Below are 56,988 nucleotides of genomic sequence, written 5' to 3'. Positions count from 1 at the left end.
GCTTGTCCGACAAGGAAGAGCAGCCCCTTCCTCTGGAAATGCTCGGGGCATCTTGGGTGCGGGGCGTCGCGGGTGTAGGACGGGGCCTCCCATCGCCCGATCGCCCGTTCGAGGACCGGTTCCCATGCAGAAGTTCGATCACCTGACCGGCGTCGCCGCGCCGCTGCCCACGATGAATGTCGACACCGACATGATCATCCCGAAGGACTACCTGAAGACGATCAAGCGCACAGGCCTCGGCGTCGGCCTCTTCGCGAACCTGCGCTACCGCGAGGACGGGTCGGAGAACGAGAGCTTCGTGCTCAACCGCTCGGCCTACCGCAAGGCGGAAATCCTCGTCGTCGGCGACAATTTCGGCTGCGGCTCCTCGCGCGAGCATGCGCCCTGGGCGCTTCTCGACTTCGGCATCCGCTGCGTGATCTCGACCTCGTTCGCCGACATCTTCTACAACAACTGCTTCAAGAACGGTATCCTGCCGATCCGCGTGACCCAAGCCGAACTCGACGCCCTGATGGGCGATGCCGAGAAGGGCGCGAACGCGACGCTCTCGGTGGATCTCGCCGCGCAGGAAATCCGCCGCCCCGATGGCGGCACGATCGCCTTCGAGATGGACCCGTTCCGCAAGCATTGCCTCCTCAATGGGCTCGACGATATCGGCCTGACGCTGGAGCGCGAGGGCGACATCACGACCTTCGAGCAGAAGCTCGCCGTTGAGCGTCCCTGGGCCTAACCGGATGACGGCCGGGACGGAGGACCCGCAGGCCTGCGCGGGACGCCGGCTCGTCTCCACCGGTTCGCCCTTCGAGCGGCAGGCGGGCTATTCGCGCGCCGTCGCCGACGGCCCCTGGTGCTTCGTCTCGGGCACCACGGGCTACGACTACGCGGCGATGACCATGCCGGACGATGTCGGCGAGCAGGCCGAGAGCGCGCTTCGAACGATCGAGGCGGCGCTGCGCGAGGCCGGTTTCGCGATGAGCGACGTGGTGCGCGTTCGGTACATCATCACGGACGCCGCGTTCCAGGACGCCGTGTTCGCGGTGACCGGGCGCTGGTTCGGCGAAATCCGCCCGGCCGCCACCATGATCGTCGCCGGTCTGATCCGGCCGGAGATGAAGGTCGAGATCGAGGCGACGGCCTTTCGCCGGTGACCCCCGACAAGGCGAGGCCCGGATGCTCCCCGCATCCGGGCCTCGCCTTGTCGTCTTCGGATCGGGTGCCGGGATCAGGCGCTCATGCGCTCGAAGCCACCTTCGTTGCCACCGAGATCGAAGTCGAACCCGTCATCCGCAGGCGCCTTCGAGGCCTTCGCCTTGGAAGCCGGGCGCGAGGCCGCGAAGGTCGCGGCGTTCGCCTGAAGGCGATGGACGGGCAGTTCGCTCGCCGGTGCATGCGCCTCGCCGACGGCCGCAGTCGGCACCGAGGCCGTCTCGCTCTCGTTCAGCTTGAAGAACGCAGCGCGCTCGTTCAGGCGTCCCGCTTCCGCCGAGAGCTGCTCAGAGGTCGCCGACATTTCGTTGGCGGCACCGGCATTGGCCTGCGTCACCTGATCCAGCTGCTGGATCGCCTGGTTGATCTGCTCCACGCCGATCGTCTGCTCGCGGCAGGCGGCCGAGATCTCGGTGATCAGTTCGGCCGTGCGCTGGATATCCGGCACGAGATTGCCGAGCATGCGGCCTGCCTCTTCCGACGCCGTCAGCGTCTGCGACGACAGCGTGCCGATCTCGGCCGCGGCCTGCTGCGAGCGCTCGGCAAGCTTGCGCACCTCGGAGGCCACCACCGCGAAGCCCTTGCCGTGGCTCCCGGCGCGCGCCGCCTCGATCGCCGCGTTCAGCGCCAGAAGGTCGGTCTGGCGGGCGATCTCCTGCACGACCTGAATCTTCTGCGCGATGATGCGCATCGCCTCGACGGAGTGGGCCACGGCCACGCCGGTCTTCTCGGCGCTGATGCTGGCCTGCGCGGCGATCTTTTCGGTGGTCGATGCGTTGTCGGCGTTCTGGCGGATGTTGGCGGTCATCTCCTCCATCGCGGCGGACGCCTGCTCGGACGCCGCGGCCTGCTCGGTCGAGCCGGACGAGAGCTGATCGGCGGTCGTGGCGGACTGGGCCGAGCCGGAGGCCACTTGCCCTGCCGAACCGCGCACGTCCGAGACGATCGAGGCCAGATGCTCGCGCATCGCGTTCATCGAGCGCAGGAGATCGCCGATCTCGTCCTTGGCCCTAGCATCGACGGAGGCGGTCAGGTCGCCACTTCCGATGGCGTCGGCAAGGTTGAGCGAGCGCTTCAGACCGCGCGAGATCGAGACGGCCATGAAGGTCGCGGCCAGCGCGCCGAGAAGAGCGGCGGCCGCGACGAGCGCGGTCAGCATCAGCCGGGTCGACGCGTAGGACTGCGTCGTGTCGGCGACGAAGTCGGCGGCGACGCCGCGCTCGGCGTCGAGCTGTTCGCGCAGACGGCTTTCGAAGCGCTCGGCGACCGGCAGGACCGTCCCGCTGTTGAGTTCGGAAGCGCGCGTGTTGTCGTTGGAGAGACCGCCGGCCACCCACTCGTCCATGGCGGTGCGGAAGGCCGCCCAGTTCTTGTCCACCTTGTCGACGCGCGGCAGGAGGTTGGTGCCGACGGCGCCGCGAACCTGCTTGAGAAGCGAGTCCATCTGGGTCGCGCCGGCCTTCACGTTCTTGGCGATGGCGGCGAGCTTGGCGTCGTCGCTTTCGAGCAGCGCCTGCGCCGAGATCATCTTCAGCTCGGGAAAGCGGACGCGGATGTCGGCGATGACCTGCTGCGCGATGACGCTGAGCGGCGTCTGCGTGGCGTTCTTGATGGCGCTCTGGAGTTGCAGGAGATCACCGGAAATTCCGCGCGAAAGCGGCTCGGCCTTCGCCATCGCCTCGATCGCGTCGGAGCGCCGCGTCGTCATCGCCAGCGGCAGGGCCTGGCCGAACCCGGCCTTCAACTCGGCCAGCGTGCCTTCGAGATCGGTGGCCTGCGCCCGGCGCTCGGCCGGCAGCGCGGCGAGATAGGCCGTCAGCGTCGTCGCGAGCGCCGCGTTCGAGGCCTCGAACTCGGTCACCAGTTCGTTGGTTCCGGCCTCGTCCTCGCTGAGCACGATCTCCGCCAGCGCGCGCCGCGAGGCGTTCTGCATCGTCAGGAGATCCGACAGGCGCTGGACCTGTGCGAACGGCCCGTTCGCGAACGCGTCGGCTCGCTCGTTGGCTGCCCCCAGACTCTGGATGCCCGCCCAGCCCGCAACGGCCGACAGAACCACGACGGATGCGAAGGAGGCGGCGAGTTTGGTCTTGATCGACAGTCTCATGGGGGCCTTCGACGTTGGGATCCGGAAGGGATCGCGATGACATCAACGTGAGCCCACGACCTGAAGGGCTGGTGAATCCGCGGGCATGCCGGAGCCGGTATTCCCGTCGATGGTTAAGGCACCCTGTGCGTTCGTCTGCGGCGCGGCGTCCCCGTTTCCTCGTTGCGCGACGACCGCCCGCGACCCGGCGCACCGGCCGGAGGCTCGGCATGATCGGGCAAAAAGCCTTTGGCCCGCGGGGCGGCGTCGTTGTAGGAGGCAGGCGACGACGACCCGGACGCCCCATCCCCCCAAGGCCCCTGCGAAGGACGAGACCCCATGACGACGCGCAAACTCCTGCTCCTGCCCGGCGACGGAATCGGCCCCGAGGCGATGGCCGAGGTCGAGGCGATCGTGGCGATCCTCAACGCCGAGACCGGCGCGGGCTTCGAGACGGAGCGCGCGCTCGTCGGCGGCGCGGCCTTCGACGCACACGGGGCCCCCATCTCGGATGCCGACATGGCGCTGGCGATGGCCGCCGACGCCGTGCTCTTCGGCGCGGTGGGCGGGCCGAAATGGGACACTGTCCCCTACGAGAAGCGCCCGGAGGCGGGCCTGCTGCGCCTGCGCAAGGACATGGCGCTGTTTGCGAACCTGCGCCCGGCCATCTGCTACCCGGCGCTCGCCGAGGCTTCCTCGCTGAAGCGCAAGCTCGTCGATGGGCTCGACATCCTCATCCTGCGCGAGCTCACGGGCGGCGTCTATTTCGGCGAGCCGAAGGAGATCGTCGACCTCGGCAACGGCCAGAAGCGCGGCGTCGACACGCAGGTCTACGAGACCTACGAGATCGAGCGCATCGCACGGGCCGCCTTCGAGGCCGCCCGCACCCGGCGCGGCAAGGTTACCTCGATGGAGAAGCGCAACGTCATGAAGACGGGCGTCCTCTGGAACGAGGTCGTCACCCGTGTCGGCCGCGAGGAGTATCCGGACGTGACGCTCGAGCACATGCTGGCGGACGCCGGCGGCATGCAGCTGGTGCGCGCGCCCAAGCAGTTCGACGTCATCGTCACCGACAATCTCTTCGGCGACATGCTCTCCGACATCGCGGCGATGCTGACGGGCTCGCTCGGCATGCTGCCGTCGGCCTCGCTCGGCGCGGTGGACGCCGCCACCGGTCGCCGCAAAGCGCTCTACGAACCCGTCCACGGCTCGGCGCCCGACATCGCCGGTCAGGGCATCGCCAACCCGATCGCGATGATCGCCTCCTTCGCGATGATGCTGCGCTACTCCTTCGCGATGCAGCGCGAGGCCGACGCGCTCGAGGCCGCGATCGCCTCGGTGCTGGAGAACGGCATCCGCACCGGCGACATCATGGCGCCGGGCGCCCGGCAGGTCGGCACGCGCGAGATGGGCGCGGCGGTGGCCGCGGCCTTCCGCGAACGGCTCGCCGCCTGACGCGTTCGGACCCCGCACGAAAAAGGCCCCGGCAGCGATGCCGGGGCCTTTTTCATGGCGTCAGTTGCGTTCCGTCAGTCGACGAGACTGGCGTTGCGCTTCTCCCGCACGAAGATCGCGCCGATCACCACCGTCAGCAGGGCGAAGCCCACCGGGTACCAGAGGCCGGCGAAGATATCGCCGGTCGAGGCGACGATCGCGAAGGACGTCGCCGGCAGGAGCCCGCCGAACCAGCCGTTGCCGATATGGTAGGGCAGCGACATGGCGGTGTAGCGGATGCGCGTCGGGAAGAACTCCACGAGCGCGGCGGCGATCGGGCCGTAGACGATCGTGACGTAGATCACCATCACGGCCAGAACCGCGATGACCTTGATCGCCTGCCAGTTGCCGAGCGCGGCGAAGAACCCGTCGACCTTCACCTTGGCCGCGTCGTCGGCGGCCGGATAGCCCGCCGCGATCATCGCGGGGGTCAGCGCCGCCGCGAAGGTCTTGGCGTCGGTGAAGGGGATCGTCGTCGCCCCGTTGATCACCAGTTGCGTCGGGCTGCCCGCCGCGCCCGGGGCCTGCGTGTAGCGATAGGCCTGCTGCGACAGGGTTCGCCGCATGATGTCGCAGGGCTGCGTGAAGGTGCGGATGCCCACGGGATCGAAGAGCGAGCCGCAGGTGGCGGGATCGGCCACGACCTGAACCTGCACGTTGTCGATCGCCGACGCGTAGGTCGGGTTGGCGAACGAGGTCAGCGCATGGAACAGCGGGAAGTAGGTGAGCGCGGCGAGGAGGCACCCCGCCAGGATCACCGGCTTTCGCCCGATCCGGTCGGACAGCGATCCGAAGATCAGGAAGCCCGGCGTGCCGATGATCAAGGACCAGGCGATCAGCACGTTGGCCGTCAGCAGATCGACCTTCAGGATGCTCTGGAGGAAGAAGAGCGCGTAGAACTGGCCGGTGTACCAGACGACGGCCTGGCCGATGACGAGGCCGAACAGCGCGATCAGCACGATCTTGCCGTTCTTCCAGGTGCCGAAGGCCTCCTTCAGCGGCGCCTTGGACTGCGTCCCCTCTTCCTTCATCTTCTGGAAGACGGGCGACTCGTGCATCTGCATCCGGATGTAGACGGAGATGGCGAGGAGCACGGCCGACAGCAGGAACGGCACGCGCCAGCCACCCTCGAGGCCGAAGAACAGCGGCAGCGAGGTCTGGAAGGCGTCTTCGCCCATGTTGATGCGCAGCGTCACGATCACGGCGAGCGAGAGCAGCAGCCCGAGCGTCGCGGTGGTCTGGATCCAGGCCGTGTAGAACCCGCGTCGGTTGCGCGGTGCGTGCTCGGCGACATAGACGACGGCGCCGCCATATTCGCCGCCCAGCGCCAGGCCCTGCGCCATGCGCAGAACCACGAGGAGGATCGGCGCGGCGACGCCGATCTGGTCGTAGCTCGGCAGAAGGCCGACCGCGAAGGTCGACACGCCCATGATGAGGATGGTGAGGAGGAACGTGTACTTGCGGCCGACGAGATCGCCGAGCCGGCCGAAGACGAGGGCGCCGAACGGACGCACGAGGAAGCCGGCGGCGAAGGTCAGGAGCGCGAAGATCGCCTGCGTCGACGGCTCGAACTGCGAGAAGAACTGCCGCCCGATGATCGCGGCGAGCGTTCCGTAGAGATAGAAGTCGTACCACTCGAAGACGGTGCCGAGCGAAGAGGCGACGATCACCTTCCGCTCCGCTTTCGTCATCGGCGTGCGCGCCGGAGCGCCGGCGGCGCTCGGTTGATAACTCGTCACGTGCATTTCCTCCCGAACTGCCATGCGGTGGACAGTGTCGCGCCTCCCCCGGCGCAACCTGGACGCTAACGACTTTTTAGGAAATGGAAAGCGCGCCGACGCGATTTCGCCACAATCCGGCAAGGCTCTCGCAATTGCGTGATCGCGGACGCTCTTCGTCCTCTTCGTGGAACTCCTGGCGTAGCTGCGACTTATCAGAGCAACACAGCTCAACGGAGAGAGATCATGATCCGCGGTATCATCAAGACCCTGCTCGTCGGTTGGGTGACCAAGAAGTTCGCCCAGCGCAGCGCACGCCGCAACGGCACGGTGGCAGGCAATTCGTATCCGGATCGCCGCGTCTGATCGCTCGACGGCAACAGACAGATCGACGAGGGCCGATCGTTCCGAAAGGAACGATCGGCTTTTTGCTGTCCGGTGGTCGAACACCCGATGGCAACCGGGTTGCAGCGGATTGACTTCGCTCGAACCGCGGCGCATATCGCCACACCATGTTCACGCGCTTCACCACCAAAACCGCGATTATCTGAATCCTCGTCCCGCGCTCCCCCGGGACGGGGTTCCGAGCGCATGACGACGGTCGCGGGGGGCGAAGGACAGGGTCACACCATGGGTTACAAGGTTGCGATCGTCGGCGCGACGGGCAATGTCGGCCGCGAAATGCTCAACATCCTCGAAGAGCGCGGCTTCCCCGCCGACGAGGTCGTGGCGCTCGCCTCGCGCCGCTCGCAGGGCACCGAGGTCTCGTTCGGCGACAAGACGCTGAAGGTGAAGTCGCTCGACACCTACGACTTCGCCGGCACCGATATCTGCCTGATGTCGGCGGGCGGCGCGGTGGCGAAGGAATGGGCGCCGAAGATCGCGGCCAAGGGCTGCGTCGTCATCGATAACTCCTCGGCCTTCCGCTACGATCAGGACGTTCCGCTGATCGTGCCGGAGGTGAACGCCGACGCCATCACCGGCTTCACCAAGCGCAACATCATCGCCAATCCAAACTGCTCGACCGCGCAGCTCGTGGTGGCGCTGAAGCCGCTGCACGACCACGCCAAGATCCTGCGCGTCGTCGTCTCGACCTACCAGTCGGTGTCGGGCGCCGGCAAGGACGGCATGGACGAGCTGTTCCAGCAGTCGCGCGCGGTCTTCGTCGCCGACCCGACGGTGAACAAGAAGTTCACCAAGCGCATCGCCTTCAACGTCATTCCCCATATCGACGTCTTCATGGAAGACGGCTCGACGAAGGAAGAGTGGAAGGTCATGGCCGAGACGAAGAAGATGCTCGACCCGAAGATCAAGGTGACCTGCACCGCGGTGCGCGTACCCGTCTTCATCGGCCATTCCGAGGCCGTCAACATCGAGTTCGAACGCCCGATCTCCGCCGAGGAGGCCAAGGCGATCCTGCGCGAGGCGCCGGGCTGCCTCGTCATCGACAAGCACGAGGACGGCGGCTACATCACCCCGATCGAGACCGCCGGCGAGGACGCAACCTATATCAGCCGCATCCGCGAGGACCAGACGCTCGAAAACGGCCTGAACATCTGGGTCGTCGCCGACAACCTGCGCAAGGGCGCCGCGCTCAACGCGATCCAGATCGCCGAGCTTCTCGTCAACCGCAAGCTGATCGGCGCCAAGAAGGCCGCCTGAGGCATCATCGGCTCATCGACGTGACACGAGGGTCGCCGGTTCGGCGGCCCTTTTTTCTGGGCGATGCTAACATCACAGCGCAGCTTCGCGGCCACAGTCCCTCCCCCGTCGCCACGAATCCGCGAGCCCCGCCCCGATGGCGCCACGGATCGGGACTAGCGCGGGGGCGAGAAGCCGGCGCCGCAAGGCGCTGGCGGGGGAGCCGTTAAGGTTTCGTCAACCATCCGCGGCGAGACTGCGCCGCGCATCCGAGAGGGAAAGCCCGCGTCCATGAAGAAACTCGTCCTGGCCACCGTCGCCGCCACAACGCTGCTGGCGGGCTGCACCACCGATCCCTACACGGGCGAGCAGAAGCTCTCGAACACGGCCGGGGGGCTCGGCATCGGCGCGGGCGCCGGCGCGCTCGGCGGCTATCTCGTCGGCCGCGCGACGGGCACCGATCCCGGCCGCGCCGCGCTGATCGGCGCCGGCATCGGCGCGATCGGCGGCGGCGGCATCGGCGCCTACATGGACCGGCAGGAGGCCGACCTTCGCGCCCAGTTGCAGGGCACCGGCGTTTCCGTGACCCGCCAGGGCGACCGCATCATCCTCAACATGCCCTCGAACATCACGTTCGACACGAACGAGGATCAGGTCCGCTCGGAATTCTACCCGACGCTGCAGTCGGTCGCGATCGTCCTCAACAAGTACGACCAGTCGATCGTCGACGTCGCCGGCAACACCGACAATGTCGGCGGCGAGGGCTACAATTTCGCGCTGTCGCAGCGTCGCGCCTCGTCGGTCTCTCAGTTCCTCGCGAGCCAGGGCGTCAACCCGCGCCGCCTCAACAACCAGGGCTACGGCATGTCGCGCCCGATCGCATCCAACTCGACGGAAGCCGGCCGCGCGCAGAACCGCCGCGTCGAGATCTCGATCTCCCCGCTCCAGGCCGGCTGATCACGCTCGAACCTCGGCTCGATACGAAAAGGCCGGTCCGCTTGCGCGGACCGGCCTTTTTCTTGACCTATGAGGACCAGATTTGCCGCGTCAGTGACCGGCGGGCAGGCCGTGAACCACCGCGGCCGGCTCGCCCGAGGCCTTCTCCATCCGCCAGCTGACGATCGCCACCACCATTGCCGCGGCCGCGATCGCCGCGGAGCCGAGCGGCAGGGTGTCGTAGGAGATGCCGGCATTGATCATCATCGCGCCGACCCAGGCGCCGCCGGCATTGCCAAGATTGAAGGCGCTCTGATTGATCGTAGAGGCGAGGTTGCGGGCGCCCTTGGCCTGGCTGACGATCCGCATCTGGATGGGCGAGACCAGCCCGAAGACGAGCGCGCCCCAGACGAAGAGCAGCGCGATCATCACCGCCGGGCTGGACGCCGCGAAATGCACGCCGAGAAGAACGGCGATCATCAGGGCGAAGAGGCCGATGATCGAGGGCATCAGCTTCCAGTCGGCCAGCCGCGCGCCCGCGAGATTGCCGATCGTCATGCCGACGCCGAAGACGAGAAGCACGTAGGGCACGCTGGAGCTCGCGACGCCCGTCACCTCTTCGAGGATCGGCGCGATGTAGGTGTAGAGCGAGAAGAGCGCCGAGGAGGCGAGCACGCTGATCGACATGGCGAGCATCACCTGCGGGCGCGTCAGGGCGCGCAACTCGTCCTTGAAGCGGATGTCGGCGCGCGGCCGGTTCACCGGCACGAAGGCGGCGATGGCGATCGTCAGCAGCACCGCAAGCCCGGTGACCGCCCAAAAGGCGGCGCGCCAGCCGAAGGTCTGGCCGATCAGCGTCCCGGCGGGCACGCCGAGGACGTTGGCGAGCGTCATGCCGACGAACATCAGCGAGATCGCCTGCGCCTCCTTGCCGGGCCGCGCGATCTCGGCCGCCAGCACGGCGCCGATGCCGAAGAACGTGCCGTGCGCCAGCGCGGTGAAGACGCGGGCGGCGAGCAGCAGCCCGTAGGTCGGCGACAGGGCGCAGGCGAGATTGCCGATCACGAAGATCGCCGCGAGGATGATGAGCGCCCGCCGGCGCTCCATGCGCGAGGTGAGGACGGCCAGCACCGGCGCGCCGAACACGACGCCGAGCGCATAGCCGGTGACGAGCAGGCCCGCCTGCGGGATGGAGACGCCGAGATCGCCGGCGAGATTGGGCAGGAGGCCCATGATGCCGAACTCGCCCGAGCCGATCACGAAGGAGCCGAGCGAGAGCGCCGCCAGCGCCAGGCCCACGTGGACCTTGCGCGCCGGGACATCCGGCGCGTCGCCGGCCGAACGGGAATCAACGGCCACGGATACGGTCATCGGGCAACGGTCCTGAAGTTCAGTCGGAGGTGCGATCGAGACCACGTCCCGGCGGTGTCCACCAATGTTGTCTGCGCAGGCCACCCATGCAGGCCGGGAATACCGTCGATACCGGTCGGACCCATCATCAGGGAGCCATACCATCAATTCGACATGAAGCAACGGCGATCCAACGGGACGGGGACGACCGGTCGAAGACCGACCGATCGCCCGCCTCCTCGCACGGGACGATGACGCCGAGCATGCTGACGAGACGACATTTCACCACCCTGGCGGCGACGCTTGTCGCAGGCACCCTCCCCCGCGCGGCGGCCGCGCAGGCGGACGAGCCCGAAGCCTTCTCGCACCTCACCGAAAGGATCGAGACGAGGCTTGGCGCCCGCCTCGGCGTCTTCGCCCTCGACACGGGATCGGGTCGGCGCTGGGAGCACCGGGCGAACGAGCGTTTCCCGATGTGCAGCACGTTCAAGGTCGTCGCCTGCGGCGCGGTTCTGGCGCGGGTCGATGCGGGAGCAGAGAACCTCGACCGGCGAATCCGCTTCGAGACGAGCGATCTCGTGCCCTATTCGCCGGAGACCGAGCGCCATGTCGGCGGCGACGGCATGACGCTTCGTGCGATCTGCGAGGCTGCGATGACGCAGAGCGACAACACGGCGGCCAATCTCATCCTCGCCAGTCTCGGCGGACCCGCCGCCGTCACCGCCTATGCCCGCTCGATCGGCGACCAGGAGACCCGTCTCGACCGGATCGAGACCGCCCTCAACGAGGCGACGCCCGGCGACCCCCGCGACACCACCACCCCGGCGGCGATGGCCGGCAACTTGCGGGCGCTGGCCTTTGGCGACGCCCTGTCGCCGACCTCGCGGGTGGTGCTCACCGGCTGGATGGTCGCCAACCGGACGGGCGGCGCCAAGCTGCGCGCGGGCCTGCCCGATGGTTGGCGCGTCGGCGACAAGACCGGCGGCGGCGACCATGGAACGATGAACGACGTCGCGGTGATCTGGCCGGCCGGCGGCGAGCCCGTGATCATCGCGGTCTACATGACCGAGACCGCGGCGAGCTTCGACGACCGCAATGCCGGCATCGCCGAGATCGGGCGTGGGCTGGCGCGCGCGCTGGCAGGCTGAAGCGAGAACACGAGCGGCCCGTCCGTGGGGCGGGTCGCATCCCCCGGCGGATCAGCGCCGCGGACCCAAACAGCAAAAGACCCGGCAAGCCTTGCGGCCGACCGGGTCTTTTTGGTTGCGGGGGCAAGATTTGAACTTGCGACCTTCAGGTTATGAGCCTGACGAGCTACCGGGCTGCTCCACCCCGCGTCACGTCCGGGGCGTCTCGGCCGCCGGTGATGTCTATGTATGCGACGGCCCGATGAATGGAAAGCGAAATCTTCGCGGACTGCGAAAAAAGCGAAAGACGCTCTCGCAACCGGGGCTGCAAGCCTGTCATCGAACGTCATGATGCTACTCCAGCGGGGCTCGGATGCAAGCCCCTGCAATCTCCGGTGGGCCTACGAGGAGAATCGCTGCGGCCACCCGTGGTTTGGGGGACCCGCAAGCACGAATCGAACGGCCGCGGGCGCGCGGGTCCGCCCTCGCTCGATCGCCGGATGGCACCTTGATGACGATGACAGGCTCGGCCGAGCGCCGCTCAGCGCTCCAGCATCGAACGCATCCGTGCTTCGCGTTCCGCCAGCTCGGGCGTCAGCGCCCCGCCGAAGTCGGCGGCCTCGTAGAGCGGGCGGATCTCGATCTCGCTGGGTCCGGGCATCGGGTTGGGGCAGCGCATCGCCCAATCCATCGCCTCGTCCATGTCGTGCACCTGCCACAGCCAGAAGCCGGCGACGAGTTCGCCCGCCGGCACGAAGGGGCCGTCGGTCACCGAACGCTGCGGGCCGTCGAAGGCGACGCGCCTGCCCTTGGCCGAGGGATGAAGCCCCTCGCCCGCCAGAAGGACACCGGCCTTCGCCAGATCCGCATTGAAGCGGTCCATCGCCTCCATGAGCTCGATCGAGGGCAGGAGGCCCGCCTCGCTTGTCGCCGTCGCCTTCACCAGAACCATCACGCGCATCGCTCGTCCCTCCTGACGGCGCAAGGCTCGATCCCCAAGCGATCGCCTCGCGTGGGGATCGAGACTGCCACCGGAGAGTACCGAGGGAAACGCCCTCGCCGCGATCAGTCGCGCAGCGCGCGCCGCAGCACCTTGCCGACGCTGGTCTTCGGCAGCTCCTTGCGGAACTCGACGTCGCGCGGGCGCTTGTAGCCGGTCAGGTTCTCGCGGCAGTAGGCCTTCACGGTCTCGGCGGTGACGGCCGGATCGCTCGTCACGACAAAGAGCTTCACCGCTTCGCCAGAGCTCTCGTCGGCGACGCCGATCGCGGCGGCCTCGACGATGCCGGGCATGCGGGTCATCACATCCTCGATCTCGTTGGGATAGACGTTGAAACCCGAGACGTTGATCATGTCCTTCTTGCGATCGACGATGCGGATGGATCCGTCCGCGTCGATCACGCCGATGTCGCCGGTCTTGAAGGAACCGTCCACGGTGAAGGCGCGGCGCGTCTCCTCCGGGCGGTTCCAGTAGCCGGCCATGACCTGCGGCCCGCGGATCACGATCTCGCCGCGCTCGCCGGCCGGCATCTCGTGCTCCTCGTCGTCGAGGATGCGGAAGTCGGTGGAGGGCAGCGGATAACCGATCGTGCCGGTGAAGCGCGTGCCCGAGGTGATGTTGCAACTGGCCGAGGGCGAGGTCTCCGACAGGCCGTATCCCTCGCAGATCGACGAGCCCGTTACGCTTTCCCAGAGGTCGGCGGTCGCCTTCTGCACCGCCATGCCGCCGGCCACCGACAGCCGGACATGGCTCCAGTCCACCTCGCGGGCCTGCGGATGGCGGGCGATGGCGCCGAACAGCGTGTTGACGGCGGGAAACAGATGGAAGCGCTCGCCCTTCAGCACCTTGAGGAGGCCGGGAATGTCGCGCGGGTTGGGGATGAGCAGGTTGCAGCCGCCGCCGCGCAGCGACAGCAGCATGTTCACCGTGAAGCCGAAGATATGGTAGATCGGCAGGGCGCAGACGGTGACGACCTGCTCGTCCGCCGGGATGCCCCGCACCGCCGGCTCGTTCCAGAGTTCCGATTGGAGGACGTTGGCGACGATGTTGCGATGGGTCAGCGTCGCGCCCTTGGCGACCCCCGTCGTGCCGCCGGTATATTGCAGCACCGCCGGGTCCTCGGCGCGCCGCGCGACGGGCTTGAGGTGCGCCTTTCCGCCGGCGGCCATCGCCTGGCGCCAGCGCACGGCGCCCGGCAGGCTGTAGGCGGGCACGGCCTTCTTCACGTGCCGCAGCACGAAATTGACGATGGCGCCCTTCGGGAAGGGCAGCATGTCGCCGACGCCGGTGACGATGACATACTCGAGCGGCACGGCCTCGCGGCACTTCTGAAGCGTCAACGCCATGTTCTCAAGGATGACGATCGCGCGCGCGCCGGAATCCACCAGCTGGTGCTCAAGCTCGCGCGGCGTATAGAGCGGGTTGACGTTGACCACCACGAGGCCGGCGCGCGCGATGCCCGCCACCGCCACCGGATACTGGAAGACGTTCGGCATCATCAGCGCCACCCGGTCGCCGGCGTTCAGCCCCAGCGACTGGAGATAGGCGGCGAAGCGCGCCGAGGCGGCGTCGAGCTCGCGATAGGTGAGGACGGCGCCCATCAGGCGGAAGGCGGGCCGATCCGCATAGGATGCGAAGGAGGCGGCCAGCAGGTCGGCGATGGTCTCGAAGGGGATCGCCCCCATCTCGTGCGGCATGCCTTCGGGGTAATGCGCGAGCCAAGGCCTTTCCATCGTCGTCGTCCTCCCGGTCCGTCTTGTTCTTGGCATCAAGGGTTAGCGCAAGCCGGGAGCGAACGGAACCGCCTTCCCTTTACGTCAAGGTGAGCCGTGAGACGGTGCGGCGGCCTGACGAGGGACTGGCGCACGGCGCCAAAACGCGGGACAAGCGCGCCAGACGATGGCCTCCCCTTCGGGCGAAGCGTTGGCCGGGCGAACGAGCGCGAGGACGGCGGCGATGACTTCCAACCATATCGGCACCCGTATCGAGACGGCGGCGGAGCGGATCGAGCCTGAACTCGTGGCGATCCGGCGCGACCTGCACGCCCATCCCGAACTCGCCTTCGAGGAGGTGCGCACCAGCCGCATCGTCGCCGAGCGCCTCGCCGCCATCGGCGTCGAGCACCGCACCGGCGTCGGGCGCACCGGGGTGCTCGGCACGATCGACACCGGCCGGCCGGGTCCGACGCTGCTCCTGCGCGCCGACATGGACGCGCTGCCGATCCACGAGCAGACCGGGCTCGACTACGCCTCCACCAGTCCCGGCAAGATGCATGCCTGCGGCCACGACCTTCACACCGCGACGCTGCTCGGCGTCGCCGAGGTGCTGGCCGGCCTGAAACCGCTCCTGTCGGGGCGCATCCAGCTGATGTTCCAGCCGGCCGAGGAGGTGTCCGACAGCGGCGCGGCGGCGATGATGAAGGACGGCGCGCTCGACGGCGTCGACATGGCGCTCGGCTTCCACAACTATCCGAACGAACCGGTCGGCACCTTTTCCTTCGTGCCCGGCGTCGCCGGCGGCTCGTCGGACGAATTCATGATAAAGGTGGCCGGGCGCTCCGGCCATGCCGCGCGCCCGCATCTGTCGAGCGATCCGATCGTCGCCGCCGCCACCCTCGTCCTGCAGCTGCAGACGATCGTCTCGCGCGAGATGGACCCGATGCGCCCGATCGTTCTGACGATCGGCGTCATCGAGGGCGGGCTGGCGCCGAACATCATTCCCGATAGCGTGCGCCTGGTCGGCACCGTGCGCACCCATCACGAGGACGACCGGCGGGCGATGGAGGCGGCGATCACGCGCCATTGCGCCGGCGTCTCCGCCTCGATGCGCGTCGAGTGCCGCTTCGAAATGGATCGCGGCACCCCGCCCCTCGTCAGCGATGCCGGCGTGATGGACAAGACGATGAAGGCGATCCGCGAGCATTACGGCGACGACGTGGTGCTGCAGTCCCAGCCCTCGCTCGGCGCCGAGGATTTCGCCCTCATCGGCGAGCGCGTGCCGGCCTTCCAGCTCGGGGTCGGATCCGGCGTTCCCGGACGCAAGGACGAACTGCACAATTCCGACTACCAGCCCGACGAGCGCTCGATCCGCAACGGCGTCGTGGCGCTGTCGCTCGCCGCCGTGGAACTCCTCACCGCGCCGGTCGCCTGACCGGCAAGCACTCCGATCAGGCCGGCTGCAAGCGGCCTTCGCCGCCCGCGCTGCGGCTCGGCTCGATGAGGAGGGCGAGCGCGGCGGCGAGGATCGCGGTGAGCCCCGCGATCGCGAAGGCGGAGGCGTAGCTGCCCTGCAACTCGCGCATGAAGCCGCCGAAATAGGCGGCCGAGGCCGCGCCGACCTGATGGCCGGCGACGATCCAGCCGAAGACGAGCGGCCCGCGCCGGTCGCCGAAGGACTCGTTGGCGAGGCGCAGCGTCGGCGGCACGGTGGCGATCCAGTCGAGCCCGTAGAGCACCGCGAAGACCGTCAGCGCGCCCACCGAGAAGCCGGAATAGGGCAGGTAGATCAGCGACAGGCCACGGATCGCGTAATAGATGCCGAGGAGCTTGCGCGGGTCGAAGCGGTCGGTGAGCCAGCCCGACGCGGTGGTGCCGATGAGGTCGAAGATGCCCATCACCGCCAGGAAGCCGGCGGCCTGAACGGCGGGAATGCCCATGTCGCCGCAGAAGGCGATGAGATGGGTGCCGACGAGCCCGTTCGTGGTGAAGCCGCAGATGAAGAACGTGGCGAAGAGAAACCAGAAGACCCGCGTCTTCGCGGCGTCGCGCAGCGTGCGCAGCGTGTTGGCGACGAAGTTGCCGGTGACGGGGGCCGCCGCCGGCTCGTCCTCGGTGGCGCCGTAGCGGCGAAGGCCGATCGAGGCCGGGCGCTCGGGCACGAGCAGACAGACGAGCGGCACCAGCGCCAGCGTCGCGATGCAGACGGTGATCACCACCGGGCGCCAGCCGCCGGATTCGGCCAGCATGGCGAAGAACGGCAGGAAGACGAGCATGCCGGTGGCGCCGCTCGCCGACATCAGGCCCATCATCAGGCCGCGATTGGTCTTGAACCAGCGGTTGACGACTGTCGCGCCGAGAACCGTGGCCACCGCCCCGGTGCCGACGCCCGACATCACGCCCCAGGTGGCGACGAGATGCCAGGGCTGGCTCATGAAGAGGCTGGACGCCGTCGAGGCCGACATCAGCAGGATGGCGCCCACGAGCACGCGCCGCAGGCCGAAGCGTTCCATCATCGAGGCGGCGAAAGGGCCGGCGAGACCGTAGAGGAAGATGCCGACCGCCGCGGCGAAGGAGACCGTGTCGCGGCGCCAGCCGAAGGCGTCCTCCAGCGGCAGCATCATCACCGAGGGCGCCGAGCGCAGTCCCGCCGAGACGAGCAGCGCGACGAAGACGACGCCCACCACCACGAAGGCGTAGCGCGGGCCGAAAGGGCGTGTGCTTGTCATCGGCGTCACCGGATCGTATCGTTGGATCATGAGTACGTACCGGTCAGTCACATTGTCAAGCGAGCCCGAGACGTTGCCGACCTGCGATGGTAACCAGCCTTGTGCCGTGCCGCCCAAGCGCGCGGCCGAGCGCATCCTCGACGTGGCGGAGGAGCTGTTCTACCGCGAAGGCATCCGGGCCGTCGGGATCGAGGAGATCGTGCGCGAGGCCGGCGTCACCAAGCCGAGCCTCTACCGGGCCTTCGCCTCGAAGGACGACCTCGCCGCCGCCTACCTGAAGCGCTACGACGTGGCCTTCTGGGAGCGCTTCGCCGCCGCCGAGGCCGAGTTCCCCGATGATCCGCGAGCGCAGGTTCTGGCCTTCTTCGGGCGGGTGGAACGGCGCGCGGCGCGGCCGGCCTCGCGCGGCTGCGGCCTGACGAACGCGGCGGCCGAATTCGCCGACGAGGCCCATCCGGCCCGGCTCGTCTGCATCGCCAGCAAGGCGGCACTGCGCCAGCGCTTGCGCGAGAAAGCGCTGGCGATGGGCGCGAGCGATGCGGAGGGTCTCGGCGACGGGCTGATGATGCTGTTCGAGGGGGCCAATGCCGGCACCCATGCCTTCCCCGAAAACAGGCCCGCCGCCTCGCTGGTGCGGGCGGCGGAATGGTTGATCCGGGGCGCCCTCGCGGCGCAGGACTGACGGGACGGCCGGCCGATCCGGGGAGCCGCCGATCGGGGGCTCCAACGATCAGCCGCTCATGCGCTCGAAGCCACCGGCACCGCCCATGTCGAGATCGAAGCCCTCGCCGGGCTGGCTGGCGGCTGCCGCCTTCGACGGTGCCTTGCGACCGGCGGCGAACTGCGCGGCGCTGGCCTGGAGCGCCCGCACGTCGCCCGCCGGCTTGACGGACGCGGTTGCGGTCGCGGCTGCAACCGGCGCGGCGCCGTCGATGCGGAAGAACGCGGCGCGCTCGTCGAGTCGCCCGGCCTCGGCCGAGAGCTGCTCGGAGGTCGCCGACATCTCGTTGGCCGCACCGGCGTTCGCCTGCGTCACCTGATCCAGTTGCTGGATCGCCTGGTTGATCTGGTCGATGCCGACCGATTGTTCCCGGCACGCTGCGGAAATCTCCGTGACGAGTTCGGCCGTGCGCTGAATATCCGGCACCAGTTGCAGTAGCATCTGCCCGGCTTCCTCGGATGCCGCCAGCGTCTGAGCCGACACCTGCCCGATCTCGGAGGCGGCAAGCGCCGAACGCTCAGCGAGCTTGCGCACTTCGGACGCGACGACAGCAAAACCCTTGCCGTGCTGGCCGGCGCGGGCCGCCTCGATCGCAGCGTTCAGCGCGAGAAGGTCGGTCTGGCGGGCGATCTCCTGCACCACCTGGATCTTCTGCGCGATCACGCGCATCGCCTCGACCGAGAGCGCCACCGCCGCGCCGGTCTTCTCGGCGCTGATGCTGGCCTGCGCCGCGATCTTCTCGGTGGTCGAGGCGTTGTCGGCGTTCTGACGCACGTTGGCCGTCATCTCCTCGACCGCGGCCGAGGCCTGTTCCGAAGCCGCCGCCTGCTCGGTCGAGCCGGACGAGAGCTGGTCGGCGGTGGCGGCCGACTGCATGGAGCCGGACGCCACCTGCGCCGCCGAACCCCGGACATCGCGCACGATCCCCGACAGGTTGTCGGCCATCGTCGCCATCGCCCGCTGCAAGTCGCCGATCTCGTCGCGGGATTTCACCGCGATGCGATGCGTCAGGTCGCCGGCGCCGATCGTCTCGGCAAGCTTGACCGCAGACTTCAGCGGACGGGTGATGCCGCGCCCGATCCAGAACGAGCCGATCGCCAGCAGCGCGCCGGCGCCGAGCGCCCAGAGAATGCTTGTCGTCGCCCGTTCCCGCACCACGGCCTGGATGTCGTCAACATAGGCGCCGGTCCCGACGATCCAGTCGAACTCGGGAATGTAGCGGGAATAGGAGACCTTCGGCGCGAGGACGTCGCTGCCGAGGCGGGTCGTGGAATAGGCGGTGTAGCCGCCGCCTTCCTTGGCGCGGGCGATCATCTCCTGCGTCAGCTTCACGCCGTTCGGGTCGGTCTTGTCCCAGACGTTCGCGCCCTCTTCCGCCGCCTTCGGGAAGATCTGGCGAATACCTTGCGAATTGTAGGCGAAAATGTAGTCCTCGGCGCCATAGCGGATCGGCCGGATGGCGGCGCGCGCCTGACGCTCGGCGTCCTCGGTGGTGATCTCGCCGCTGGCGGCGCGCTTGCTGAAATCGGAGACCGTCGACACCGCCGCATCGACCTGACCCTTCAGCATCAGCCGGCGGTCGCTCCACATCTGGCTTTCGAGCTGGAAGAGCTGCAACGCCATCAGGCCGGCGAAGACCACGAGGGCGAAGAGGGTCAACAACGTCAGCTTGCGTGAGATGGTCAAGCGCATCGAGCGATCCTGTCGGTTCGGCGCGCTCGTCTTCGAGACGCGGGACAGGCTCATTCAACAGCAGTCGCGATAAGGTTCCGTTACGGTGGCGTTTTTTCCTGCAAGCCTCTCGACAGGAGACGCGTTGGCTTCGGCGTCGACGATCGTCACGCCGACTTAAATTTCATCCATGGCGGTTCCGCCGCTTGTCCGGCCATCAAATTCCCGTACATCGCCGTCCGCGGCCTCTGCGTTGCCGCGGCGGATCTCGATCGGACATCTCATGAGCGTTGACGCAGCCCCTGCGCCGCTTCCCACCGGCTCGCCGACCCCGGCCTGGCGCAAGTACCTGCCGATCGTCGTCGGCCTCGCGATCACGATCGCCGCCTTCGCCGCGCTCGAAAGCATGGTCTCGACCCTGACGATGCGCGACGTCGATGCCGCCTTCGCGGCCGTCTCCGGGGGCACGCTGGCGCTGGCGCTGCTCTTCACCGTCATCAGCTTTGCGGCCGTGTCGCTCTACGACGTCGTGGCGGTGGAGACGATCGCACCCGGCCGGGTCTCGCGGCCCGTCGCCGCCACGGTCGGCGCCGCCGGATATGCCGTGTCCAACGCGCTTGGCTTTCCGCTGCTCACCGGCGGCGCGCTGCGCTACCACGTCTACAAGTCCGGCGGCATCGAGCTGGCCGATATCGGCCGGATCGTCGGCACCTCCTGGTTCGCGCTCTGGTTCGCGCTGGCCATCATGGTGGGCGCCGCGCTCGTCGTCGATCCCGGCGACGTGCCCGTGCTGCGCGACATCTCGCCCACCCTCGACATCGCGCTCGGCCTCGTGCTCATCGCGCTCGTCGCCGGCTTCGTGGTCTGGCTGTCGGGCGGCGAACGCACGGCCCGCATCGGCCGCTTCGCGCTGCCCCTGCCATCGCAGGGCGGCGCCGTCGTGCAGATCCTCGCCGGCATCGTCGATATCGGCGCGGCCGCCGCGACGCTCTACGTCCTGATGCCGGCCGGCAGCGTCGGCTCGTTCACGCTCTTCGCCCTCGTCTTCGCCGTCGCGGTCATCATCGGCGTCGCGTCCAGCGCGCCCGGCGGTCTCGGCGCCTTCGAGGCGACGATCATCGTCAGCCTCGGCCTGTCGGATCGCGCCGACGTCGTCGCCGCCCTGCTGCTCTACCGGCTGATCTACACCGTCCTGCCGCTGATCGTGACGGTGATCGGCCTTCTCATCGTCGAGGCGGTGCGCCGGCGCGCGGTGCTGAAGGGCCCGGCGCTGGAACTGGTGCGGGCCTTCGAGCCGATGGTGCCGCCGACCGTGGCCGTGCTGGCCTTCGGCGGCGGACTGGTGCTGCTCTTCTCGGGCGCGACACCTGGCGTCACCGACCGGCTGGGCCTTCTGGGCGACGTCCTCCCCCTCCCCTTCATCGAGATGTCGCATCTGGCGGCGAGCTTCGTCGGCACGGCGCTGCTCGTCACCGCGCGGGGCCTTGCCAAACGCCTGTGGCGGGCCTGGGTCGTCTCGCTCGGGCTTCTCGTCGCCGGTGCCGTCTTCTCGCTGTCGAAGGGCCTTGACTGGGAGGAGGCGACGCTCCTCATCGTTCTCGCCGTGTTGCTCCTGGGCTTCCGCGACGCCTTCTACCGGCGCTCGGCGATCAACCCCTTCGCCGTCACCTGGAGCTGGCTCGCCGCCGTCCTCGCCACCGTCATCGCCTCGGTCTGGCTCGGCCTCTTCGCCTACCGCCACGTCGAATACGCCAACGACATGTGGTGGAACTTCGCCGTCCACGACAACGCCTCGCGCTTCCTGCGCGCCAGCGTCATCGCCGTGGCGCTCATCGCGGCGGTGGGCCTCGACGTCGCCATCCACCGGCGCACCGAGCGCGTGCAGAAGCGCTCCCGCATCCCCGACGAGGTGTTGCCCGTGGTCGAAGCCTCGCCGCAGACCGTGGCGGCGCTGGCGCTGCTCGGCGACAAGCAGTTCCTGTTCTCGCCCGACAAGCGCGGCTTCGTCATGTACGCCCGCGCCGGCGGCAGCCTCGTTGCGCTGGGCGAGCCCGTCGGCCCGCCGGAGGTCGTCTCTGAACTCGCCTGGGCCTTCCGCGACCTCGCCGACCGGCAGGCCGAGCGTCCGGTCTTCTACGAGGTGATGCCCGAGAGCCTGCCGCTCTTTCTCGACATGGGCCTCGTGGCGCTGAAGCTCGGCGAGGTCGCGCGCGTCGATCTCGCCCGCTTCACCATCGAGGGCCCCAAGAAGCAGGACCTGCGCACCGCGACCCGCCGGGCCGAGCGCGAGGGCCTCGCCTTCTCGATCCTCACCCGCGAGGAGGTGGTGGCCGCGATGGACGAGCTGCGCGGCGTCTCCGATGCCTGGCTCGACATGAAATCGGGCTCGGAGAAGGGCTTCTCGCTCGGCTATTTCGACGCCACCTACCTCGCCCATTTCGACATGGCGGTCCTGAAGAAGGACGGCGCCATCGTCGCCTTTGCCAATCTCTGGCGCGGCGCGGGCAAGGAAGAGCTGTCGATCGACCTGATGCGCTTCCGGCCGGACGTCTCGAAGGTGGTGATGGACGCGCTCTTCACCCGCATCCTGCTCTATGGCAAGGACGAGGGATATCGCTGGTTCAACCTCGGCGCGGCGCCGCTCTCGGGCCTCGTCGACCGGCGCGGCGCCTCGCGCTGGAACCGCTTCGGCTCCTTCCTCTACCGACGCGGGGGCTCGTTCTACCGCTTCGATGGCCTCAAGGCCTTCAAGCAGAAATTCGGCCCGGTCTGGACGCCGCACTATCTCGTCTGCCCCGGCGGCTTCGACACCGCCAAGGTGCTCGTCGACGTCACCACCCTCATCTCGGGTCGTCCGAAGCAGGATCCATGAAGCGCAGTCTCCCTCTTCTCGCCGGGCTCCTCGCCCTGGTCCTCGCCGGCCTCCTCTTCGGCGCGGCGCTCATGTCGCGCGTTGGCTGGCAGACCGCCGCCGCGGTGCCCGCCGCGACCGTCTCCTACGAGAACCTGCGACAGGTCGGGGTGCTCGTCCCCTCAGAAGATCCCGTCGGCCTCGCGGTGCTCGTCTCCGACACCGGCGGCATCGCGCAGGCCGACCGCGACCTCGCGGCGGACCTCGTCAATGCCGGACTGATCGTCCTGCCGGTCGATCTCGACCGCTGGCGCGGCGAACTGGAGGCCGAGGCCGACAGCGGTGACGACTGCATCTATCCCGGCTCCGACATCGAGGGCATCGCCAAGGAGACGCTGCGCGCGCTCGATCTCGACACCTATTTCCACCCGGTCGTGGTCGGTCGCGGCGCCGGCGGCGCCTTCGCCTATACGGCGGTCGCCGATGCGCCCGCGGCCACCGTCGCCGGCGGCGTGGCGCTGGGGGCGACGCCGACGCTGCGCTCGAAACTGCCGATCTGCGCGGGCGCCAAGGCCACCCCGGCCGCCGGCGGCAGCTTTTCCTACGAGCGCACGGCGGCCCTTCCCGCACCCTTCACCTTCGTCGATGCCGCCGGCACCGCCGCCGCTACCCCGATGGCGGAGCCGCTGACGGCGGGCACCGTGATCGCCAACGGCGACGAGGCGGTGAATGCCACCGTCGCGGCCGCGTCCGCGATCGCCGAGGCCGATTCCACGGCGCTGCCGATCGTCGTCGGCAAGCCGGCGGGCGAACCGACCGGCGTCGTGGTCTTCGTCTCGGGCGACGGCGGATGGCGCGATCTCGACAAGACGATCGGCGACTGGCTGACCGCACACGGCATCGAGGTCATCGGCGTCGACGCGCTGCGCTACTTCTGGTCCGAGAAGACCCCGGAGGAAATGGGCGCCGACATCGCGACCATGCTCGGCAATGCCAACCCGAAGACCGGCGTGCCCGTCGCTCTGCTCGGCTACTCGTTCGGCGCCGACACGCTGCCCTTCGCCTATGCGCACCTGCCGCAGGTCTGGGCCGACCGGGTCGGGCTCGTCGGCCTGCTCGCACCTTCCAAGGAGACCGGCTTCCAGATCTCGGTCGGCGGCTGGCTCGGTCTCTCGACCGGCGACAAGCCGGTGGTGCCCGCCATCTCGGCGATTCCTGCGGCGAAAGTCCTCTGCGTCTACGGCACCGAAGATGACGAGGACAATGCCTGCACCGACCCCGCGCTCGCGGCGCTGACGAAGCTGCCGATCGAGGGCGGTCACCACTTCGACGGCAATTACGAGGCGCTGGCCGAACGTCTCCTCGCAGCCCTTCGCACCGGTCCGGCCGCGGCGCTCGCCGCCCCGAAGGCGCCGATGCCCTGACGGGTCGGCGCTCCCGTGGGGTGGCTCAAGGCATGAGCTGGCCGCCGTTCACCTCGAGGATCTGCCCGGTGATGTAGGCCGAGAGCGGATCTGCGGCGAGGAACAGGTAGGCGGGTGCACAATCCTCCGCCAGCCCGAGGCGCTTCAGCGGCAGCGAGGCGGCGGTGGCCGCCAGCTTCTCGTCGGACGAGTAGCGCCGGTGGAAATCGGTCATGATCGTGCCCGGCGACACCGCGTTGACGCGGATGCCATCCGGCGCGAGTTCCTTCGCCAGCGTCTTCGTCCAGGCCGAGACGAACGCCTTCGTGCCCGAATAGAGCGCCGATCCCGCGCTGCCGCCCGAGCGCGCGGAAATCGAGACCGTGTTGACGATGGCCGGCGTGGTGCCCGCCCGCAGCGCCGGCAGCAGGCGCCCGGTGAGGTCCACCACGGAGCGGATGTTGAGGTCGAGCACGTGGTCGTAGTCGGCCGCCGTCTCTTCGCCGGCCCGGATGCGCCCGCCCATCGTGCCCGCATTGTTGACGAGCACGTCGATCACGCCGACCTCGGCCAGCACCTTGTCGGCCAGCGCCTTGCCGCCGTCGGGCGCGCCGAGATCCTGCGTGAGGAGCACGAGCCGATCCCGGGTCTCGGCGGGCACCCGCGCCATGAGGTCCGTCTCGGCATGCTCCAGCGTGCGGCCGGCATGGGCGACGACGCGCGCGCCGCAGGCGAGGAACGCCGCCGCCACCGCCGCGCCGATGCCCCGGCCCGCCCCCGTCACCACCACGGTACGCCCCGCGAACAGTTCGCCGTCGAAACCGGTCATCTCGTCCCCTCCCCTGTCATTCCGACACCGATCCGGTTGGGCATCATGAAGGGCCGGCCGTCAAGCGGCGGCGTCAGGCGCGGCGGATCGGGATGAAGGCGAGCACGACGAGCGACAGCCACCCAAGGATGAGGAGACTGCCGCCGGTCGGCGCGGCATTGATGAAAAGCCGGTCGGCGAGAACGCTACGCGAGCCCAGATCGCCCGAAAACAGCAGCACGCCGACGGTCCAGAACGCCGCCGGTATCGCAGGAGCCGGCAGCCGCCCCTTCGCCGCCAACCCCAGCGCCAGTAGGGCCGGTGCATGGACGAAGGCGATCGCCGAGGCAACCATGATCAGCGATCGGTCGCCGCCACCATGGGCCGCAAGCGCGGCGCCCGCCGTTCCCATGGCGCCGAAAAGGCCGGCGAAGGCGACCGCCAGACGCGGCCACAGGCGATCGAAAGCGGTCGAGGCGTCCGTCGCAACTGGGATCGGCGTCACAGGATCGGCCGGCGATCGACGGTCTTCTCGCGTCCGCCGGGCTCCAGCGGACGGGCCGGCCCGTCGTGCATCTCGTCGAGCACCGAGCCGTCCCACATCTTGTAGCCCGCCGAATAGGCGGCCTTGCCGAGGAGATGGGCCGAGATCGGCGCGGTGAGGAAGAAGAAGACGATGGCAGCGATGGCGCGCAGCACTTCGGCCGTCTCGACCGAGACGATGGCGAGCGCCAAGAGCGCCAGCACGGAACCGACCGTGCCCGCCTTCGAGGCGGCGTGGATGCGGGTGTAGAAATCGGGCAGGCGCAGGATGCCGACGGAGGCGACGAGCGCGAAGCTCGCGCCCAGCATCACGAAGATGCCGGCGAGGATGTTGCCAAGCCCGCTCACGATGCCGCTCCGTCGCCGAGCACCGCGCGATCGGCATCGGCATCCGTCACCGCCGCGACGGGCGAACGCTCGGTGTCGCCGCGCGCCAGGATGAAGCGGGCGAACGAGATGGTGGCGAGGAAGCTGACGAGACCGAGCGCGATGGCGACGTCGACATAGAGCGTGAAGCCGGTGTCGATGCCGATGACGGCGATGAAGCCGATGGCCGAGCCGGTGAGGACGTCGAGGCCGAGCACCCGGTCCGGCAGGGTCGGCCCGCGCCAGATGCGGATCACCGTGAGGAAGAAGGACAGGCACAGCAGCGCCAGCGCGATGTCGAGCGAGACTTCGAGGAAGCGTTCGGAGAACTGCTGGAACTTCATCGGAAGACCTCCAGGATGCGCCGCTCGAACCCGTCGGCGATCTCGCGGCGGCGCGCATCGGGGTCGGAGCAGTCGAGGGCGTGGACGAACAACGTGCGCTCGTCGTCGGAAATGTCGAAGATCAGCGTGCCCGGCGTCAGCCCGACGAGGTTGGACAGGAGCGCGATCTCGAATTCGCTGTCGACGCGGTGCTTGTAGAGGAAGACGCCGGGCTTCACGTCGAGCTTGCGGGCCGAGACGACACGCGCCACGCGCCAGGCCGAGATCGCCAGATCGTAGAACAGGAAGGCGATGAGCGAGACGACTTTCCGGCCCCGGCCGAAATAGCCGCCGGCGCCGATCTGCTCGCGGATGAGGAACAGCGTCCCGGCCCCGATGAGGAAGCCGAAGATGAGATTGGCGAGGCTGAAACCGCCGGTGACGACCAGCCAGACGAGCGCCAGCAGCAGGTTGGCGACGAAGGGGTTCATGGCGTGCCCCCCAGCACGGAGGAGAGATAGGCGGTCGGCTTCAGGATCTCATGGGCCGAGGCGAAGGTGAGTTCGGCCAGCCATTCCGGCCAGACCCCGACCGCCACGACGAAGATCGACAGGCCGACGAGCGGCACGAGCGCCAGCGGCCGGCCGGGCGGCGGCGCACGGAAGGCGTCGTCGGAGCCGGCATGCGCGTCGCCTCCTTCCGGCTGCACCGGCAGCGGCCGCCAGAAGGCCAGCGCGAAGACGCGCACGCAGGCGATCGTCAGGAGGAAGCCCGAGACGAGCACGGCCGTCGCCAGCCAGGGCAGGTCGGCGGCGAGCGAGGCACGCACCAGCAGCATCTTCGGCCAGAAACCCGAGAAGGGCGGCAGGCCGGAAACCGCCAGAAGCAGAACCAGCACCATCGCCGAGAACAGCGGATGCCGGCGCCAGAGACCGCCCATCTCGTGCAGCGAAGAGGAGCCGTTGCGGAAGGCCGCGACGCCGGCTGCCAGATAGAGCGCGGTCATCACCACGACCGAATGCAGCGCGTAGAAGATCGCGCCCGACAGGCCGGTGGCGAGCGGTCCTTCCGCCGAGATGCCGTCGGCGAAGGCGCCGGTGGCCGCCGAGCGGATGACGTTGGCCGCGCCCGTGGTGATGGCGTCGGAGGTGCTTTCGAGGACGGGCGGAATGGCAAGGCCGGCGAGGATCGTGCCGATGCCGGTGATCACCACGTAGTTGAGGAGACGGCGTAGGTCGGTCTGCGCCAGCGCGCCGATCGCGCCGATCAGCATGGTCAGCGCCGCCATCCAGGCGATGACGAAGCCGAGGCCGCCCCGCTCTGGCGGAAACAGCATGAGCACGACGCGGATCAGCGCGTAAATGCCGACCTTCGTCAGGAGGCCGGCGAAGAGCGCCGATACGACGAAACGGGGCGTGTGATAGGAGGCCGGCAGCCAGAAGTTCAGCGGAAAGGCCGCCGCCTTCATCGAGAAGGCCACGAGATAGAGCGAGGCGATGGTGAGGAGGACGCCGTTGCCCTCGAGCTTGGCCGATTTCAGCGCGATGTCGGCCATGTTGAGCGTGCCGAACACGCCGTAGAGATAGCCGGTGGTCAGCAGGAAAAGCGTCGCGCCAATGAGGTTGAGGAAGCAGTATTTGGTGGCGCCGTCGAGCTGCTCGCGCTCCGATCCGAGGATCAGGAGGCCGAAGGAACCGATGAGCAGCACCTCGAACCAGACGTAGAGGTTGAAGATATCACCGGTGAGGAAGGCGCCGGACACGCCGCCCATGATCATGAACAGGAAGGGATAGAAGCCGTAGCGCCGGCCCTCCTCGTCGATCGAGGCGCCCGCATAGATGCCGCAGGCCAGACCCGCGAAGCCCGCCACGGTGAGGAACAGCGCCGAAAGGAGATCGGCGGTGAAGGAGATGCCGTAGGGCGGCTTCCATCCGCCCATCGCCATAGACATCGGCCCGCCATCGGCAATGCGCCACAGAAGCAGGATGTCGCAGATGAGCAGCAGCACGAGGCCGGCGACCGCGATGATCGGATGCAGGTCCATGCGCCGGCGCATCATGAGAAGCGCCGCTCCGAACACGAAGCAGACGATGACGGGCATGATCAGGAGATACTGGTCGGCGTGGTAATCGCCGAACACCATGGCCTGCGCAATGAGGGTCTGGGTTTCCTCCATCGGATCGGCCTCTAGTAGCCGAGGGGCGGCAGCCCCTCGTCCTCGGGTTCGGCGACGCGCATCTCGTTCGTGTCGTCGGTCTCGAGGTCCTGATAGGTGCGGTAGGTCAGCACCAGCAGGAACACGAAGAACGAGAAGGAGATGACGATCGCGGTCAGGATGAGCGCTTGCGGAAACGGGTTGGCGACCGCCTGCGGCGGCACCTGCAGGTCGTTGGGGATCAGCGGCGGCGCGATCGGGCCGATGCGGCCGGCGACGAAGAGCGACAGGTTGACGGAGTTCCCGAGCAGCACCACGCCGAGCAGCATGCGGATGATGTAGCGCGACAGGAGCAGGTAGATCGTGACCGAGAACATGATCCCGACGAGAAACGACAATGCGATGTTCATGTCAGGCTTCGCTCATCCAGAGTAGCGCTCCTCGAGCGACAGGGCGATGGCGGAGATGGCACCGACGATCACCAGATAGACGCCGACGTCGAAGAGCAGTGTCGTCGACAGGGCGATCTCGCTTCCCGCGATGTTGATGAACAGCCAGAGGCCGGTCATGAACTGGGAACTGGCGAAGACCGGCAGGAAGCCGGCGACCACCGCCATGATCAGGCCGAAACCGGCAAAGCCGATCGGGTGGAAGTGCAACGCGCGGCGCACCGCGTCGACCCCGCAGGCCATGCCGTAGACGGCGATGGCCGAGGAGGCGATCAGCCCGCCGATGAAGCCGCCGCCCGGCTCGTTGTGGCCTCGCAGAAGCACGAAGAGCGAGAAGAGCAGCATCAGCGCCGTCAGATACGGCGCGGTGACGCGGAAGATCAGCGTTCTCATGAATGCAGCTCCCCGGACCGCCGGCGTCGCTTGCGGGAATGGCGCACGTCGGGCTTGGCAGCGCGGATGCGCACCAGCGCGAGGATCGCGGCGCCCGTGGTCAGCACCACAGCGATCTCGCCCATCGTGTCGACGCCGCGGAAGTCGACGAGGATGACGTTCACGATGTTGCGGCCGTGGGCGATCGTATAGCTGTAGCGCGTGAAGAAGTCGGAGATCGTCGGGTCGAAGGCGCGCTGCGTGATCGACAGGAGGAAGAGCGCAAGCCCGGCGCCGCCGGCGGTGGCGAGAATGGCCTCCGGCACGATCTTGCGCAGCGGCCGCCGGTCGGCCGGCATCAGGCGCAGGCGCGTCATCACGAGGGCGAGGATCGCGACCGACAGGATCTCCACCATGAACTGGGTGAAGGAGAGATCGGGCGCGCCGAGCAGCATGAAGAGAAGCGCCACCGCAAGGCCCTGGATGCCCAGCGAGACGATCGCCGTCAGGCGGCTGTTGGCCATCACCACGATGAAGACGCCGAGGACGATGATGCCGATGACGGCCCACTCGTAGAAGAACAGGCGCGGCATGGCCGGCATGCTCGGCAGCGAGCCCGTCCAGACCATGGTGATCCAGACGGTGGCGACGATCACGCCGAAGGTGACGCGCATGTAGACGTCGAGCCGTCCCGGCTGCAGGCGGTTGGTCAGACGGAACGAGCCGGTGACGAGGGCGCGCATCAGCTGGTCGAAGCCCTTGTCCGGCCCCCAGCCGATGCTGCGCAGCGTCGAGGCGACGAACGTGCGCATCCGCTGGGCGTTGAGGAAGAGCACGATGCCGGCCGCCACCGTGATCACCGACAGGATGAGCGCCGGGCCGAGATGGAAGCCGAGCGCGATGTCGACCGCGAGCGCGCCGGAGGGATCCGGCGGCGACATCGGGTTGGAGATGAACTGGTGCGTGGTGCGCGAGAAGATCGCGGCGAGGAGGCCGACGATCCCGAGGATGAGCGGCCCGATCCAGACGAGCACGCCCGGCTCGTGGGCGCGCCGAAGCCCCGACGGCAGCGGGCCGGTGAACGGCTTGATCGCCACCATCAGCGCCACCGCGAACATCAACGCGTTTCCGATGAGCGCTGCCGAGGTGGTGAGGATGCCGGTGGCGTCCAGCGTCGCCGTGGCCGCATAGACCTCTTCCTTCGCCAGGAAGCCGAAGAGCGGCGGCAGGCCGCCCATCGCGGCGGCCCCCAGAAGCGCGGCGGCGAAGGTGACGGGCATCTTGCGGGCGAGGCCACCAAGGGCGCGGATGTCGCGCGTGCCGGCGCCGTGATCGATCGAGCCGGCCACCATGAAGAGGCAGGCCTTGGCCAGCGAATGGGCGAAGAGGTAGAGCACGGCTGCCTCGATCGCGAGCTCCGAGCCGATGCCGAGAAGCATGACGAGGAGGCCGAGCGAGGCGACGGTCGTATAGGCGAGCATCAGCTTGATGTCGCTCTGCCGGATCGCCAGGAAGGCGCCGACCACCAGCGTCACGCCGCCGAAGAACGGCAGGATCGTCTCCCACAGCATGGTGCCGCCGAGCACGGGGAACATGCGCATGAGCAGGTAGATGCCGGCCTTCACCATCGTGGCGGAGTGGAGATAGGCCGAGACGGGGGTCGGCGCCTCCATCGCGTTCGGCAGCCAGACGTGGAACGGCATCTGTGCCGACTTGGTAAAGGCGCCCGCCAGGACGAGAAGCAGCGCCGGGCCGTAGATCGCGCTCGTGCGCAGCGCGTCGGGCGCTTCGAGAAGCTGGCTCATCGAGGTGAAGCCGGTGGCCTCGCGGATGAGCAGCAGCCCCGCCAGCAGCGCGAGCCCGCCGCCGCCGGTGATCACCAGTGCCTGGATCGCGCCGCGCCGCGCCGCCTCGCGCTCATGGTCGAAGCCGATGAGCAGGAAGGAGGTGATCGAGGTCAGCTCCCAGAAGACGAAGAGCGTGATCAGATCGTCGGCGAGGACGAGCCCGAGCATCGAGCCCATGAACATGAGGATGAAGGCGAAGAACCGCCCGCGCCGCGAGCCCTTCGGCATGTAGCCGCCGGAATAGAGCACGACGAGCGCGCCGATCGACAGGATGAGGAAGGCGAAGCCGAAGCTTAGGCCGTCGAGGCGGAAGGCGAGGCGCACGCCGAAGGCGGGAATCCAGTCGAAGCCGAAGAGGATGGGAACGCGGCTCTGCACCTGCGCGCTCTGCTGGAAGAAGATCGCGAGCGCGGAGATCGGGAACAGGGCGAGCACGAGCGAGCCGAGCCGTCCGAGGAGAATGATGGAGACCGGTGCGAAGAGAGCCCCGATGAACGGAAGGGCAAGCGCGAGAAACAGAAATCCGTTCGACAGGCTGATCATCCGGTCCTGCAATCCCCTTCGTGCGGCAGGCCGTCGCCCCCTTCTGCATCCCAGCCTTTACCCTATGGCGCAAGCGCTATGTTTCAAGGCGGGAACCGCGCTGCCGGGCGGGTCTGGAGCGATGAAGACGTCGGTTTCCGGCTTGAGTCGGCGAGCGACAGGTCCCATCTGCGGAAGGACCGCCGATGCCTCCCGGTGGGACGGGATTGGCGGATGGTGCGACGCACGCGAACGTGACGGCGAGCCGCGTCGCTCTCGACATCGCGGGCGCCCGAGTCCATCCCTCTCCCCCATGACACCGCCTCCCCTCGCGATGCCGGCATCGGCATCGCGAGGGCGGGCATCTTCGACAACACGAGACCCGAACGGACACGCCGGATGAACGACGCCCTGCCGAAGCCGACCTCCCTGCCGCCGCACGCCGACCGTCGGCCTGTCGACGACACGCGCCACGGCATCGCCCGTACCGACGACTACGGCTGGCTGCGTGCCGGGAACTGGCAGGCGATGTTCAAGGACACGAGCCTGCTCGAACCCGCGATCCGCGCTCATCTCGACGCCGAGAACGCCTATGCCGATGCGGCGCTCGGCGATCTCGACCCTCTGAAGGCGGCGCTTATCGCCGAGATGCGCGCCCGCATCAAGGAAGACGACAGCTCCGTGCCCGCGCCGGACGGGCCCTTCGCCTACGGCGTCTCCTACCGCCATGGCGCTGAATATCCGCGCTTCGTGCGCCGGCCGCGAGAAGGCGGCGAGGAGAGCGTCATCCTCGACGCGGAACGCGAAGCCGAGGGCATCGACTACTTCTCGCTCGGCGGCGTCGAGCACTCGCCCGACCATGCCAAGCTCGCCTGGTCCTACGACGACAAGGGCTCGGAATTCTACACGGTCACGCTGCGCGATCTCGCGACCGGCGAGGACCGCGCCGAGCGGATCGAGAACACCAGCGGCGGCGTCGAGTGGGACGCGAACTCGACCGGCTTCTTCTACACGAGGCTCGACGACAACCATCGCCCCGCCGAGGTCTTCTACCACGTGCTCGGCACCGCGACGGCGGACGACCGCCTGATCTACGAGGAGGGCGACACCGGCTTCTTCATGGGCGTCGGCTCCACCCAGTCCGGCGATTACATCGTCGTCGACATCCACGACCATGAGACCTCGGAAGCTTGGCTGATCCCGGCCGGCGACCCGAGTGCCGCCCCGCGCCTCGTCGCCCCGCGCGAGACCGGCGTCGAGTACGATGTCGACGAGGGCGACGGCACCCTCTACATCCTCACCAATGCCGACGGCGCCCGCGACTTCAAGATCGTGACGGCCCCCGCGATCTCGCCCGAACGCGCCCACTGGACCGACCTCGTTCCGCACGAGGACGGGCGCCTGCTGCTCGGCCATCTCGTGCTCAAGCGCCACCTGATCTGGCTGGAGCGCCGCAACGGCCTGCCGCGCATCGTCGTGAAGCGCCTGCTCGACGGCGTCGAGCATGTCGTCGCCTTCGACGAGGAGGCCTATTCGCTCGGCCTCGGCGGCACCTACGAATACGACACCGACGAGATCCGTTTCTCCTATTCGTCGCTGACAACGCCGAACCAGACCTTCGACTACAATGTGGAGACGCGCGAGCGCCGCCTCCTGAAGACGCAGGAAGTCCCCTCCGGCCACGATCCCGCCGACTACGTCACGCGCCGCATCCTCGCGCCGGCGGCCGACGGCGAGACCATTCCCGTCTCGATCGTTTACCGCAAGGACACGCCGCTCGACGGCTCGGCGCCCTGCATGCTCTACGGCTACGGCTCCTACGGCATCACCATCCCCGCCTCGTTCAACACCAACTGCCTGTCGCTGGTGGATCGCGGTTTCGTCTGGGCCATCGCGCACATTCGCGGCGGCAAGGACAAGGGGTTCCGCTGGTACGAGGCCGGCCGGCGCGAGCACAAGCGCAATACGTTCACCGACTTCATCGCGGTGGCCGACAACCTCGTGGCCGAGAAGTTCACCAGCTATCCGCGCATCGTGGCGCAGGGCGGCTCGGCCGGCGGCATGCTGATGGGCGCGGTGGCGAACATGGCGCCCGAGAAGTTCGGCGGCATCATCGCGGTGGTGCCCTTCGTCGACGTCATCAACACGATGCTCGACGACACGCTGCCGCTGACGCCGCCCGAATGGCCGGAATGGGGCAACCCGATCGCCTCCCCGGCGGACTACGCCACCATCGCCAGCTACAGCCCCTACGACAACGTGACCGCGCAGCGCTATCCGCCGATCCTGGCGCTCGCGGGCCTGACCGATCCGCGCGTGACCTATTGGGAACCGGCGAAATGGGTGGCGCGGCTGCGCGAGCGCAAGACCGACGACAATCCGGTGATCCTGCGCACCAACATGGGCGCCGGCCACGGCGGCGCCTCCGGCCGCTTCGCCAAGCTCGACGAGGTCGCGATGATCTACGCCTTCGCCTTGAAGCTGATGGGCCTCACCGCTCTGCCGAAGGGCTGACGCGGCTCAGGAAGGGAAATCGCGGTCGACGCTGCCAAGCTTCTCCCCTCCGGGGAGAAGCGCCCAGGCGAACGATGAGGGGCGACACGCCGCCGCCCCTCATCCAGCAATCCACATCAGCTGCGGCCAACCTTCAGTTCGCCGCAGCTCCATCCTCCGCCATGTCCGCCACCGCCGGCACGGCCTTCAGATAGGCGGCGATCGCCTGTCGATCCTCCGCCGGCAGCTTGGCCATGTTGTGCTGGACCTCGACCATCGATCCGCCGACGCTGTCGAAGTCCGGCGTGAAGCCGGTTTCGAGATAGGTGGCGATGTCGCCCTCTGACCAATCCGCGATCGCGCCGCCCGGCGTGATGTTGGGAATGCGCCCGCGTCCTTCCGGGGCGGGACCGCCGGCCAGCCAGTTCGCGTGATCGAGCCCGCCGAGCCCCCCGAACTGCCGCGGCGTGTGGCACTCGCCGCAATGGCCGGGACCTTCCACCAGATACTGCCCGCGGTTCACCAGCTCGGAGGCATCCGCCGGCAGGGCCACCACGGGCGCGGGGTCCAGGAAGGCCCGCTGCCAGAGCGCGACGCCGCGCCGGATGTTGAAGGGGAAGTCGAGTTCGTTGGCCGGCGCGTCCGTGGCGACCGCCGGCAACGTGCCGAGATAGGCGTGAAGATCGGCGACGTCACCGGCAGTCATGCGCGCATAGGACGTGTAGGGGAACGCCGGATAGAGCGGCTCGCCCTCCGGCGTCACGCCGCGCTGCATGGCATTGGCGAAGTCCGTGAGCGTCCAGGCGCCGATCCCGTGCCCACGGTCCGGGGAGATGTTGGGCGCGTGGAACGTGCCGAACTTCGTTACCAGCGGCGCGCCGCCACCAAGTTGCAGGAGCCCCTCGCCGTCCGCCCCGGCGGGGGCATGGCAGGAGGCGCAGCCGCCGGCCCAGAAGATCCGCTCGCCCCGCACGGCATCGCCGCTGCCTTCCGCCGCCACCGCCTCCGCCGGAAGGCGGCTGGGCAGCGTCAGCCCAAAGAAGCCGACGCCGCCGAGCACGGCGAGCGAGACGAGGCCGATCGCGAGGCGACGGATCACGGTTGGGTCCCCGGGCCGACGATCGCCTTAGTCCTTGGCGCGGAACTGCTGGTGGCAGCTCTGGCAGTTGGCGGCGACCTTGGTGAAGGCGGCCTTGAAGGCGTCCACATCGGCGGGCTTGGCATCGATGCCGGCCTGCGTATCGGCAATGAACTTGTCGTTCGCCGCCTTGAACTCGGCCGGCTTCTCCCAGATCGCCGGCGAGGCTTCGGTCTTGCCCCCGGTCTTGGAATCCTCGGGGAAGAGCGTTGCGAACTTCTTGCCGTCGTCGTTCATCACCTGAAAGACCTGTAGCGCCGCGGCGGCGTCGAAGGGCGTCTCTCCCTTGATCAGCGCGTTCGCGGCCTTGGCGGCCTTGCCGTTGTTCTTCATCAACTGCTGGCGCTGGGCGATGACGTCGGTATTCTGCGCCGAGGCGGTACCGAGCGCCACGGCGGGAAGCGCCAGCGCGAGAACGAGGGCGAGCGGTCGGGCGATCGAATGCATGGCGACGGTTTCCTCCGGTGCGGTCCGCTTGGAACGATTCCAGACCACAGATTGATCCGGTTGCAACCGTCCTGTCCATCGCCAAAGCGCGGTGTCACCGAAGCGTCGCCAAAGGCCAACGAAAAACCCCGCCGCATCCTGCGATGCGACGGGGCGGATCGATCATCGAGGGGTGGGGCCGTTCAGCCCTGCGCCGCCTCGTAGCGTTCGAGCACGTAGTCCCAGTTGATCAGGTTGTCGACGAACGCTTCCAGGTACTTCGGCCGCGCGTTGCGATAGTCGATGTAATAGGAATGTTCCCACACATCGACGCCGAGGATCGGCTTGGCGCCGTGGACGAGCGGGTTCTCGCCGTTCGGCGTCTTCATGATCTGAAGCTTGCCGTCCTTCACCGCGACCCAGGCCCAGCCCGAGCCGAACTGGCCCTTGCCCGCTTCCACGAAGTCGGTGCGGAACTTGGCGTAGCCGCCCAGATCGCTGTCGAACGCGGTCTGCAGCTTGCCCGGAAGCGCCGTGCCGCCGCCGTTCGGCTTCATCCACTTCCAGAAATGGATGTGGTTGTAGTGCTGGCCGGCATTGTTGAAGAGCGGCTGATTCTTGCCGAAGGACTGCGTCACCACGTCTTCGAGCGAGGCGTCGCCGAGGCCGGCCTCGGTGGCCAGCTTGTTGCCCATGTCGACATAGGCCTGGTGGTGCTTGTCGTGATGGTACTCCAGCGTCTCCTTCGACATGTAGGGCTGAAGCGCGTCGTAGGCGTAGGGCAGCTCGGGGAGCGTGAAGGCCATGGTTGTCTCCTTCGTGTTGCAACCCGGCGGCGTCGGCGACGCGGATGCCGGGTTGTTGAAACCGGGCCAAGCCGTTGCAACCGGGCCGGGCTGTTGGAACCGGGCCCTTAGCTAGGGCCGTTTTCGGCTGTTGTCAGCCGCGCATGCCGCAAAACCGCCTCAAGCCGGACTTTTTCCCGCCTCCCGCGCGAACCGCCAGTAGAGTTCGCGGGCCCGCTCGAAGATCGGCCCGGCCTTCAGCGAGCGATCCTCGAACCGCGTGACCGGCACGACCTTCGAATGGTTGCCGGTGGAGAAGATCTCGTCGGCCGCCGCGAAGTCGGCGACGCCGAGCGAGCGCTCCACCACCTCCACCCCGTCGGCCCGCAAGAGCGCGATGACGCGCTGGCGGGTGATGCCGTCGAGGAACGAGCCGTTCGGCACCGGCGTCATCACCACGCCGTCCCTGGCGAGGAAGATGTTCGAGGTGCCGGTCTCCGCCACGTTGCCGATCATGTCGCGCACGAGCGCATTGTCGAAGCCGCGCGAGACGGCCTCGCGGATGGCGCGGGCATTGTTGGGATAGAGGCAGCCGGCCTTGGCGAGCGTCGGCATCGATTCGGGAGTCGGGCGCCGGAAGGGCGAGACGCTCAGCGAGAAGCCGGCGGCCGGAATCATCGGCGATTCGTAGAGGCAGAGGCAGAAGCGGGTCGTCTCGGGGTCGGCGGGCACGCCCATGTAGCCGCCGTCCTCGGCCCAGTACATCGGCCGGATGTAGACCGCGGTTTCGCCGTCGAACTTGGCGAGGCCCTCATGCGTCAGGCGCACGATCTCCTCGGGCGCCATCGTCGGCTCGAGACCGAGCGCCAGCGCCGAGCGGTTGACGCGGGCGGCATGCCGGTCGAGATCGGGGCTCAGGCCCTCGAACCAGCGCGCGCCGTCGAAGACCGACGAGCCCAGCCAGAACACGTGCGAGCGCGGACCGACGAGGCCGGGATTGCCCTCCAGCCATTCGCCGTCGAAATAGGTGAAGGTGCGCGAGAATGCGGTTGCCATCGAGGCCGAACTCCTTCCGGGTGCCGGCCTCGGATCAAGACGGCCGGCGGTCGCCGCCGGTATAGGATCTCATGCCGCGCCTGTCACATCCCGGCCACGCGAAACCAGGCGAATGACCGGGATCGAGCGTGTTCGGCGCAGCGGCGCCCCGGCCAACACATCGGCGCCGCAATGGGTCGTAAGCGATGCTGACGGCCGCACCGCGCCGACCCGGAACGAACGGGGCTCGCGCGCGTTGTCGCAGCATGTTCCCCTATCGGGCGGATCCCCGCAAAGCTCCACCATAAGGAGCGCGGCCCGTTTGACCTTCCATGGCTGGATGATGACGAACCCCATTTCCTCCGGCGGCTTGACCCGCCGCAAACTCCTCATGGGCCTCGGCCTTGGCGCCACCGCCGTCTTGACCGGCTGCGCCTCGGACTCGCGAGCCCGCGTCGCGAGCCTCACGCCGTTCTCGGGCGGCGAGCCGCTGCCGCGCGGCATCACGCCCGAATATGCCGCGGCCTACGGTCCGATCGAGGACAACGGCTTCCTCATTCCCGGCATCGACTTCCGCCGCGTGCCCATGCAATTCCTGCGCCGGCAGGTTACCTATGTCGGCCCGGAAACGCCCGGCACGATCATCATCGATACGCCCACCCGCTTCGCCTACCTGATCGAGCCCGGCGGCACGGCGATGCGCTACGGCGTCGGCATCGGCCGCGACGGTTTCGCCTGGGACGGGCGCGCCCGCGTCCAGTTCAAGCGCGAATGGCCGCGCTGGACCCCGCCCAACGAGATGATCGACCGTCAGCCCGAGCTGGAGCCGCTGCGCGGCGTCGGCATGGATCCCGGCCTTAAGAACCCGCTCGGCGCCCGCGCGCTCTACCTCTTCCAGAACGGCGAGGACACGCTCTACCGCCTCCACGGAACGCCGGAATACTGGACGATCGGCAAGGCCGTTTCGTCGGGCTGCGTTCGCTTCATGAACCACGACATCATCGACCTCTACAATCGGGCCGCCTCGGGCGCGACGGTGATCGTCAACCAGGGCAACGGCGTCGCCTGACGGCCTTCCACTTGTATGACTGCCAGCGGGCGGGACCTTCGGGTTCCGCCCGCTTTCGTTGGGCCTGTCGGTCGCTTTGCCGCAGAGGCCGCAGGCCGCCGAGGGTTTCTGGAACCGCTCCAATCTTCGATCCGTTCGGGTTCCAACAGGACGAACGGAACCCCATCCTATGAAACACGATGTCATCGCGCTCGACGCCCTTCCCGCGGACGGGCTGACGGAGGTCGCGGTCGGCGATCTCAAGATCCTGCTTGCGCGCGATGGCGACCGCGTGCTCGCCACCGGCGCGACCTGCACCCACAAGGGCGCCCCGCTGAAGAACGGCCAGCGCGTCGGCAACCGCGTGATCTGCCCGTGGCACCATGCGGTCTTCGATCTCGAGGATGGCGCCCATCTCCAGCCGCCCGGCAAGGGCTGCCTCAACCGCTTCGCCGCCAGCGTCGAGGGCGGGCGCGTGCTGGTCGAGATTCGCGAGGGCGACGGACCGCACATGCCCGACCCCGCGCCCGAGGCGCGCGAGCGCGGCGGCGAGGCGGTCTTCTCCATCGTCGGCGGCGGCGCGGCGGGCCTTGCCTGCGCCGAAGAGCTGGTTCGCGGCGGCTTTGCCGGCCGGATCGTCCTCTTCACGCCGGAAGGCGAGCCGCCCTACGACCGGACCGACCTGTCGAAGACCTATCTCTCGGGCAAGAAGAAGGACGAGGATCTGCCGCTTCTGCCGCGCGAGCGGCTGGAGGCGCTCGGAATCGAACTCGACGCTAGAACCGTCGAGCGCATCGATGCCGCCGCCAAGACCCTGCAGCTTGCGGACGGCAGCACCCTTGCCTACGACCGCTGCTTCGCCGCGCCCGGCAGCGACGCCGCACCGCTGACGCTCGCCAACGCCGAATGTTCCAACGTCCTGCAGTTGCGCGACCACGCGGATGCCCGTGCCTTGAAGGCCGCACTGGAAACGGCGAGCCGCGTCGCGGTGATCGGCTCCGGCTTCATCGGCATGGAAGCGGCCGCCAGCCTGACGGCGCAGGGCAAGAGCGTCACCGTCCTGTCGCGTGATCCCCTGCCCTTCGCCAAGCAGTTCGGCGAGGCGGTGGCAACGCAGCTCCTGAAGACGCATCGTGCCAAGGGCGTCGACGTGCGCACGGGGACCGAGATCGAGACGCTGGAGGCCGAAGACGGGCGCGTCGTGGCCGTCCGGCTGGCGGGCGGCGAGCGGATCGCAACCGATCTCGTCCTCGCAGCGGTGGGCGCGGCGCCGCGCACGGGACTTCTGTCCGGCGTCGAGACGAACGGGCGGGGCGTCGTCACGGATGAGACCTTGCGCGTCGCGAATGGCCTCTATGCCGGCGGCGACATCGCCGAATTTCCGCTTCACGGGCGCCATGAGCGCGCCCGCATCGAGCATTGGCGGCTGGCCGAGCAGCACGGGCGCCATGCCGCGCAGGCCATGCTCGGCAGCACCGAGCCCTTCCGCGGCGTGCCCTTCTTCTGGACGGCCCAGCAAGGCCGCCTCGCCTATCTCGGCCATGCCAAGGGCTTCGACGAGGTTCATATCGAGGGCGACCTCGACGGCAATTCCTACACCGCCTTCTACGTGAAGGGCGGGCGGGTCGTCGCCGCGCTCGGGCTCGGTAAGGGCGACCGGACGCCTGCGCTCCATGCCCTGATGCTCACAGACCCCACGCCATCCAGCGAACGTTTGGCGGCGGCGGGCTGGGATCCGGCCGCGCTCCTGAAGGATTGACGATCAAGCCGGGCGGCGGGTCATCGTCCGCCGCCCGGCTGCAGCCGCTGTCCGGCAACGGCCAACAATCAACGAAGGCGCGCCGCTTCCATCCGGTCGATGCGACGCTCCAGGTTCTCCTGCCGGATCATCGAAGGCAGGAGGAAGAGGTCGATCAACTGGCCGATACCGAACAGGCCAAAGGTCAGCAGCCAGAGAAGGCCCGTCAGCGGGCGCCCGAGATAGAAGCGATGCAGGCCGCAGATGCCCATGAGGCAGCAGAGCCAAAGCAGGAAGGCTGCAAGACCCGATTTCATCGAAGGCGTCGATCCCGAGAGGTTTCAGTCAGGGGTAAGATAGGAAGCCGCCGGCGTGCCTGCGACCTCCCGTTCACTCTCCAACTCTCATCGCCCGCGTTTGAACGAGCCGAGGATGCCCCGCACGATCGCGTTGGTGACGGTCGAGGCGACGGTGCGACCGACCTGTTTCATCACGGTCTCGGCCACGGTCTGGCGCTGGTATCCGCTGGCCGCCGGTCTGCGGGCCGGCGCGCGGCGCGGCGCAGGCTGGTCGGCATCCCGCTCGTCGCCCTCGTCGCCGCCCCGCCCCCAAGGTCCGGGGCTCTCGCTCACCCGAGGCGCCGTGCGCCGGGCTTCCGCCGCCTCGGCCCGGCGCGCCGCTTCGCTCTGGCGCGCGGCCTTGGCGTCGTCGGCGGCTTTCCGCACTTCGGCTTCGCGCTGAAGCTCGGCCTCGGCGCGTCCGTTCAACAGCTCATAGGCCGACTCGCGATCGACGGCGGTGTCGTAACGCCCCGCGATGGGGCTTCGACGCATGGTTTCGACGCGCTCCTCAGGGCTGATGGGCCCGAGGCGCGCGGCAGGCGGCCGGATCAGCGTGCGCGCCACCATCGTCGGCACGCCGTCCTTGCCGAGCACCGAGACCAGCGCCTCGCCGACGCCGAGCTGGGTGATCGCCTCGGCGCTGTCGAAGGCGGGATTGGCGCGGAACGTCTCTGCGGCGACGCGCACCGCCTTCTGCTCGCGCGGCGAATAGGCCCGCAGCGCGTGCTGGACCCGGTTGCCGAGCTGCGCCAGCACCTTTTCCGGCAGGTCGAGCGGGTTCTGGGTGACGAAATAGACGCCGACGCCCTTGGAGCGGATCAGGCGCACCACCTGCTCGACGCGATCCACCAGCGCCTTCGGCGCATCGTCGAACAGGAGATGCGCCTCGTCGAAGACGAAGACGAGCTTGGGCTTGTCGAGGTCGCCGACTTCCGGCAGTGTCTCGAAGAGCTCGGACAAGAGCCAGAGCAGGAAGGTGGCGTAAAGGCGCGGCGCGCGCATCAGCCGGTCGGCGGCCAGCACGCTCACGACGCCGCGACCCTCGCGGTCGACGCGCATAATGTCGGCGAGATCGAGCGCCGGCTCGCCGAAGAAATGCGAGGCCCCTTGCGTGTCGAGCACCAGAAGCTGGCGCTGGATCGCGCCGACGGAAGCCTTGGCGACATTGCCGTAAAGCCGCGAGATCTCCTCGGCATTGTCGAGGAGATGGGCGAGCATCGCCTGCAGGTCCTTGAGGTCGAGCAGCAGCAGCCCGTCCTCGTCGGCGATCTTGAAGGCGATGTTGAGGACGCCCTCCTGCGCCTCCGTCAGGTCGAGAAGGCGCGAGAGGAGGAGCGGTCCCATCTCCGAGACGGTGGTGCGGACGGGATGGCCCTGTTCGCCGAAGAGGTCGTAGAAGATCGTCGGATAGAAGTCGTTGTAATAGGGCTCCAGCCCGACCTCCGCGGCACGGCGCAGGAGAAAGTCCTTCGGCTCGCCGCGCGCCGAAATGCCTGCGAGATCGCCCTTGATGTCGGCGCAGAAGACGGGAACGCCGGCCTCCGAGAAGCCTTCCGCCAGAACCTGCAGCGTCACGGTCTTGCCGGTGCCGGTGGCCCCGGTCACCAGTCCGTGGCGGTTGGCGAAGGCGAGATCGAGGTATTCGCCGGTCGCGGTGCCGCCGGCCTCGCCCGCCGGCACCGCGCCGAGAAAGATCTTCCCCTGTTCCAGCATGCTCGCCCTCCTTGCCCCTCGACATGTCCAACATAGAGCGGCGCCGTTTCCCGGCGATGCAATCGGCGCGGCGGGCCCGATTGCGCGGCGCCCGAAGTCTTGCCATGCTCGGGCCACCCGACCTTGGCCGGCCTTCCAGCGCCGTGCCCGACAGGACTTGCCTCTGCCATGAACGAACTTCTGAACCGGATCGCCTCCTCCGCCGAGATCGAGCCGGACACCGCCCAGCAGTCGGTCGGCTACATCCTCGCCTACATGCGCGAGGAAAGCTCCGACCCGGCCGTCGAGGAGATGATCGGCGGCACGCCCGGCGCCAGCGATGCGATCGGGCGCGTCGGCGACACCGATTTCGGCGGCGGCGGCATCATGGCGCTCGGCGCCAAGCTCATGGGCCTCGGGCTTGACATGGGCCAGATCCGCACCGTGGCGGAAGAACTCGTGGCCTATTCGAAAGCCTCGGCGAGCGACGACACGGTGAACCGCGCGATCTCCTCGGTGCCGGCGCTCTCGCAGTTCGTCTGACGTCGCAAGACAGCGCGCCATCCCTTGCCGCGATCGATGGGTGACGCCTTCCGCTTTCCGGGGTCCCGAACGCCACTGCGGCCCCCTCCCCGGCCCCGCCCGCCGAAATCGGACTTGCATTCCGGGGCTCCCCGCGCTTCACCCTGCGCCAGGACGGCGTCGTGTCCGGGCCGCGCGCCCGTTCGGCACCGTCCCGTTGCAGTTCGGCGCGCCGCCGCGGCAGGGATGACGCTTCATGATCGACGCCTACACGGTCTTCGGTTCCCAGGTCCGTCGATACGCGGCGGTGCGCCCCGACGAGGTGCCGCCCGAAGCCGTGTGGCTGGATCTGCGCAACCCGACGCGCGACGAGGAGAAGGCCGTCGAGGAATTGTGCGGCATCGAGGTGCCGACGCGCGAGGAAATGCGCGAGATCGAGGTGTCGAGCCGGCTCTACTCCGAGGACGGCGGCGACTTCATGACGGCCTCGCTCGTCTACGGGCTCGACGAGGGCAAGCCGGATTTCGGCCCGGTCACCTTCATCCTCGTGCAGAACCGGCTGATCACCCTGCGCTACACCGATCCGCGCTCGTTCCAGATCTTCGCCACCAAGCTCTGCCGCGACGGCAACGGCAGCGCCGAGGCCGCCAAGGGCTATTTCCTGCCGAGCCGCGACCATTACGGCCCGCCGCCGGCTCCGCCCAAGCCCTCGCGCATGAAGGGCCCGACCGCCGATTCGATCGCCATCGGCCTGCTCGAAACCGTCATCGATCGCGTCGCCGACATGCTCGAGGCCATCGCCGCCGACCTCGACCGGATCGGCACCGACATCTTCCGCTCCTCCGACGACAAGACCCCGACGCCCACGGCCGATTTCCAGCAGCTTCTCAAGCGCATCGGCGCGGCCGGCGATCTCTCCTCGCGCACACGCGAGAGTCTGGCGACCCTCGACCGTCTCCTGCCCTATCTTCAGTTCGTGCTCGACCGGCGCAAGCCGCAGAAGGAGCAGAAGCTGCGGGTGAAGGCGATGGCGCGCGACGTCGCCTCGCTCAACGACTTCGTGTCCTTTCTGTCGAACAAGACGACGTTCCTCCTCGACACCACGGTCGGCATGATCTCGATCGAACAGAACGCCATCATCAAGATCTTCTCGGTGGCCGCCGTCGGCTTCATGCCGCCGACGCTGGTCGCCTCCATTTACGGCATGAACTTCACCCACATGCCCGAACTCACGTGGCGGTTCGGCTACCCCATGGCGATCGGCGTCATGGTGTTGTCGGCGCTGCTTCCCCTCCTCTTCTTCCGGCACAAGAAATGGCTATGAACCGAAGCTGGGGCGAGGGCCAAGCGCCCGCCTTCCTCAACATCCCCACCGGCGACGAGGCGAACGCGCCCGACGCCCCGACGCCCGACGCGGCGCCCGCCGCCGAGCCGGCCAAGGCTCCCCCGGCCACCAAGCCCGCGCCCGCCAAACCCGCCGGCGCCAGGCCCGCCGCCGCGAAGACCGGGCAGGCCCGGAACGGCGATGCGAAGGCCGGCGACGCGAAGCCCGCCGCCGCCAGGCCGCGCGCCGCCACGACGGCCGAGGCCGCCGCTTCGGCCAAGCCGCAGCCGGCGAAGGCCGCACCCGCCGCGCCGCGTCCGCACGCGCCTGCGCCAGCATCATCGACGTCACCCGACACCGCCAGCACCGCGGTGCCCGCCAAGGCTCCGGCTCCCTCTGAATCCACCACGGCCGAGCCCGGCGAGGCGACAACCGCCCGTCCGGCCCGCCCGCCCGCGGCTCGCGCCGCCGCTCAGGCGCCCGCCAGGGCTGCGCCGACACCGGTCGAGACGGCTCCGGCTCCCGTGGCCGCCCCGGCGCCCGCGCCCAAACCCCCGGTCGCGGAAAATCCGCCGGCCATGGCCGCGTTCAGCGACCCCGCGCCCCGGCTCGCACGATATTCAGAACCCGCCTATCGCCCCTCCCTCGAACGCAGACCCGAGAGCTTCATGAGCGACGTCCGATCTCCCCGCCTCGCCGTCCTCATCGATGCCGACAACGCCTCGGCCCGCATCGCGGACGGTCTCTTCCAGGAGATCGCGGCGATCGGCGAGGCCAGCGTGCGCCGCATCTACGGCGACTTCTCCTCCACCCGCTCGAAGGGCTGGGCCGACTGCCTGTCGAAGCACGCGATCATCCCGCAGCAGCAGTTCGCCTATGTCACCGGCAAGAACGCCTCCGACATCGCGCTCGTCATCGACGCGATGGACCTGATGCATTCCGGCCGCTTCGACGGCTTCTGCATCGTCTCCTCCGACAGCGACTTCACGCGGCTGGCCGCGCGCATCCGCGAGAACGGCCTCGACGTCTACGGCTTCGGCGAGCAGAAGACGCCCGAGAGCTTCCGTCAGGCCTGCCGGCGCTTCATCTACACCGAAAACCTCCTGCCCGGCGGCTCGCCGGAGGGGCGCCCGGTGGCCGACAAGTCCACCGCCGCCGTGCCGATGCTGCAGCAGGTCATGGACCTGATGGAGACCGAAGACGGCTGGGTGCCGCTCGGCACGTTCGGCAAGCAGCTCCTCAACCTCTTCTCGGACTTCGATCCCCGCACCTACGGTCAGCGCAAGCTCAGCGACTTCGTGCGCGCCGTCGGCATCTTCGACATCGAGAAGACGCCGGGCGGCATGATCCGCATCCGGTTGAAGGCCACGGATCCCAAGGACGCACCGGTCGCGGTTGTCGCCAAGCCGGCGGCCCGGCCCTCCCGGCGCCGGGCGCCGCGCTCGCGGGCGGCATCCGACAGCTGATCGGTCGTGACGGTTCAGGCGAGGCCGCCGACGCGGACCTCGCCCGTCACCGTGCGGTGCCAGTTGCGGATCGGGCGCCGGGCCATGGCCTCGTAGCGTTCGGCCAGCGCGCCGTCGTGAGGGCGCAGGACGTTCGCCAGCGTCGCCGCGACCAGCGCTTCCGAGGCGCGCGTCGCGCCGTCGTCGATCTTCAGCGCAAAGCCGAGGCCGAGTTCCGGCACCGCGCCGCAGAACACCCCTTCCGCCCCGGTCTTGGCGAAGACGCGGCCGGGCGCGGCCTCCATCAGCGCGACGCAGGCCCGCTTCGTGCCCGCCATGAACCAGGGCTCGGCCATGCAGGCCGCCATCAACCGCCGCCCCGCCGCCGCGCGCAGCGGCCCGGTGCCCTGCCCCGAAGCGAGCTTGGCGAAGCCGGCGGCGAAGCCGCGCAGGGGCGCCGCATAGGTCGGGATCGAGCAGCCGTCGATGCCTTCGGGCGTCGTCTCGCCGACCGCCGTGCCGGTGAGATCGGCGATGACCTCGCGCCCGCGCTCCTGCACCGGATGCGTCGCACCGACATAGCCGCGCGTCGCCTCGCCCGCATGGACGGCGGTGCAGAGGAAACCGGCATGCTTGCCCGAGCAATTGTTGTGAAGTTGCGAAGGCTCGCCGCCACCGCGCGCCAGCGCCAGCGCCACCGGCTGGTCGAACGGCCAGTGACAGCCGCATTCGAGATCGGCCTCACCGAGCCCGGCGCGGCCCAGAAGATCGGCGGCAAGCGCCACGTGTCCGGCCTCGCCCGAATGCGAGGCGCAGGCGAGCGACAGGTCCCTTTCCCCGAAGCCGAAGCGCTCGGCCGCGCCGGTCTCGATGAGGGGGATCGCCTGGAACACCTTCACCGCCGAGCGCGGAAAGACGAGGGCCAGCGTGTCACCTCGTTCGATCACCGTTCGCCCTGCGCCGTCCACCACGGCGAGGCGCGCGCGATGCCGGCTTTCCACCGCATCGCCCCGCGTCACTTCGATCACGAGATCCTGTGCCATCGGTCTCAATTCCCGCCGGTTTGGCGGCCTAGATCGTCGGTGGCCGCGGTCCGGCCGATCTACCATCCCGCTTCCCCCCTGTCCCGGATCTCATGAGCCGTTTCCTGCGCGCCTTCTTCCTCGTCATCGCGGTCGTCTATCTCCTGCCGGCGGCACTTGCCGCGCTGCTCTATGCGCTCGGCAGCCATCCCGGCTCGTGGCGCGACGCCGACTGGAGTTCCGCCGCGCTGTTGCCGACCGCAGCCGACGATCGCGCGGCGGCGGTCTACGTGCTGGCGGCGCGAACCGGCGGCCTCAAGGGGGCGCTCGCGGAGCATTCCTGGATCGTCCTGAAGCGCGCAGGCGCGGACCGCTACGAGCGCTTCGACAAGGTCGGCTGGGGTTCGCCGATCCGGCGCAACGGCTATCCGGCGGACGGCCGCTGGTATTCGAACGAGCCGCGCCTCGTGGCCGCGCTCCACGGCGATGCCGCCACCTCGGCCATCCCGGCGGTGGAAGCAGCGATCGCCGACTATCCGTTCGCGGCGCGCGGCGGCTACCGTATCTTTCCCGGCCCGAACTCCAACAGCTTCGTCGCCCACGTCCTGCGGCAGGTTCCGGCCCTCGGCGCCGTGCTGCCGCCGGCGGCCGTCGGGCGCGACTTTCCGGTGGACGGGCGGATCATTGATCTCGATCGCGAAGGCCACGAACTCAGCCTCTCGCTGTTCGGCTATGCGGGCCTCAGGATCGGCGAGCGCAGCGGCTTCGAGGTCAACCTGCTCGGGCTCGTGGCCGGGCTCGACCCGTTTCGCATGACCGTGAAGATCCCGGCATTCGGCAGCCTCTCGCTCACCGGTTGATCGCCGCATCGCCGCCATTCCCTGCCCGGCGGTTTTTTGCTAGCCCGGAGGGTGACGGCCCATTACCGGGCCCTTGCGGAGACCTTCGATGTTCCTCAGCTGCGGCGATGCCCTCTTCGATCTGTTCGCCGGCGGCGAGGACGCCGACATCGCCTCGATCGCGCTGAGCGGACGCGTCGGCGGTTCGCCGCTCAACGTGGCGCTGGGTCTGGCGCGGCTCGGCCACAAGGCCGGCTTCTTCACCAAGATCTCGGGCGATCCGTTCGGGCGGCGCATTCGCGGCTTCATGGAGCGCGAGGGCATCGACACCCGCTTCCTCATCGATACCGATCGCAACACGACCCTCGCCATGGTCTCGCTTTCGGGCGCCGGAACGCCCCAGTACAATTTCTACATCGACGGGACGGCCGACCGCTCGATCGAACCATCGGAAGTGCCCGCCGAATTTCCGGCCGAACTCGCGGCCATCCACCTCGCCTCCTATTCGACGGTGACCGAGCCGACCGCCAGCGCGCTCGCCAAGCTGGTCGCGCAGGAGCATGGTCGCCGCTTCATCTCCTACGATCCGAACATCCGCGCCTCGATCGAGCCCGATCTCGACATCTGGCGCTCGCGCATCGGCGCGACGATCCCCTTCGCGTCGCTGGTGAAGGCGAGCGAGGAGGATCTGGAGCAGGTGCAGCCGGGCCGCGCGGTGGAGACGGTGCTGGCGGACTGGATCTCGGCCGGCGCGTCGCTGGCGGTGGTGACGCTCGGGGAGAACGGCGCGCTGGCGCTGACGCGCGGCGGCGTTTCGGTTCGCGTGCCCGGACAGGCCATTGCGGTGGCCGATACGGTGGGCGCGGGCGACACGTTCCAGGCCTCGCTCCTCGCCAAGCTCTACGAGGATGGTCGCCTGTCGGCGTCGAACGTCGCCGCGCTTGACGAGACGGCCCTGACCGAACTCCTGCAGTTCGCGGTGCGCGCCGCCGCCATCACCTGCTCGCGCCGCGGTGCCGATCTGCCGCGCCGCGCCGATCTCGGCCTGCCGCCGCTCGCCTGAGCGCACGCTCCTCCGGCGCTTCGCGCGTCCTCGCTCATCCGTCAGGCCCTCGGCGCAACCCCGCGCCGAGGGCCTTTTCGTTCGACGACCCCTCACCTCTCGACCGTCATCGACGGCATGGTGTGCGAGCCGGACCAACGCCGCGCCCCGATACGACGGGGCCCCTGCGGCATGATGCGCCTCCTCGCGGAGGTAGGGTTCGGCTCGGCCCCTCAAACGACGAAACCCGCCGCAGCTCTCGCTGCGACGGGTTTCGATGGCTGTGCGGCTGGTCGTTGCCGACCGACCCGCGAACCGCTTCTTAGTTGAAGCGGAACGAAGCCTTGGCCCACACCGTGTGGAAGTCCAGGCTGTCGTTCGACGTGGCGTCGAACGAGGTCTGGGTCAGACCGTTGGTGTAGGTGACCTTCGTGTCGGAGTCGCCGAGGTCCGTGTAGAGGTACTCGAGGCCGAGCGAGAGGTTCGGCGTGACGAGGTAGTCGACGCCGGCGCCGACGGCGTAGCCGACGTCGTTCGAGTCGGAGTTGACGGTCGGCACGAAGCCGTTCGTCGCGGCCAGCGTGCCCGGCGCGAAGTATTCGGTGTCGGTGTCGGCATAGGCCAGACCACCCGTCGCGTAGACGGCGAAGCGGTCAGCGGTGACGCCGAGCTTCGCACGGACGGTGCCGACGAAGTTGATGTCCTGCGAGATGCCGAAGTTGTCGACGACGCCCGGAGCCGAGGTGATCGAGTAGGTCGAGGTCGACGAAGCGTCGATGTAGTTGATGTCGGCAACGGCACCGATCAGGAAGTTGTTGATCTGGTAGTCGTAGCCGATGTGCACGCCGCCGATGAAGGCTGCGTCGTCGCTGTTGCTCGAACCGCCCGAGAACGCGGTCGTGGAGAACGCGCCGGTGTTCGAGTTGTAGTTCACGTCGCCTGCGTCGTTGTTGAACGCAACGCCAGCCTGGCCACCGATGTAGAAGCCGGTCCAGGAGTAGGCGGGCGCCAGCGCGACGACGGGAGCTGCCGGCTCTTCATAGACGACGTCGGCAGCGAAAGCGGGGGTGACGAAAGCGGCCGAAGCCAGGAGGAGGGCGAAACGCTTCATGATGATACTCCAGTGTCGCGCTGCGACATTTGTTCTACCGGGACCGAAACCCCGAATGACGGACCCGGTTCGTCCGGGGTTAGTGCGATTTAGGGTCTGGACCCCTACCGAAGCAATGGCGTCAAACCCGATACCGACCGCCCTGTGGCAGCTTGGCAACAAGGCCGGCTGCCGGTCATGGCGTTCGAAGGGATAGATAATCGGGCAAGGTTAAGCACGCCTTAAAGCGGAAGCTCTGCGTGCCTTAATCCAACTACTTGATTTTCAATGATTTTCTTCCGGCTCGATGGGTTCGATCACGAAGTTTGACAGGGGCGGAAAGGAAGTGACAATGCAACCACAAGATGGTCTGAAGTTGCAGCTTCTACATCCGAAAAGGGAAGGCCGATCGTTTGGGTAGTTGTTGATGCCCTTGTCCTGTCGAAGCGGCATCAAGACGGGTTCTTCAAATGGATCGTTGCAAGATAACCAAATGGAAACCATGATTTAGCGCCATTGCATCGTCGGAGAAGCGGGCTCGAAATCCTTGCAAAGGCTTGCACAGGGAAGACGCCCTCTGGAAGGACTGGTGCCTCCGACAAGAGGGCGGCGCAGAAAAATCTGCGGATGTGCCCTTGCCGTCCGACTCATCTCATTCCATCCTGCGGAACCGGAAAGAGTGGGCCGCCCGCGGCCAAACGCCTTCGACGAGGTCAGGCGATTCGCTTCAGCCCTCGACCGCGGAGCCCGCCTCGTCGGCGCAATCGCCGCAGACGCCCCGGATCTCCACCGCCGCCTGTTCCATGCGAAAGCGCATCCGCCCGGCCAGCGCGTCCAGTTGCTCGTCCACGAGGGTATCGGCGAACTCGTCCACCCGGCCGCAGCGGTCGCAGATCGCAAAGACCGCGGAATGGCGGACCTCGCCGTGATCGTGACAGCAGGCAACGAAGGCGTTGAGGCTTTCGAGGCGATGCACGAGGCGGCGGTCGCCGAGCGAGCGCAGCGCGCGATAGACTTGCAGCGGGGCCTTGATGCCGTCGGCACGCAGCCGGTCGAGGAGCTGGTAGGCCGTCTGAGGCGCACTTTCACCGCGCAGCGCGGTCAGCACCAGGTCTTCGTTGCGGGTCAGGGAGACCGTCTTGCCGGTCGAGCCGGTCTTGGCGTGGATGTCGGTCACCGTCTCGTCCTTGCCCTGGCACCGCCTCGCTCGGGAACACGCGGCGCCGGTCGCGGGTGCCCTGGGGCATCCTCACATGGCAAGTAGCGATGCGAAGGCATCGCGGCAAGGCATTCGAGCGGGGCGACGCCGCGCGTCGCCCCGCTCTTTTCTGGCTGATCCGATCATGCGTAGAGGTCCATGACCTCGGACAGGAGCTTCAGCGCATCGGCCTTCGAGCGCTGGAACGAGTTGCGGCCGATGATCGAACCATTGCCACCGCCGTCGCGGATGCCCCGGACCTCCTCGAGCAGTTCCTCGGTGTTCTTCGCGGCACCGCCGGAGAACACGACGATGCGCTTGCCCGCGAACGAGGCCTGCATGATGTGGCGCACGCGGTCGGCCGCGGTGGCCGACGGGATGTCGTTCTTCTCGTAGGTCGACTTGGCGTCGGCCAGATCGACATGCGAGGTCGGCAGCTTGACCTTGATGATCGTGGCGCCGAGCAGCGCGGCCATGTGTGCGGCGTAGGCGATGATATCGAGGCCGGTCTCGCCGGCCTTCGTCACCTTGCCGCCGCGCGGATAAGACCAGACCACAGTCATCAGACCGCGCGATTTCGCCTGCAGGGTGATCTCGCGCAGCTCCTCCATCATGCCGTAGGCATTGTCGGAGCCCGGATAGATCGTGAAGCCGACGCCGACGCAGCCGAGGCGCAGCGCGTCCTCCACCGTGCCCGTCAGCGCCTGGTCGCCCGCGCCCTCGGCCAGCGAGTTGCCGCTGTTGAGCTTCAGGATCAGCGGCACTTCGCCGGCGAACGTGTCGGCACCCTGCTCGAGCAGGCCGAGAGGGGCCGCATAGCCGGAGACGCCGGACTCGATGGCGAGCTCGTAGAGATAGTGCGGATCGTAGGCGGCCGGATTGGGCGCGAAGGACCGGGCCGGCCCGTGCTCGAAGCCCTGATCGACCGGCAGGATGACGACGCGCCCGGTACCGGCCAGGCGCCCGTGCATCAGGAGGCGCGAGAGGTTGGACTTCAGGCCGGGCGTCTCGCCCTCGTACCAGGACAGGATCTTGCGGACGGTATCGGTTCTCAGCATCGGTTTCCCCCAGGGATCGCACGCGGCCGGGACCGGATGCAGGATCAAGACGGGCCTTTGTGCGGACGCCCTTGCCCCGCGTAAAGGTCCGCAGGCGAGCGCGACCATATTAAAATCGTTTGAAAATTCGGGCACTTGGCAGAAGGGGCAAGTGAGGCGTTGCGTGCCGGCTCGATGCAACTCAACCGTGCTTTGGCCGTTAACGGTTCGATAATGCTCGGAGCCACCCTATGCGCGGACAATCCGCCTTCCCCCACGGTTTCGGATTCGATCCAAGCGTCGGCTCGCCCGCACTCCTCTGCCGTGTCGCAGCGGCAGACCCGGTCGAGGTCGCGGCGCGCCCTGACGTGAAGCCCATTATCCACGCACCGAAGCCGATCGCCCCGCCCCGCCGGCTTCCATGCCGCAGGTTCCTGCCGCAGGAACGGGAGCAGATGGCGGAGTCGCGCCCTTCGATGGTCCTGACCTCATGCGTCATCGGTGCCACGCTGGCGGCCAGCACGTACTTCCTCGGCTATCTCTAAACGCTGCCACAAGCGTCTCGATCTCGGCCGCGCCGCTTTTGCTGGTGAGAGGCCCAACCGTATGGCGGGCAGCCTCGGTGTCTCATCCCGTTCATGACTTGAGAGAACGACCGAGCGGCATTGGTCAAGACAGACGCAGAGGACGGCATGTCGTCCGTTCTGTAGTTATCGACCGACTGGCCTTCGGCCTATCGTCCTATCGGACATAACGGGCTTCAATCAGTCGGCCTCAGTCGGTCGGCTGCAGCATCTGAGTGAGTCTGCATCCGAGGACAGCCGCTGACCAAGCGATCGGCGCTGCAACGTTTGTCGCAGGCGAACCACCTACCCCTCTCTCCCCTTCCGAAGATCCTACGCCGCAGCGGGGACTGCCGACGTCAGGGCGCAATCGCGCTGAGGCGCTTCCTCTTCTGCGCACCAAACGCTGGACGGGATCATTCGATACGGACCGCATCTCTCGCCTTGTCCCGTCGCCACGCCGGTCGATCCCGACCCCACCAAAGAAAAAGGCGGGCTTGCGCCCGCCTTTCCCTATCGTCCGACGTTCTGTCGGGATCAATCGCGGTAGTAACCGACGGTGCGAGCCGGCTTGCCGACGATGCCGCCGAGGGCACCGACGATGAGGCCGAGCAGCAGGCCGACGAAGGCGACGAAGGCGGTTGTCGAAGCGGTGTCGGCAGCCTGCGCCGCAGTCTGCTTGGCCTGCTCGACGGCCTGGTCGTACTGGCCCTGGAACTGCGTCAGGCGCTGTTCGGCTTCCTGCTGGCTGATGCCGGCCTCGGTCGAGATGACCTGCACGGCAGCCTGGCGCTGGTCCGGCGTGGCGTTCTGGCCGAGGCCCTGGAACACCTTGGAGACGGCATCGCCGAGATCCTGCGTGCCGGCGGCCTGCTGGACGGTGTTGGCGGTCTGCTGGGCCTGGTCCTGGACCTGATCGGCGGCCTGTGCAGCCTGATCCTGGCCGCGCTCCAGAAGCTGGCGAGCGCGAGCCTGGAGTTCGGGCGGCAGCACGTTGAGCGCGTTCAACGAGCCGGGCACCACGGAGGACGCGGCCGAGCCGAGCGTCTGCACGGTCGAACCGAGCGCACCGAAGGCGCCGCTGACCATGGCCGAGACACCGCTCGTCAGGAGATAGATGACGACGAGGGTCGAGGTGGCCCAGACGATGATGCCGTGCAAAGCGCCGTCACGCTTCGACAGGCTGCCTGCGAGGCGTGCCGCCACGTAGCCGCCGACGAAGGTGGCGATCAGCACCGTCAGCACGGTCCAGATGCCGCCGGCCGAAGTGAAGGTCGAGAGCGAGGGCGTCTCGCTGGCCGACGGATCGATCGTCGCCAGGCCGATGCCGAGGCCCAGCAGGGCCAGCATGATCTGGACGACGAGCGTCAGGATCGTTCCCGCGATGATCGCGCCCCAAGAGATCCGACGAAGACCGCCGCCGACGGCCGGGCCCCGATCCACGATGTCAACCATATCCAACTCCAACTCATCTCATGTGCCGGGCGACAGACGCCGCCGACGAATTTGGCCGACCACTCCCGCGAGCGCCGGTCTCCTTTGTGATAAATGGCCGCATCCAAGACTTATCCAGAGCGCTACTGACGTTTTTTTATGCGTCCTATCGAACGCAAGCTTCCGTCGCCGTTTCGTCAGTCATTCTTGCTAAGTTGCTTCGTGAGGCACTGGACGCTTCGACCGGCCTCCGGGTCTTGCACCGGGCGCCCGAGTGTCCCTAGTGAACGCTCCCGCTCCGCACCGGTCCGCCCGCCGCCATGCCACCAGCCCTGCCCTCCTTCGTCGAGACCGCCGCGCGCCGGGTGCGCGACGCCGTCGTCGCCGGCGATCCCGGCCTGACGCGCCTTCGCATGGGAAGCCGGGTGACGTTGACGCTCGTTCTCGTGGCCTCGGCGCTCGCCGCCTCCCACCGCGTCGCGCCGCTGCCGGCCGCGGCCTATGCCGTGGCGCTCACGCTGGCGCTACAGGGCGCGATCGCGATCCGCGACGCCACGCATCGCCACCGGATCGTCACCCGCGCGATGGCGGCCGCGGCCGGCTTCCTCGTGCTGGCAGCCCTCAGTCCGCTCGCGGCGCATCCGCCGGTGGTCGACGCGATCTTTCTCCTCGTCGCGTTCCTCGCCGTCTATGCCCGCAAATGGGGCGCCCGCTGGAATGCGGTCGGCATGTTCTCCTTCATGGCCTGTTTCATCGGGGCCTATTTCCGCCCCGTCCCGAGCGATCTCGGCGCCATCGCCTTCGCGCTCGCGCTCTCGGCCGTGATCGCCGACTTCGTGCGCGACCGGCTCGTGCCCGATCGCCCGTCCGGCGACGTCCGCCGGACCTTGAGCGCCGTCGACAAGCGGATCGCCGCCGTCGTGTCGGCGATCCGCCGCGCCGGGCGCGAGGGCTGGACGCCGGAAGCGCGCGACGGCGCGGTGGCGGCGGTGCAGCGGGTGAAGGACGCGCTGGCGGTCGCCGAAGGGTTCCTGCCGGCCGACGGGGGCGGCGCCACCGGCCCGCGTGACGCGGCCGCAACGCTCTCCATCCGCCTCTTCGACCTGCATCTCGCCACCGAGACGGCGCTCGCCGCCAGCATCGGCGCCGCGCCCGAGGACGAGACCGCGCTCGATCGGCTGAAGGCCGCGCTCGATCGGCTGGCGCGCCTGCGGCTCGACGCGCGCAAGGCGGCCGCCGCCCTCACCGACGAAGCGCTCGACCGCACGGCGCCGCCCTCTGCGGCCGCCGCCGCCGGTGAGGAGACCGCGCCGAAGCTGTGGCGCGACCCCGCCTTTCGCTTGGCGGCGCAGGTCGTGCTCGCCTGCGCCATCGCCATGGCGGGCGGTCTCCTCGTCTCCGAACAGCGCTGGTTCTGGGCCGTGCTGACCGCCTTTCTCGTCTTCACGAACAGCCAGTCGCGGGGCGACACGGCGCTGCGGGGCGTCAACCGGGCGCTTGGCACCGGCCTCGGCATCGTTGCGGGCATCGGCATGGCGACGCTGTTCCACGATGCGTTCGCGCTGTCGCTGGCGATGATCGGCGCCTGCGTCTTTCTCGGCTTCTACGTCCTTCAGGTCTCCTATGCCGGCATGACCTTCTTCATGACGGTGGCGCTGTCGCTTCTCTACGGGCTGCTGGGCAACTTCTCGCCGGGGCTGCTGGTGGTGCGGCTGGAAGAGACGCTGATCGGTGCGGCGGCAGGCGTCGGCGTCGCATTCCTGGTGTTTCCGCAGCGAACGGATGCGGCGAGCGGAAAGGCGGTCGAGGGGTTCCTCGCCGAGCTCGACCGGCTTCTGGCGGCGGCGGGCGAGTTCGGTCGCGGCGAGGCTTCGAGCTGGCGCGTGATGGCGGTGACGCGGGCGCTCGACCGGCGGCACGGCGAGATCGCGGCGGCGATCCGCCCGCTCGACAGCGGCTGGCTGGCCCTGTCGCGCCGCCGCATCGCGCGCCGGGCGCTGCTGCGCTTCACGGTGCTCGCCTACTGGGCGCATCAGCTGGCCGGCGCGCTTCAGGAAAAGGCGCCCGCTACCGCCGATCCCGACTATGCGGACGGCCTCGCGGCCTGCCGAAGGGATCTGGCGGCCCTTCGACAGCATCCCGTCGACATCTTCAGCGAGACCCGCACCGCTGCGCTCACCCCACCGAAAACCACGGCGCGCGGCAGCGATCTCGCCCAGCCCGACGCCATTCTCGCCATTCACGCCATCCGCCACATCCTCGGCGGTATCCGCCGCCCCACCTCGGCGAAGACTGAGGATCCGGCGGATGAGAGAATACCGACAGAAAACCCCCTGCCTGATAGGCCGTCCGCCGGAATAGCGGAGATCAGCCTTCCGGAGAAACCGAAGGCGTGAGCGCGCCCGTCCTCCAATCCTCGACACTGGAAGGCGTCCTGCGCGAAGAGGCCGAGGCCCTGCGGTGCCCCCGTCACGATGACGAGCCGTGGCCCGCGCACCACGGCGATGTGGCAAACACGACGGAGAGGCGCCGCGATCCGGTTTCACGCAAGTTCGACAGGTTCATGATCATTGTTCGGCCGTTATCAGCAGCTTATGGGGGGCCTGCCGCCCCCCCGAACGATCCGCCTCATAAGGAAATTCGCGTGACAGTGTCATCCCCGGTCCGCTCGACGATGCGCCGCCCCAACGGAGCGGACGGACTGCGCACCGGCGCGGCCCTGGCGGCTGCGCTCCTCCTCGCCTCGTGCCAGAGCGGCCCGACGCTGCAGTCGATCAATCTCGATCAGGCGCAAGGGTCGGCCGAGAACCTGTCCTCGCTGACGGCTGCGGTGAATGCCGATCCGCGCAATCCCGAAGCCTACAACGTGCGCGGCATCGCCTACGGGCGTTCGGGCGAGAACGATCGCGCCATCCAGGACTTCTCGACCGCGATCCAGCTCGACCCCAATTTCTATCAGGCTTATGCCAACCGGGCTCTGGTGCTGCGCCAGACGAACAAGAACCCCGAGGCAGTCGCCGACTACAACGCCGCCTTGAAGATCAACGCGAATTACGATTCGGCCTATATCGGGCGCGGCAACATCTACCGCCTTGCCGGCCGCAACCGCGAGGCCCTCGGCGACTTCCAGCGCGCCATCGATCTCAACACCACCGATCCGCGCGCCTATCATAATCGCGGCTTGCTCTATCAGCTCGACGGCCAGCACCGGCAGGCGATCGAGGATTTCTCGACGGCGATCTCGATGGATGCTAACGCGCCCGAACCCTATTCGGGCCGCTCGATCTCCTACCTCGCACTCAACAATGTCGAGGATGCCTCCGACGACATCAACCGGGCGATCCAGCTCGACGGCAAGCGTGCCGAGTTCTGGGCCAATCAGGGTCTCGTCCTCGAGGCGCGCGGCGACAAGGCCAAGGCCTACCGCTCCTTCGCCCATGCCGCACAGCTCGATCCGAGCTACCAGCCGGCCAAAGACGGCGTCTCGCGCACGCGCGGCTCGGCGCCCGGCGCCTGACAACCCACGCGGGCGTTCGGCAGGATCCAAGGCCGTGCCGAACGCCATCGATCGTCGCACTATATCTCGCACGATACGTTTCGTGATCGCGAGAAATTGCGCTCAGATGAAACCGCTCGGCATCTCAAAGGGTTAACGCGGCAGTTCCCCTCGTTAAGAAATCGAGTGAATGCCATGAAGACCCTTCTCGCCGCCGTCGCCTTCGCCTCCCTCGCGGCCACGGCGCTTC

General features: G+C 68.3%; 48 protein-coding genes and 1 tRNA gene (1 of these 49 only partly in view). 21 read left to right on the top strand and 28 right to left on the bottom strand.

Annotation, left to right across the window (positions count from 1 at the left end):
- Positions 1 to 124 precede the first annotated feature (124 nt).
- Both leuD and AUL33_RS11820 read left to right on the top strand, forming a co-directional pair.
- Complete coding sequence (leuD, locus tag AUL33_RS11825) at positions 125 to 730, top strand: 3-isopropylmalate dehydratase small subunit (RefSeq protein WP_062207883.1); 606 nt, start codon at positions 125 to 127, stop codon at positions 728 to 730.
- A gap of 4 nt (positions 731 to 734) precedes the next feature.
- Positions 735 to 1,148, top strand: a complete 414-nt coding sequence (locus AUL33_RS11820) for a RidA family protein (RefSeq protein WP_062207881.1) — start codon at positions 735 to 737, stop codon at positions 1,146 to 1,148.
- 74 nt (positions 1,149 to 1,222) lie between these two features.
- Here the strand turns inward: AUL33_RS11820 and AUL33_RS11815 are convergent, their stop codons facing one another.
- Positions 1,223 to 3,310: a methyl-accepting chemotaxis protein gene (locus AUL33_RS11815; RefSeq protein ID WP_062207879.1), complete on the bottom strand. Its 2,088-nt coding sequence runs from the start codon at positions 3,308 to 3,310 to the stop codon at positions 1,223 to 1,225.
- Between the two features lie 318 nt (positions 3,311 to 3,628).
- Here AUL33_RS11815 and leuB point away from each other — a divergent pair, with 318 nt between their 5' ends.
- Positions 3,629 to 4,744: a 3-isopropylmalate dehydrogenase gene (leuB, locus tag AUL33_RS11810; RefSeq protein WP_062207877.1), complete on the top strand. Its 1,116-nt coding sequence runs from the start codon at positions 3,629 to 3,631 to the stop codon at positions 4,742 to 4,744.
- 74 nt (positions 4,745 to 4,818) lie between these two features.
- Here leuB and AUL33_RS11805 read toward each other — a convergent pair whose 3' ends face one another.
- Entirely contained in the window at positions 4,819 to 6,474 is a 1,656-nt protein-coding gene (locus AUL33_RS11805; protein WP_062208287.1) for an MFS transporter, read from the bottom strand.
- Positions 6,475 to 7,131: 657 nt separating this feature from the next.
- On the opposite strand from AUL33_RS11805, the gene AUL33_RS11800 reads away from it, so the two are divergent.
- Positions 7,132 to 8,163: an aspartate-semialdehyde dehydrogenase gene (locus AUL33_RS11800; RefSeq protein WP_062207874.1), complete on the top strand. Its 1,032-nt coding sequence runs from the start codon at positions 7,132 to 7,134 to the stop codon at positions 8,161 to 8,163.
- 270 nt (positions 8,164 to 8,433) lie between these two features.
- The gene (locus tag AUL33_RS11795) at positions 8,434 to 9,099 is read left to right on the top strand and encodes an OmpA family protein (RefSeq protein ID WP_062207872.1); all 666 of its coding nucleotides are present in this window, start codon (positions 8,434 to 8,436) and stop codon (positions 9,097 to 9,099) included.
- Positions 9,100 to 9,189: 90 nt separating this feature from the next.
- Here the strand turns inward: AUL33_RS11795 and AUL33_RS11790 are convergent, their stop codons facing one another.
- On the bottom strand, positions 9,190 to 10,449 hold the full coding sequence (locus AUL33_RS11790; RefSeq protein WP_192843184.1) for an MFS transporter: 1,260 nt from the start codon (positions 10,447 to 10,449) through the stop codon (positions 9,190 to 9,192).
- A gap of 242 nt (positions 10,450 to 10,691) precedes the next feature.
- Between AUL33_RS11790 and bla the strand changes: the two genes are divergently transcribed.
- Positions 10,692 to 11,576, top strand: coding sequence for a class A beta-lactamase (gene bla, locus AUL33_RS11785; protein ID WP_062208280.1), 885 nt, complete (start codon positions 10,692 to 10,694; stop codon positions 11,574 to 11,576).
- 112 nt (positions 11,577 to 11,688) lie between these two features.
- Here bla and AUL33_RS11780 read toward each other — a convergent pair.
- The 3 genes from AUL33_RS11780 to AUL33_RS11770 all read right to left on the bottom strand — a co-directional run bounded on the left by AUL33_RS11780 (position 11,689) and on the right by AUL33_RS11770 (position 14,288).
- Positions 11,689 to 11,765 (bottom strand) — tRNA-Met (locus AUL33_RS11780).
- 331 nt (positions 11,766 to 12,096) lie between these two features.
- Positions 12,097 to 12,516: a YciI family protein gene (locus AUL33_RS11775; protein ID WP_062207869.1), complete on the bottom strand. Its 420-nt coding sequence runs from the start codon at positions 12,514 to 12,516 to the stop codon at positions 12,097 to 12,099.
- Positions 12,517 to 12,620: 104 nt separating this feature from the next.
- Complete coding sequence (locus AUL33_RS11770; protein ID WP_062207866.1) at positions 12,621 to 14,288, bottom strand: AMP-binding protein; 1,668 nt, start codon at positions 14,286 to 14,288, stop codon at positions 12,621 to 12,623.
- A 223-nt stretch (positions 14,289 to 14,511) separates the two neighbouring features.
- Here AUL33_RS11770 and AUL33_RS11765 point away from each other — a divergent pair, with 223 nt between their 5' ends.
- Entirely contained in the window at positions 14,512 to 15,705 is a 1,194-nt protein-coding gene (locus AUL33_RS11765; protein ID WP_062207863.1) for a M20 family metallopeptidase, read from the top strand.
- Between the two features lie 16 nt (positions 15,706 to 15,721).
- Here AUL33_RS11765 and AUL33_RS11760 read toward each other — a convergent pair whose 3' ends face one another.
- Positions 15,722 to 16,999 carry an MFS transporter gene (locus tag AUL33_RS11760; RefSeq protein WP_244492148.1) on the bottom strand — a complete coding sequence of 426 codons (1,278 nt, stop codon included), beginning with the start codon at positions 16,997 to 16,999 and terminating at the stop codon, positions 15,722 to 15,724.
- Positions 17,000 to 17,105: 106 nt separating this feature from the next.
- Between AUL33_RS11760 and AUL33_RS11755 the strand changes: the two genes are divergently transcribed.
- Positions 17,106 to 17,681, top strand: coding sequence for a TetR/AcrR family transcriptional regulator (locus AUL33_RS11755; RefSeq protein WP_244492146.1), 576 nt, complete (start codon positions 17,106 to 17,108; stop codon positions 17,679 to 17,681).
- A gap of 48 nt (positions 17,682 to 17,729) precedes the next feature.
- Here AUL33_RS11755 and AUL33_RS11750 read toward each other — a convergent pair whose 3' ends face one another.
- Complete coding sequence (locus tag AUL33_RS11750; protein WP_082652554.1) at positions 17,730 to 19,412, bottom strand: methyl-accepting chemotaxis protein; 1,683 nt, start codon at positions 19,410 to 19,412, stop codon at positions 17,730 to 17,732.
- A 262-nt stretch (positions 19,413 to 19,674) separates the two neighbouring features.
- Between AUL33_RS11750 and mprF the strand changes: the two genes are divergently transcribed.
- Complete coding sequence (mprF, locus tag AUL33_RS11745) at positions 19,675 to 22,263, top strand: bifunctional lysylphosphatidylglycerol flippase/synthetase MprF (RefSeq protein WP_062207852.1); 2,589 nt, start codon at positions 19,675 to 19,677, stop codon at positions 22,261 to 22,263.
- A complete protein-coding gene (locus AUL33_RS11740; RefSeq protein ID WP_062207850.1) occupies positions 22,260 to 23,666 on the top strand; it encodes an AcvB/VirJ family lysyl-phosphatidylglycerol hydrolase in 1,407 nt (468 codons plus the stop codon). The genes mprF and AUL33_RS11740 overlap by 4 nt, the downstream gene beginning before the upstream one ends.
- A gap of 25 nt (positions 23,667 to 23,691) precedes the next feature.
- On the opposite strand, the gene AUL33_RS11735 is transcribed toward AUL33_RS11740, so the two are convergent.
- From AUL33_RS11735 to AUL33_RS11695, 9 genes are all read right to left on the bottom strand, one after another.
- Positions 23,692 to 24,474, bottom strand: coding sequence for an SDR family NAD(P)-dependent oxidoreductase (locus AUL33_RS11735; RefSeq protein ID WP_062207847.1), 783 nt, complete (start codon positions 24,472 to 24,474; stop codon positions 23,692 to 23,694).
- A 73-nt stretch (positions 24,475 to 24,547) separates the two neighbouring features.
- On the bottom strand, positions 24,548 to 24,958 hold the full coding sequence (locus AUL33_RS11730) for a DUF423 domain-containing protein (RefSeq protein ID WP_374754425.1): 411 nt from the start codon (positions 24,956 to 24,958) through the stop codon (positions 24,548 to 24,550).
- A complete protein-coding gene (gene mnhG / locus AUL33_RS11725; protein ID WP_062208274.1) occupies positions 24,955 to 25,305 on the bottom strand; it encodes a monovalent cation/H(+) antiporter subunit G in 351 nt (116 codons plus the stop codon). Before mnhG ends, AUL33_RS11730 begins: the two co-directional genes overlap by 4 nt.
- A gap of 35 nt (positions 25,306 to 25,340) precedes the next feature.
- Positions 25,341 to 25,706 carry a cation:proton antiporter gene (locus AUL33_RS11720; protein ID WP_062207844.1) on the bottom strand — a complete coding sequence of 122 codons (366 nt, stop codon included), beginning with the start codon at positions 25,704 to 25,706 and terminating at the stop codon, positions 25,341 to 25,343.
- On the bottom strand, positions 25,703 to 26,176 hold the full coding sequence (locus AUL33_RS11715) for a Na+/H+ antiporter subunit E (protein ID WP_062207841.1): 474 nt from the start codon (positions 26,174 to 26,176) through the stop codon (positions 25,703 to 25,705). Before AUL33_RS11715 ends, AUL33_RS11720 begins: the two co-directional genes overlap by 4 nt.
- Positions 26,173 to 27,861, bottom strand: coding sequence for a proton-conducting transporter membrane subunit (locus AUL33_RS11710; protein WP_062207838.1), 1,689 nt, complete (start codon positions 27,859 to 27,861; stop codon positions 26,173 to 26,175). The genes AUL33_RS11715 and AUL33_RS11710 overlap by 4 nt, the downstream gene beginning before the upstream one ends.
- Positions 27,862 to 27,872: 11 nt before the next feature.
- Positions 27,873 to 28,250, bottom strand: coding sequence for a Na+/H+ antiporter subunit C (locus AUL33_RS11705; RefSeq protein ID WP_062207835.1), 378 nt, complete (start codon positions 28,248 to 28,250; stop codon positions 27,873 to 27,875).
- Between the two features lie 12 nt (positions 28,251 to 28,262).
- Positions 28,263 to 28,682, bottom strand: coding sequence for an MnhB domain-containing protein (locus AUL33_RS11700; protein ID WP_062207832.1), 420 nt, complete (start codon positions 28,680 to 28,682; stop codon positions 28,263 to 28,265).
- Positions 28,679 to 31,051 carry a putative monovalent cation/H+ antiporter subunit A gene (locus tag AUL33_RS11695; RefSeq protein ID WP_062207829.1) on the bottom strand — a complete coding sequence of 791 codons (2,373 nt, stop codon included), beginning with the start codon at positions 31,049 to 31,051 and terminating at the stop codon, positions 28,679 to 28,681. The genes AUL33_RS11700 and AUL33_RS11695 overlap by 4 nt, the downstream gene beginning before the upstream one ends.
- Before the next feature lie 378 nt (positions 31,052 to 31,429).
- On the opposite strand from AUL33_RS11695, the gene AUL33_RS11690 reads away from it, so the two are divergent.
- Entirely contained in the window at positions 31,430 to 33,544 is a 2,115-nt protein-coding gene (locus AUL33_RS11690) for a S9 family peptidase (protein WP_062207826.1), read from the top strand.
- A 133-nt stretch (positions 33,545 to 33,677) separates the two neighbouring features.
- On the opposite strand, the gene AUL33_RS11685 is transcribed toward AUL33_RS11690, so the two are convergent.
- The 4 genes from AUL33_RS11685 to AUL33_RS11670 all read right to left on the bottom strand — a co-directional run bounded on the left by AUL33_RS11685 (position 33,678) and on the right by AUL33_RS11670 (position 36,928).
- Positions 33,678 to 34,622: a cytochrome c gene (locus tag AUL33_RS11685; protein ID WP_202815301.1), complete on the bottom strand. Its 945-nt coding sequence runs from the start codon at positions 34,620 to 34,622 to the stop codon at positions 33,678 to 33,680.
- 27 nt (positions 34,623 to 34,649) lie between these two features.
- Complete coding sequence (locus tag AUL33_RS11680) at positions 34,650 to 35,108, bottom strand: cytochrome c (protein ID WP_062207823.1); 459 nt, start codon at positions 35,106 to 35,108, stop codon at positions 34,650 to 34,652.
- A gap of 182 nt (positions 35,109 to 35,290) precedes the next feature.
- Positions 35,291 to 35,893 carry a superoxide dismutase gene (locus AUL33_RS11675; protein ID WP_062207820.1) on the bottom strand — a complete coding sequence of 201 codons (603 nt, stop codon included), beginning with the start codon at positions 35,891 to 35,893 and terminating at the stop codon, positions 35,291 to 35,293.
- A 159-nt stretch (positions 35,894 to 36,052) separates the two neighbouring features.
- Positions 36,053 to 36,928, bottom strand: coding sequence for a branched-chain amino acid aminotransferase (locus tag AUL33_RS11670; protein ID WP_062207817.1), 876 nt, complete (start codon positions 36,926 to 36,928; stop codon positions 36,053 to 36,055).
- Between the two features lie 301 nt (positions 36,929 to 37,229).
- On the opposite strand from AUL33_RS11670, the gene AUL33_RS11665 reads away from it, so the two are divergent.
- Complete coding sequence (locus AUL33_RS11665; protein ID WP_306302794.1) at positions 37,230 to 37,976, top strand: L,D-transpeptidase; 747 nt, start codon at positions 37,230 to 37,232, stop codon at positions 37,974 to 37,976.
- Between the two features lie 169 nt (positions 37,977 to 38,145).
- Positions 38,146 to 39,714 (top strand): FAD-dependent oxidoreductase, encoded by a 1,569-nt coding sequence (locus AUL33_RS11660; protein ID WP_156419382.1) that lies wholly within the window; start codon positions 38,146 to 38,148, stop codon positions 39,712 to 39,714.
- 68 nt (positions 39,715 to 39,782) lie between these two features.
- On the opposite strand, the gene AUL33_RS11655 is transcribed toward AUL33_RS11660, so the two are convergent.
- Positions 39,783 to 40,010 carry a TM2 domain-containing protein gene (locus AUL33_RS11655; protein ID WP_062207814.1) on the bottom strand — a complete coding sequence of 76 codons (228 nt, stop codon included), beginning with the start codon at positions 40,008 to 40,010 and terminating at the stop codon, positions 39,783 to 39,785.
- A gap of 87 nt (positions 40,011 to 40,097) precedes the next feature.
- Positions 40,098 to 41,747: a helicase HerA-like domain-containing protein gene (locus tag AUL33_RS11650; RefSeq protein ID WP_062207811.1), complete on the bottom strand. Its 1,650-nt coding sequence runs from the start codon at positions 41,745 to 41,747 to the stop codon at positions 40,098 to 40,100.
- 168 nt (positions 41,748 to 41,915) lie between these two features.
- Between AUL33_RS11650 and AUL33_RS11645 the strand changes: the two genes are divergently transcribed.
- From AUL33_RS11645 to AUL33_RS11635, 3 genes are all read left to right on the top strand, one after another.
- The gene (locus AUL33_RS11645) at positions 41,916 to 42,269 is read left to right on the top strand and encodes a hypothetical protein (protein WP_062207808.1); all 354 of its coding nucleotides are present in this window, start codon (positions 41,916 to 41,918) and stop codon (positions 42,267 to 42,269) included.
- Positions 42,270 to 42,504: 235 nt separating this feature from the next.
- Complete coding sequence (locus AUL33_RS11640) at positions 42,505 to 43,572, top strand: magnesium transporter CorA family protein (RefSeq protein ID WP_062207805.1); 1,068 nt, start codon at positions 42,505 to 42,507, stop codon at positions 43,570 to 43,572.
- Between the two features lie 668 nt (positions 43,573 to 44,240).
- Positions 44,241 to 45,038: an NYN domain-containing protein gene (locus AUL33_RS11635; RefSeq protein ID WP_062208262.1), complete on the top strand. Its 798-nt coding sequence runs from the start codon at positions 44,241 to 44,243 to the stop codon at positions 45,036 to 45,038.
- A 14-nt stretch (positions 45,039 to 45,052) separates the two neighbouring features.
- Here AUL33_RS11635 and AUL33_RS11630 read toward each other — a convergent pair whose 3' ends face one another.
- A complete protein-coding gene (locus tag AUL33_RS11630) occupies positions 45,053 to 46,060 on the bottom strand; it encodes an asparaginase (RefSeq protein ID WP_062207802.1) in 1,008 nt (335 codons plus the stop codon).
- A 92-nt stretch (positions 46,061 to 46,152) separates the two neighbouring features.
- Here AUL33_RS11630 and AUL33_RS11625 point away from each other — a divergent pair, with 92 nt between their 5' ends.
- The gene (locus AUL33_RS11625; RefSeq protein WP_062207800.1) at positions 46,153 to 46,899 is read left to right on the top strand and encodes a DUF3750 domain-containing protein; all 747 of its coding nucleotides are present in this window, start codon (positions 46,153 to 46,155) and stop codon (positions 46,897 to 46,899) included.
- A gap of 88 nt (positions 46,900 to 46,987) precedes the next feature.
- On the top strand, positions 46,988 to 47,941 hold the full coding sequence (locus AUL33_RS11620; protein WP_062207797.1) for a carbohydrate kinase: 954 nt from the start codon (positions 46,988 to 46,990) through the stop codon (positions 47,939 to 47,941).
- Positions 47,942 to 48,242: 301 nt separating this feature from the next.
- Here the strand turns inward: AUL33_RS11620 and AUL33_RS11615 are convergent, their stop codons facing one another.
- The 4 genes from AUL33_RS11615 to AUL33_RS11600 form a co-directional block, all read right to left on the bottom strand.
- A complete protein-coding gene (locus AUL33_RS11615) occupies positions 48,243 to 49,031 on the bottom strand; it encodes an outer membrane protein (protein WP_062207794.1) in 789 nt (262 codons plus the stop codon).
- 706 nt (positions 49,032 to 49,737) lie between these two features.
- The gene (locus AUL33_RS11610) at positions 49,738 to 50,187 is read right to left on the bottom strand and encodes a Fur family transcriptional regulator (RefSeq protein ID WP_280137811.1); all 450 of its coding nucleotides are present in this window, start codon (positions 50,185 to 50,187) and stop codon (positions 49,738 to 49,740) included.
- Positions 50,188 to 50,351: 164 nt separating this feature from the next.
- Positions 50,352 to 51,266 carry a class I fructose-bisphosphate aldolase gene (locus tag AUL33_RS11605; RefSeq protein WP_062207791.1) on the bottom strand — a complete coding sequence of 305 codons (915 nt, stop codon included), beginning with the start codon at positions 51,264 to 51,266 and terminating at the stop codon, positions 50,352 to 50,354.
- A gap of 1,079 nt (positions 51,267 to 52,345) precedes the next feature.
- Positions 52,346 to 53,263, bottom strand: a complete 918-nt coding sequence (locus AUL33_RS11600; RefSeq protein ID WP_062207788.1) for a hypothetical protein — start codon at positions 53,261 to 53,263, stop codon at positions 52,346 to 52,348.
- Positions 53,264 to 53,562: 299 nt separating this feature from the next.
- Here AUL33_RS11600 and AUL33_RS11595 point away from each other — a divergent pair, with 299 nt between their 5' ends.
- The 3 genes from AUL33_RS11595 to AUL33_RS11585 all read left to right on the top strand — a co-directional run.
- Positions 53,563 to 55,638, top strand: a complete 2,076-nt coding sequence (locus AUL33_RS11595; RefSeq protein WP_062207785.1) for an FUSC family protein — start codon at positions 53,563 to 53,565, stop codon at positions 55,636 to 55,638.
- Between the two features lie 278 nt (positions 55,639 to 55,916).
- Positions 55,917 to 56,759, top strand: coding sequence for a tetratricopeptide repeat protein (locus AUL33_RS11590; protein ID WP_062208256.1), 843 nt, complete (start codon positions 55,917 to 55,919; stop codon positions 56,757 to 56,759).
- A 174-nt stretch (positions 56,760 to 56,933) separates the two neighbouring features.
- On the top strand, positions 56,934 to 56,988 hold the 5' end (the start) of the coding sequence (locus AUL33_RS11585) for a DUF992 domain-containing protein (RefSeq protein WP_062207782.1). 443 nt of this gene lie beyond the right edge of the window; 55 of the gene's 498 nt are visible here — the first part of the coding sequence; the start codon lies at positions 56,934 to 56,936; the stop codon falls past the right edge of the window.

It is taken from the genome of Aureimonas sp. AU12, from assembly GCF_001463705.1.
GTDB lineage: Bacteria > Pseudomonadota > Alphaproteobacteria > Rhizobiales > Rhizobiaceae > Aureimonas.
This window is presented reverse-complemented; position numbering and strand designations above follow the sequence as displayed.

Coding starts and splice junctions, on each gene's coding strand:
- leuD (WP_062207883.1), top strand. CDS start 125: ATGCAGAAGTTCGATCACCTGACCGGCGTCGCCGCGCCGCTGCCCACG.
- AUL33_RS11820 (WP_062207881.1), top strand. CDS start 735: ATGACGGCCGGGACGGAGGACCCGCAGGCCTGCGCGGGACGCCGGCTC.
- AUL33_RS11815 (WP_062207879.1), bottom strand. CDS start 3,310: ATGAGACTGTCGATCAAGACCAAACTCGCCGCCTCCTTCGCATCCGTC.
- leuB (WP_062207877.1), top strand. CDS start 3,629: ATGACGACGCGCAAACTCCTGCTCCTGCCCGGCGACGGAATCGGCCCC.
- AUL33_RS11805 (WP_062208287.1), bottom strand. CDS start 6,474: ATGACGAAAGCGGAGCGGAAGGTGATCGTCGCCTCTTCGCTCGGCACC.
- AUL33_RS11800 (WP_062207874.1), top strand. CDS start 7,132: ATGGGTTACAAGGTTGCGATCGTCGGCGCGACGGGCAATGTCGGCCGC.
- AUL33_RS11795 (WP_062207872.1), top strand. CDS start 8,434: ATGAAGAAACTCGTCCTGGCCACCGTCGCCGCCACAACGCTGCTGGCG.
- AUL33_RS11790 (WP_192843184.1), bottom strand. CDS start 10,449: ATGACCGTATCCGTGGCCGTTGATTCCCGTTCGGCCGGCGACGCGCCG.
- bla (WP_062208280.1), top strand. CDS start 10,692: ATGCTGACGAGACGACATTTCACCACCCTGGCGGCGACGCTTGTCGCA.
- AUL33_RS11775 (WP_062207869.1), bottom strand. CDS start 12,516: ATGCGCGTGATGGTTCTGGTGAAGGCGACGGCGACAAGCGAGGCGGGC.
- AUL33_RS11770 (WP_062207866.1), bottom strand. CDS start 14,288: ATGGAAAGGCCTTGGCTCGCGCATTACCCCGAAGGCATGCCGCACGAG.
- AUL33_RS11765 (WP_062207863.1), top strand. CDS start 14,512: ATGACTTCCAACCATATCGGCACCCGTATCGAGACGGCGGCGGAGCGG.
- AUL33_RS11760 (WP_244492148.1), bottom strand. CDS start 16,999: ATGACAAGCACACGCCCTTTCGGCCCGCGCTACGCCTTCGTGGTGGTG.
- AUL33_RS11750 (WP_082652554.1), bottom strand. CDS start 19,412: ATGCGCTTGACCATCTCACGCAAGCTGACGTTGTTGACCCTCTTCGCC.
- mprF (WP_062207852.1), top strand. CDS start 19,675: ATGAGCGTTGACGCAGCCCCTGCGCCGCTTCCCACCGGCTCGCCGACC.
- AUL33_RS11740 (WP_062207850.1), top strand. CDS start 22,260: ATGAAGCGCAGTCTCCCTCTTCTCGCCGGGCTCCTCGCCCTGGTCCTC.
- AUL33_RS11735 (WP_062207847.1), bottom strand. CDS start 24,474: ATGACCGGTTTCGACGGCGAACTGTTCGCGGGGCGTACCGTGGTGGTG.
- mnhG (WP_062208274.1), bottom strand. CDS start 25,305: ATGCTGGGCGCGAGCTTCGCGCTCGTCGCCTCCGTCGGCATCCTGCGC.
- AUL33_RS11720 (WP_062207844.1), bottom strand. CDS start 25,706: ATGAAGTTCCAGCAGTTCTCCGAACGCTTCCTCGAAGTCTCGCTCGAC.
- AUL33_RS11715 (WP_062207841.1), bottom strand. CDS start 26,176: ATGAACCCCTTCGTCGCCAACCTGCTGCTGGCGCTCGTCTGGCTGGTC.
- AUL33_RS11710 (WP_062207838.1), bottom strand. CDS start 27,861: ATGGAGGAAACCCAGACCCTCATTGCGCAGGCCATGGTGTTCGGCGAT.
- AUL33_RS11705 (WP_062207835.1), bottom strand. CDS start 28,250: ATGAACATCGCATTGTCGTTTCTCGTCGGGATCATGTTCTCGGTCACG.
- AUL33_RS11700 (WP_062207832.1), bottom strand. CDS start 28,682: ATGAGAACGCTGATCTTCCGCGTCACCGCGCCGTATCTGACGGCGCTG.
- AUL33_RS11695 (WP_062207829.1), bottom strand. CDS start 31,051: ATGATCAGCCTGTCGAACGGATTTCTGTTTCTCGCGCTTGCCCTTCCG.
- AUL33_RS11690 (WP_062207826.1), top strand. CDS start 31,430: ATGAACGACGCCCTGCCGAAGCCGACCTCCCTGCCGCCGCACGCCGAC.
- AUL33_RS11680 (WP_062207823.1), bottom strand. CDS start 35,108: ATGCATTCGATCGCCCGACCGCTCGCCCTCGTTCTCGCGCTGGCGCTT.
- AUL33_RS11675 (WP_062207820.1), bottom strand. CDS start 35,893: ATGGCCTTCACGCTCCCCGAGCTGCCCTACGCCTACGACGCGCTTCAG.
- AUL33_RS11670 (WP_062207817.1), bottom strand. CDS start 36,928: ATGGCAACCGCATTCTCGCGCACCTTCACCTATTTCGACGGCGAATGG.
- AUL33_RS11660 (WP_156419382.1), top strand. CDS start 38,146: ATGAAACACGATGTCATCGCGCTCGACGCCCTTCCCGCGGACGGGCTG.
- AUL33_RS11655 (WP_062207814.1), bottom strand. CDS start 40,010: ATGAAATCGGGTCTTGCAGCCTTCCTGCTTTGGCTCTGCTGCCTCATG.
- AUL33_RS11650 (WP_062207811.1), bottom strand. CDS start 41,747: ATGCTGGAACAGGGGAAGATCTTTCTCGGCGCGGTGCCGGCGGGCGAG.
- AUL33_RS11645 (WP_062207808.1), top strand. CDS start 41,916: ATGAACGAACTTCTGAACCGGATCGCCTCCTCCGCCGAGATCGAGCCG.
- AUL33_RS11640 (WP_062207805.1), top strand. CDS start 42,505: ATGATCGACGCCTACACGGTCTTCGGTTCCCAGGTCCGTCGATACGCG.
- AUL33_RS11635 (WP_062208262.1), top strand. CDS start 44,241: ATGAGCGACGTCCGATCTCCCCGCCTCGCCGTCCTCATCGATGCCGAC.
- AUL33_RS11630 (WP_062207802.1), bottom strand. CDS start 46,060: ATGGCACAGGATCTCGTGATCGAAGTGACGCGGGGCGATGCGGTGGAA.
- AUL33_RS11625 (WP_062207800.1), top strand. CDS start 46,153: ATGAGCCGTTTCCTGCGCGCCTTCTTCCTCGTCATCGCGGTCGTCTAT.
- AUL33_RS11620 (WP_062207797.1), top strand. CDS start 46,988: ATGTTCCTCAGCTGCGGCGATGCCCTCTTCGATCTGTTCGCCGGCGGC.
- AUL33_RS11615 (WP_062207794.1), bottom strand. CDS start 49,031: ATGAAGCGTTTCGCCCTCCTCCTGGCTTCGGCCGCTTTCGTCACCCCC.
- AUL33_RS11605 (WP_062207791.1), bottom strand. CDS start 51,266: ATGCTGAGAACCGATACCGTCCGCAAGATCCTGTCCTGGTACGAGGGC.
- AUL33_RS11600 (WP_062207788.1), bottom strand. CDS start 53,263: ATGGTTGACATCGTGGATCGGGGCCCGGCCGTCGGCGGCGGTCTTCGT.
- AUL33_RS11595 (WP_062207785.1), top strand. CDS start 53,563: ATGCCACCAGCCCTGCCCTCCTTCGTCGAGACCGCCGCGCGCCGGGTG.
- AUL33_RS11590 (WP_062208256.1), top strand. CDS start 55,917: ATGCGCCGCCCCAACGGAGCGGACGGACTGCGCACCGGCGCGGCCCTG.